We start from the raw sequence: 56,179 nt of genomic DNA on the forward strand, positions 1-56,179 counted from the left end.
GGAGCGGATGCGCGCCGACCTTCCCGCCACAGCCCCGCACCGGTCCTTGGCCGCCGAGGGCCTCGGCTATTCCGGCGGCAGTCTCGTGACCGTTGCTCTGCTCATGCTGAGCAGCCATTACTGGACTGCGCTGGGCACGGCCGGCCGGCTCCTCGCCGTCGGCTCCGCCGGGATCCTGCTCGTCACGGGCGGGCTTCTGACGCCGAGGCCGGCCGATGGGGTCACCGCGCGGCTGCGGGCCGTCCTGTGGCTGAGTGGCACCGCCGCGGCCTTCGCGTCGCTTCTGCTGGCCGGGTCGCTGGCCGCCCTGCCGCCCGGCCCGGAACTACTGCCCTGGGCCGGGATCGGAGCCGCCGGGCTCGCCTGGGGCCTCCTCGCGGCGGGCGGGGTGCTGAGGCCGGCGCCGCTCGGCCGCACATTGGGTGGCCACGCTGATCGCCGGCGCGGTGCTCGTCGTGGCGGCGGTTCTGCTCTCCCGCCGCCGGGCGCCCGTCGCGGGCCGCCTCCCACCGGTCCTGCCGGCCGGAACGGCGCTGTCCGCAGCGGCCGTGGTGCTCATGCTCTCCGCCGCCGGCATCCTGCTCGCGGCGACCTGACGATGGGAACGGAGGAGTTGTGAACGGATGGCTGATAGCTGGAATCGTCGTACTCGGCGTGCTGGTCCTGGTGTTTCTGAGCCTGCGGCTCGTGCAGCAGTACCAGCGCGGCGTGGTCTTCCGGTTCGGGCGGGTGTTGGACCGGGTCAGGGAGCCCGGGCTGCGCGTCATCATCCCGCTCGCCGACCGGATGGTTAAGGTCACCATGCAGACCGTGGTGATGCCCGTGCCGGCGCAGGGCGCCATCACCCACGACAGTGTCACCCTGACCGTGGACGCCGTCGTGTACTACCGCGTCGTCGACCCGGTGCGGGCGCTGGTCAATGTGCACGACTACCCGCATGCTGTGCTTCAGGTCGCCAGACCGCGCTGCGGTCGGTGATCGGCCGTGCGGACCTGGACATCCTGCTCAGCGACCGGGAGAGGATCAACACCGAGCTGAAGACCACGATCGACGCCCCGACCGAGAAGCCCTGGGGCGTGCTGATCGAGCGGGTCGAGGTCAAGGACGTCGCGCTGCCCGACACGATGAAACGGTCGATGTCGCGCCAGGCCGAGGCGGAGCGCGAACGCCGGGCCCGGGTCATCGCCGCCGACGGCGAGTTCCAGGCCTCCGAGCGCCCGGCCGAGGCCGCCCAGGCGATGGCCGCCACACCCGGCGCGCTCCAGCTGCGGCTGCTCCAGACCGTCGTCGACGTCGCGGCCGAGAAGAACAGCACCCTGGTGATGCCTTTCCCGGTCGAGCTGCTGCGGTACTTCGACAAAGTCACCAACACCGGATCGGAGCAACGGGCCGAGCTTCCCGGCCTGGAGCTGACCGGCGCCGGCCGGTGATCCGCCGTAACGCTGAGGGGACGGCACCGGCGGTGCCGTCCCCTCACGCTGCCGTCACTTGCGCCGCCGCCCCTGGTGCGAACGCCGTCGCCCGCGCAGCAGGACGCCCGCCACCACCAGAGCGGTGACGGCCACGACCTGGCCGCCGAGCACGATCCGATTCACATCGACAGCGGGATGCCAGCTGACCTTGCCGTCCTTGAGGACGAAGACGCCGAGCCCGCGCGCGGTCGTGCCGAAGCCGCCGCCGGATCCCTCGGGCTGTCCCTCGGCCGCGGGACCGGAGCCGCCGCCACCCCCGCCGCCGCCGGCCACCTTGGCGACCGGCAGCATGATCGTGCCGTGCTCGGCGACCGGCTCGCCGAACACCCTGCCGGCGGTGCTCGCTGTCACGGCCTCCCGCAGCGTGCGCAGGACGTCCGTTCCCTCACTCGTCGCGACCACTGTGATCACTCCCTTCGGGCCAGTGCCCTCCACCGTGCTCCGGAGGCCGGGACCGGCGGCAGGGTCCAAGGGCCCTTCCCCTCAGCGACGGTCGTGCGAGGCTGAAAGCTGGGCCGGCGGAGGGCCAGGTGACGACCTTGACGACAACGACGCGCAAGGACACGGACGATCAGCTCCTCGACCTGCACACTCGCGGCGTCGGGCAGCGGCCGCCGAGGCCATTGCTCGCGCCCCGGTCGATAGCGGTCGTGGGCGCCATGCAGGGTCACGGCCACGCCGGATACGAGATGGTGCGCGCCCTGCGCGAATACGGATTCCGCGGACGGATCCACCCGGTGCACGACTCGGGTCTGCCGGTCGGTGGTGTCGCCGCCCATCGCGCCATCGCCGATCTTCCCGGGCCCGTCGACCTGCTCGTGGTCGCCGGCCCCGCCGATCAGGCCGCCGGGGCGCTGCGAGCGGCCGGGCGCCGGGGCATCCCCCGCACCGTCGTGCTCGGCGCCGCCGGCGCCCGCTGCGCCCAGAATCTCGTCCGCATCGCCCGCGACAACGGCGTGGTCCTGCTCGGCCCCGGGGAGCCTCGGCCTGCTCAACACCGATCCGCAGGTCCGGCTCAACGCCACGCTCTCCCGCGCGCACCCCGCGCCGGGCGGCCTCGCGCTCGCGGCCCAGTCCAACGCGGCCGGCATGGCACTCCTGGAGCACGTCACACACGACGGCTGCGGCGTGGCGAGCTTCGTGCCCCTCGAGGACGGCCTCGACGGCGAACTGAACGACTTCTGGCGCGACGATCCGCACACCCGCGCCGTCGGTCTCTACCTCAATTCCGCCGCCGATCACGCGACGTTCACCGGCGCCGCTCACGGGCTCCTGCGGCGCAAGCCGGTCCTGACCATCGCCGGCGGGCATCCGCGCGCCGTGGCGCTCTGCTCCCCGCCCGGCGTCGTCCGCACCACCAGCCTGGACGAGCTCACCGACGCCGCCCGGATGCTCGTGGACCAGCCCCTTCCGGCCGGCAACCGGCTCGCCGTCGTCGGCAACGCCGGCGGCCTCGCCGTGATCGCCGCCGACGCTGCCCGGGCGTACGGCTTCGCCGAGCCCGGCGAGCACCGGATCAGCCTCGGACCCGACGCCACTCCGCCGGAGATCGCCGAGGCGGTCGAAGCCGTCGCGTGCGGCGGACGGGCCGACATCATCGTGGTGATGATCGTCGGAACACGGACCAACGTCCCCGCCGCGATGACGACCGCCGTCGCCGACATCCTGGACCAGCACCCGGAGCTCACCGCGGCCGCCGTGCTCACCGGCGGCGCCGACGACGTCCACCGGATCGGCGCGCGCGGCATACCCGTGTACCGCGAGCACGATCGGGCGATACGCGCGCTCGCCCACGCCCACCGTTACGCGACATGGCGCCGCGACCGGGACTGATCGCGCCGAACCAGGGCCGGTCGGTGGCCGCCTTCGCCCCGATCCGCGATCCCGCCGGCAACATCGTCGGACTGCTGCGGGCAGAGTGGCCGATCGCGGACTGAGGACAGCCGCCCGGCACGTGAGGTCGGGGCGTCCGGCCCTGGATGAGCCGTGGAGACCGGCCCATCATGAGAAGTGAGCCCGCCGGCTCGTAGGTGACGATCTGGGGTGGCGGAACGTCGTCTCCGCCATGGACCCGAGGAGGGCCCGGCCGGTGGGCTCCTCGGCGTCTCAGGAGGCCGGCGATGAACAACAGCGCGATCATCCGCAAGGACGCGGCCGATCGGGCCCGGGCCAACCTCGACAACTACGCGTGGACCCGCCACGACTTCAGCTGGTCGAGGGCGAGATCCTGGCTCGGGGAGCCGCCGCACACGTACGGATTCAACATCGCCCACCAAGCGGTCGACCGGCACGCGAGCTCGGACCGCCGCGACCGGGTGACGCTGAGATTCCCCGGATCGGGCCTGGCATCCGTCGACGGCCATTACTGGTTCGCCGGCCGGCGACCCGTCGTCCTCGCGCACGCCGAATCCGCCGTCATCTGATCCGGCTGAGGCTGGACGGCCCGGAGCCACGGACTTCCGGCTCTGCCGCGCCGGGGCGCTCGGCGATTCGCTGGAGGAAACGCCTTCCTGGGAGGTGACATGAACCGCTTTCCGCTGCGGGTCGAAGCACGCCGTGACCCTTCACTGAGCCGTGGGCTCTGGCTGGTGAAATGGCTGCTCCTGATCCCGCACTACGTCGTCCTGCTGGTGCTGTGGACCGGGCTGGTGGTGCTCACCCTGGTGGCCTACCTGGCGGTGCTGTTCACCGGCCGGTACCCGGCTTCGATCCGCGCCTACAACCTCGGCGTGCTGCGCTGGAGCTGGCGCGTGGGCTACTACGGCTACCAGGCGCTCGGCACCGACCGGTACCCGCCGTTCACGCTGGCTGAAGTGCCCGATTACCCGGCTCGCCTGCATCTGGAGACGGGTGCGGCTCCCCCACGATGGCTGCCTCTCGTCGCCTGGCTGTTCGCGATCCCGCACCTGGTGTTCCTGGGCGCGCTGACCGGTGCCGGCACCCGGCAGTACGGCGCCCCGATCAGCGCCATCGGCGCCGCGCTGCTCATCGCCGGCATCGCGCTGTTGTTCACCGGCACCTATCCTCGCGGCCTGCACGACCTGCTGGTCGGCATCGCCCGCTGGAACCTGCGGGTGGCCGCCTATCTGACACTGCTCACACCGAGATACCCGCCGTTCCGTCTGGACCAGGGCGAGACCGAGCCGGACCCGCCGCCGGAGGACCCGGTGAAGGCGCCCGCGCCTCGTGGCGGGTCCGTCGTGGGATCCGCCATCGCCCTGGTCGCCGGCGTCCTGCTGCTCGCACCGGCCGCCGGAACGGGCATCGGCGGAGCCGTCCTGCTCGGCCTGGACGCCTCGCGCGACAGCACCGGTTTCGTGACCAGCCGAACGCTGGAGCTGAGCACCGGCACCGCGGCCGTCACGGCCGAGAACCTGAGAATCACCGATGCCGGTGTGTGGACCCGCAACATCGCCGACGTGGGTGGGGTCCGCGTGACCGCCACCTCGCCGGCCGGCCGGTCGCTGTTCGTCGGGATCGCGCCGGAGAGCGCCGTGGACGCCTGGCTGGCCGGGACCGCCCACGACGAACTGATCGGGATCAGGTCGGGTGACGCCCGGTACCACCGGGCCGACGGCGTGACGCGGCCGGTGACCGACCCGGTCGCCCAGCCGTTCTGGATCTCCTCCGCGACCGGCACCGGCACCACCACCCTGAATTGGAACGTCACCGACGGCGACTTCGCCGTGGTCGTGGCCAACCTCGACGGCTCCCCCGGCGTGGCCGCCGACGTCCGCGGCGGAATCCAGGTGCCCGACCTGACCGGTCTGGGCGCCGGGCTTCTCACCACGGGCATCGTGCTCGGCGTCATCGCGATCGGGCTGATCGTCCTGGGCGGCGTCGGCCTCGGCCGTCGCCACACCGAACCGCCGCCGCCGGCAGCCGGGCCGGCCGGACCGGCACCGCAACAGGTTCCCCCGGCCACCGTCGGATCGTGAAAGGAGACGGCCATGAGCGACGACCTGCGCCAGGAGGCCCTCACCCGGTTGCGCAAGAGGCGGGAGCTGCAGGCTCACGTGCTCGCCTACGTCCTGGTGAACCTCTTCCTCAACGGGATCTGGCTGCTGACCACCCCGGGAGGCTTCTACTGGCCGATGTTCCCGATGCTCGGCTGGGGCATCGGCATCGTCTTCCACATTTGGGACGTCTTCGTCGGCTCGAACCCGTCGGAGGACGCCATCCGCACCGAGATGGACAAGCTCGCCCATCGATGACGCAACCCCGGCGCGAGCGCCCGGCCCGCCGAGAGTGGGCCGGGCGAGCGAACGAGCGGAGGTCACATGGTCCGCCATCCGGCGTACCCCGTCGAACCGTGGCAGGTGCGTGAGACTCATCTCGACCACGCCGTGCTGGCGCGATCGGAGTCGATCTTCACCCTCTCGAACGGTCATCTCGGGCTGCGCGGCAACCTCGACGAGGGCGACCCGCACGACCTGCCGGGAACCTATCTCAACTCGTTCTACGAGCTGCGGCCCCTGCCGTACGCCGAGGGTGGCTACGGATATCCCGAGTCCGGGCAGACCATCGTCAACGTCACCAACGGCAAGGTGATCCGGCTGCTGATCGACGACGAGCCTTTCGACGTACGCGAGGGAGAGCTGATCCGCCACGAACGGGTGCTCGACCTGCGCGCCGGCGTGCTGCGCCGCGAGGTGGAATGGCGGTCACCGGCCGGCCACGCCGTGCGCGTGCGGACCACGCGTCTGGTATCGCTGGCGCACCGGTCGATCGCCGCGATCGAGTACCAGGTGGAGCCGCTGGACGTACCCGTGCGGGTCATCGTCCAGTCGGAGCTGATCGCCAACGAGGCGCTGCCCGGCCCGCTCAAGGACCCGCGGGTGTCAGCCGTGCTCCGGGCGCCGCTCGCCGCCGAGCTGAGCCGCGCCGATGACACCGGCGCGCTGCTGATGCACACCACCAGGGAGAGCGGGCTGCGCCTGGCCACCGCGATGGACCATCTCGTCGAGGGTCCTCCGGGCCTGCGCTGTGCCACCGAGGCTGAGCCGGATCTCGCGCGCACCACGGTGATCTGCCGGCTCGCGCCCGGGCAGCGACTGCGCCTGGTCAAGTTCCTGGCGTACGCATGGTCGGACCGTCGTTCACCGCCGGCCCTGCGTGACCAGGTCGAGGCGGCGGTACGGGGCGCGCGGTTCGAGGGCTGGGAGGGGCTCCTGACCGCCCAGCGCTCCTGCCTGGACGCGTTCTGGGACGGCGCGGACGTCGAGGTCGAGGGCGACGCGGAGGTGCAGCAGGCGGTCCGCTTCGCTCTGTTTCACCTCCTCCAGGCCGGCGCCCGCATCCGGAACGAGCCGATAGCGGGCAAGGGGCTGACCGGTCCCGGGTACGACGGGCACGTCTTCTGGGACACCGAGCGCTTCGTCGTCCCGGCCCTGACCTACCTGCGGCCCGAGGCGGCGGCCGAGGTCCTGCGCTGGCGGCACGCCACGCTCGGACTCGCGAAGGAACGCGCGGCCGTGCTCGGCTGGGCCGGTGCCGCCTTCCCCTGGCGGACGATCCGCGGGCAGGAGTGCTCCGGGTACTGGCCGGCCGGCACCGCGGCGATGCACATCGCGGCCGACATCGCCGACGCTGTCGTACGGTACGTCGCGGCGACCGGCGATCGGGCGTTCGAACGGGACGTGGGGCTTCCCCTGCTGGTGGAGACCGCACGGCTGTGGGTGTCGTTCGGCCACCACGATCGCGATGGCGAGTTCCACCTCGACGGTGTCACCGGCCCGGACGAGTACACCGCGCTGGCCGACGACAACGTCTACACGAACCTGATGGCCCGGCGGAACCTGACGTCGGCCGCCGGCGCCGTGTCCCGCCATGCCGAAGGCCGCCGGGCCCTCGCCGTCGGCGACGAGGAGATCGCCGCCTGGCGCGCCGCCGCGGAGACCATGAGCATCCCGTACGACGACAAGCTCGGCGTTCACCCGCAGGCGCGCCGGTTCACGCTGCTGAGGGAGTGGGACTTCGCCGCCACCCGCCCCGGCGAGTACCCGTTGCTTCTGCACTTTCCCTATCTGGACCTCTACCGCAGCCAGGTCGTCAAGCAGGCCGACCTGGTGCTGGCGCTGCACTGGTGCGGCGACGCCTTCAGCGCCGAGGACAAGGCCCGCGACTTCGCCTATTACGAGCGGCGGACCGTACGGGACTCCTCGCTCTCCGCCTCCACTCAAGCGATCGTGGCGGCCGAGATCGGCCACCTCGAGCTGGCACACGACTACATCGGCGAGGCGGTCCTGATGGACCTGCACGACCTGCACCGCAACACGCGCGAAGGATTGCACGTCGCCTCGCTGGCCGGAGCATGGCTGTCACTGGTCGCCGGCCTGGGCGGGATGCGTGACCACGGCGGCGTGCTCTCCTTCGCGCCGCGGCTGCCCAGCCGGATCGGCCGGCTCGCCTTCTCCCTGTTCTGGCACGGGCTGCGCCTGCACGTGGAGGTCGGGCCGAACGAGGCGGTCTACTCCCTGCGTGGCGGCGACGCCCAGCTGGAGCTGTGGCACCACGGCGAGCCGGTTCTCCTCACGACTGCCGCCCCGGTGCGCCGCCCGATTCCCGCGACCGTGCCGTTGACCGCCGAGCCGGTCCAGCCGCCCGGCCGCAGACCCGCCCGCCGTACCCTCTCCCGGTCCTGCTGAGCGACGCACTCGCCGCAACGCGCCTCAGGGCAGGAACTGCTGCCGTACGAGAACGACCTTGCCCTTCTTGACCGTCAGCCAGAACAGGGTGTGCCCGAGACGTTCCTTCAGCCCGGCGACACCGACCTCGACGACGGCCGCCGAGCCACCGTCGAGGACCTTCACCGAGAGGCCGGAGATGATCGGGAGGGTCCTCTTCCTCGGGTTGTCGTTGACGATGAGGTAGTCGTTGGGCGGCGTCCGGTCCTCGGAGTCGGGATATCTCTTCTGCCATTCCCGGATCGCCCGGTCACCGGTCAGAAATTCGACGAGGTCCATGGTGAGGGTGCCGTCGCCGACGGCTGTGACGTATGCCGGCCAGCGGCCATCCGCGATCACTCGTCGCGAGCCCGGGACGCTGGGTGTGGGAGTGCGCGTCTCCTCCCCCGGCGCCGGCGACTCCTTGCCGGCCGACGGGGCCGGGGCAGGCTCCGCGGACACGGCCGGTGCCGGTGCGGCCGGCTCGGCCGTGCCATTCCCGCAAGCGGCCACGGACAGCGACATGGCGGTGAGCACGATCGCCGCGGGACCGACTTTGCGTTGCAGAGTCATACCTTGAGCGTCCACCGCGGCGCGTTCGCCGGACAGTGCTGAACGGCCCGTACTCGGGACGTCGTGCCCTTGCCGCCGCGCGGCGGCGGCCGACGCGTCTTGTCGCGGAAGCCGATCGGCACCGCCGGCTTCGGACTTTCGACGGCTATGACCGGTCCGCGGCGAGGCCCGCTAGCATAGCTATACCCCTGGGGGTATCACGCAGGGTGTCAGCGACAGGAGACGTGGAAGATGTGTCGTCAGGTCACGTGCCGCAAGTGCGGCAAAACCACCTGGGCCGGGTGCGGTCAGCACGTGGATCAAGTCATGCGGGGCGTGCCCACGGCTGAGCGCTGCGCCGGTCACGACAACAAGCCGGCGACCGGCTTCTTCGCCCGGCTGTTCGGTCGCTGACCCGCGACACCCTCATGGCCACCACCGGGCCCTGAACCGGCTTTCTCCACACGCTCTCCACGCCGGTTGCACATCGACGCCACCCCGGCCGGCCATGGTGAAGATGTCAACAGCAAGCGAGGGAGGAGTCATGCGGACCATCACCCGCCGCGCGGCCATCCTGGTGGCCGCCGGCACACTCGGCCTCGGTGGACTGGCGGTCGCCGCACCCGCACTGGCCGGCGACGGCCCCTTCGGGCCCGGCCCGTCCAGCACAGCCACCGCGGACCCTGGCGCTCGCGGCGGCGTGGGTTCCGGCTACGGCATGGGCTTCGGATACGGCATGGGTCCTGCCAACGGCGCCTGCCGCCGGCTGCCGGTCGGCGCGCGGCAGGGCACGTTGTCCACCGCACAGAAGGCCACGCTGGCGTCCATGGCCCAGGAGGAGAAGCTCGCGCACGACCTGTACGCGGCGTTCGCGGCCCGCTATGACGCGGTCGTCTTCGACCACATCGCCCACGCGGAAAGCCGGCACCAGGCCGCAGTCCGCACCCTGCTGCAGCGCTACGGCATCACCGACCCAACGGCGAACCAGCCGGCCGGCACGTTCGCCGACGAGACCATGCAGGCCACCTACGACAGGTTGCTGGCACAGGGCAGGCCAAGCCAGGCCGCCGCAATGGCCGTCGGGCAGCAGGTGGAACGCGACGACATCGCGGCCCTGAAAGCGGCCGCCGACGGGTTGACCGCGCCGGACGTCAAGCAGGTCTACACCGACCTGCTGGTGGCGTCGCAGCGGCACCTGACCGCGTTCACCCGCTGGGCGGCCCGATAGCTATTTCCGCCGGACGGCGAGTCGTTCAGGCCAAGGACAGAAAGAGCTTCTCCATCCGTTCCAGGTTGGCGCTCTGGTCCTCGCCGTCCTCGGCTGCGGTCACGCACTGCTGGAGCCCACTGGCGATGATTTTGAAGCCGGCCCGGTCGAGGGCCCGGGAGACGGCGGCCAACTGCGTCACGACGTCGGCGCAGTCGCGGCCCTCCTCCAGCATGCCGATGACGCCGCGGATCTGGCCCTCGGCACGGCGCAGCCGTTTGATCACATCGCCTGTCGCGGTCTGGTCGACCTGCATCCCGCACGCTCCTCGTTGTCAGCCCCTGCGATGGTACCCCGTGGGGTATTTGGTGCCGGCGCGTTAAGGTCGGGGAAGGATACCCCCGGGGGTATAGATCTCGAGACGATTCGAAGGAGTTCCCGACCGTGTTCCGCATCCTGCCCATCGACACACCCACGCTCGGCGATCGCAGCTACCTCGTTCATGACGGCACCAGCGCGTTCGTCGTCGACCCGCAACGCGACATCGACCGCGTCCTCGCCCTGGCCACCGCCGAGCAGGTGACGATCACGCACGTCTTCGAAACGCACATCCACAACGACTACGTCACCGGCGGCTACGCCCTCGCTCGCGCGACCGGCGACCCCTGGGCACACCTTCACCCATCTGTCCTACGCCCTGCAAGGTGACGGCGAAGAGGTCGCCGTGTTCTCCGGCGGCTCGCTGCTGTACGGCTCGGTCGGCCGCCCCGACCTGCTCGGCCCGGACCACACTCACGAACTCGTTGACCACCAGTACCGTTCGGCCCACCTCCTGGCCGGACTGCCGGACAGCGCCGGCGTCTATCCCACCCACGGCTTCGGCAGCTTCTGCTCGGCCCTCCAATCCGCCGCGACCGCTTCCACCATCGGCGACGAGAAGCGCGCCAATCCGGTGCTGACTCAGTCCCAGCACCAGTTCGTCGACCAACTGCTGTCCGGACTCGATGCATGGCCGGCCTACTACGCGCACATGGGCCCGGCCAACAGCACCGGTCGGGCCGCTCCCGATCTGGGCGCGCCCGAGCGGGCCGACGCCGAGCAGATCCGCAAGCGCCTCGCCGACGGCGAATGGGTCGTCGACCTGCGCCATCGGGTCGCGTTCGCCGCCGGCCACGTCGCCGGCACGCTCAACTTCGGCCTGGACGGCAGCTTCGCCACCTACCTCGGGTGGCTCATCCCGTGGGGTGCCCCGCTCACCCTGCTCGCCGAGACCCCGGACCAGGTCGCCGAAGCCCAACGCGAGCTCATCCGCATCGGCATCGGCATCGACCATCGGCCCACGCCATCGGGGAGCCCGCGGACTGGGCCGGCGACCATCGACTCGAGTCTTACCCGCGCGCCACGTTCGCCGATCTCACTCAGGTCCGCCACCACCGGCCGGTGACCGTGCTCGACACCCGCCGCAACCTCGAGGTGGCCGAGGCCCGCATCGACGGCGCCGTCCACATCCCGTTGCACGAGCTGCCCGGCCGCCTCGGCGAGGTGTCCGACGGGGAGGTATGGGTGCACTGCGCCGCCGGTTACCGCGCCTCGATCGCCGCTTCTCTGCTCGCCGCCGCCGGCCGCCACGTCGTCGCCGTCGACGACGATTTCACCAACGCCACGACGGCCGGACTCCCCGTTCTGCGGCCGTGAGCCCCGCTGCTGATCTACGTCGCCGGGTTACCCGCCCAGCAGGCCAGGCATTCGGCTGGTTCGTCGTCGCCATGGGCGTCTTCGTCCTCGCTCAGCAGCCGGCGAACCGGGTGTGGAGTCATCCGCTGCTCTGCGTGGCGCTCGGCGGCTGCGTCGCCGCCACGGCCGGCGCCGTCCTCGCCCGCCGGCGCAAACCACCGCACCTGGGCGGCGGGCGGGTCAACGGCAGTCACGCCCGCTGAGCAGATCGCGTTCGGCGACAGCACCGGCGAGAGGCAGCCGCACGGTCACGGTCAAGCCCCCTGCGTCGGGCGAATCGAGAACGACCGTGCCGCCGTGCGCGGTGACCAGTTCCCGCACCACGGCCAGTCCGATGCCCGAGCCGGTCGTCCCGGCCGTGTCACGGCCGCGCCACAGCCGGTCGAACGCGTGCGGAAGCTCATCCGCCGCCATGCCCGGACCGCTGTCCGCCACGAGCAGCACGGCATCGCCCTGCTCGGCCCGGACCGCGATGCGCAACCGATCTCCGGGGCGGCAGTAACGGGCGGCATTGGCCAACAGGTTGCCGATGACCTGATGCAAGCGATCCGGGTCACCCCGAACCGGCACCTGCCGGTCGAGTTCGGCGATGACCATCAGTCCGTCGGCGTCGAGGCGAGGACGCTGCGCCGCCAAGGTCGCGGCAGTGATCTCCGCCAGGTCGGCATCGACCAGGTGCAGCGACATGGCGGCCGACTCGGCGGCCGACAGGTCGGCGAGATCCTGCACGACCCGGCCCAGCCGCAACGACTGATCGTGCAGCGCGGCCAACCGTGGCGCGTCGGCCGGTCGCAGCCCATCACGCAACTCCTCCAGACCGGCCTGCAGCCCCGCCAGCGGCGTGCGCAACTCGTGCGCGATGTCGGACGCCTGCCGCCGGCGTACGGAATCGGCCCGCACCACCTCGTCGGCCATGGCGTCGAAGGCTTTCGCCACCTCCCCCAGCTCCCCCGGCGCCCGCAGCCGGGCACGGGCCGCGCGATCACCGGCGGCGAACCGGCGCGCCGCCGCGGCCAGAGCCACCAGCGGCCGAGCCAGCCGGCCCGAGACGAACGCGCTCACCACCAGCGCCGCCAGTAAAGCAGCACCCGCCGCCCCGCCGATCCACGACCAGGCCACGGCACGACCGGAGGACGCGCTCGCCGGAAACACCAGCCGGACACTGCCGACCCGCCGGTCACCGACGACGACCGGCTGCTCCACCACCGGTCCGGTGCCTTGCGCGTCGCGCATACCTTCCATGCCGGGACCCATGCCGCGCCCGGGCCACACCATGCTGCCGGCGGCATCCCGCACTGTCAGCCGGGTACCGGCGGCGGCAGCCAGGGCTGACGCCGGCGCCAGGTCCGCGCCGCTCCAGCCACCGGAGCGCAGGTACGCGTCAGCGGCAGCGCTCGCCACCTGAGCGGCGACCCGCTGCCGGTCCTGCCCGGCGGCGCTGGCCAGTCCACGGTCGGTGGCGATCAGAGCGGCAACCGTCAGCACCACCACCGACGACAACGCCACCAACACGAAAGCGGCCAGCAGACGCCGCCCCAGCGGACCGGCCCACACCGAACGGTCACCGGTCACGCGACCACCCCAACCGGTAACCGACGCCGAGCACGGTCTCGACGATCCGCGCCCCGTCAGGCCCGAGCTTGCGCCGGAGGTTCTTCACGTGCGAGTCGATGGTGCGCTCGTAGCCGGGGAACTCGTACCCGCGCACCTGGTTGATCAGCTCGTAGCGCGAGTAGACCCGTCCGGGCGTGGCGGCCAGCGCGGTGAGCAGCCCTCACTCGGTCGGCGTCAGCTCCACCTGGGTGTCGTCCAGGTGCGCCTCGTGACGGCTCTCGTCGAGCCGTAGCCGCTCGCCGCCGTAGGTGATCGCCCTGGTGTTCTTCCCGTCACCGCCCCGGGTGCGGTGCAGCACCGCCTCGACCCGCAATACCAACTCGGTCGGGGAGAACGGCTTGGTCACGTAGTCGTCGGCGCCGTGGCGGAGCCCTTCGATGCGATCGTCGACACTGCTGCGGGCGGTCAGGACGATCACCGGCACCTCACGACCGTGCTCGCGAGCGGCCGCCAAGACCTCACGGCCGTCGACATCGGGCAGGCCGAGGTCGAGCACGACCAGCTCGACACCGCCACCGGTCACCAGCTCGATCGCCTCGGCGCCATAACCGGTGGTGCGCACCGGGTGACCGGCCCGCTGGAGATACCGGCGGACCAGTTCCCGCAGCTCGCGGTCGTCCTCGACGACCAGCACGGCACCTGGCACACCGCAACTCTGCCCCTCGGCCACGGACCGCGGACAGGGCCGTCCGGCCCGCGGTCCGTGGCCGTTGCGCGGGCCTCAGGGCCCAGCCTCGGGGCCGAACGGTCCTGACGCGGCCCACGGGGCCGGACGGAGAGTGGAGGTGCGACCTGACGTCGCGCGCACCCGTGGAGGTGGCGATGACTCCGGCATTCGGCAACCGTTCCGCTCTGCTGGACGTGCTCGAGCGCGCCGGAGCCGGGCGCGCCCTGCGGCGAATCGGCCTTGTCGAGGCGGCGGCGCCACGGCCGGCGGACACGCCGGAGGTGGCGGCGCTGCTCTCCGACGACGAGTTCGCGGCGCACGCCGGCGACCTGGCCGCCTCGCTCGGGCGCGACCGGCACGAGGTGCTCGCCGAGGCCGCCGGCTACCTCCGGGAGATGGGCGCCACTCACACCCGGCGCGCGACCGGCGACTGGGCCCGATTCAGCCGCTGGCTCACCCGGGCCCACGACCTGGTCACCGACTCCGAGCAGGCACAGCGGCTGCGGTCTCTCGACCGAGGGCAGTCGCTGCTGTTCCCCTTCTCGCACCGTTCCTACCTGGACGGCGTCACCGTTCCCGCGGCCATCTCGCAGAATCGCGTGACGCCGCCGCTCGTGCTCGCCGGGGCCAACCTCGACGTGTTCCCGTTCAACCACCTGCTGCGCCGAGCGGGCTTCGTCTACATCCGACGCTCGACGACCGGAAACGACGTGTACCGCTTCGCGCTGCGCTGGTACGTCACTCAAATGATCAAGAATCGGCGCAACCTGTGCTGGTCGATCGAGGGCGGCCGGACCCGGACCGGAAAGCTTCGCCCGCCCGCGTACGGGCTGCTGCACTACGTGATCGACGCGCTGGAGGCGACGAACGGCCTGCGCGCGCTGATTGTGCCCGTCTCAGTCGTCTACGAGCAGTTGCACGAGGTGCCGCTGGTCACCACGGAGGCCCGGGGCGCCGGCAAGCGCCCCGAGGATCTGCGCTGGCTGTGGGCCTTCGGGCGGTCCCAGCGCGAGCGCTTCGGCCGGGCCTACGTCGAGTTCGGCGAGCCGTTCCCGCTGCGTGACCGGCTCGCCGAGTTGCGGGCCGGCGACGCGGTCGCCCCACGCGCCGTCGAGCGGATCGCCCTCGAGACTTGTCACCGCATCAACCGGGCCACCCCGGTGACGGCCACGGCCGTCGTGTGCCTGTCCCTGCTCGCCGCCGACCGGGCCCTGACGCTCGACGAGGTGCTGGCCACGGTGGCCCCGTTGGCCCGCTATCTCGTGCGGCGCGGCCGCCGGGTGGCCGGTGCGGCCGATCTCACCGACCGGGCCACCATCCGCCGGGCGCTCGACGACCTGGTGCGCTCGGGAGTGTTCGCCTGTTACGACGGCGGCGCCGAGACGGTCTGGACCGTCACTCCGGGTCAGCACCTGGTGGCGGCGTTCTACCGCAACACCGCCGTGCACATGCTGGTGGACCGGGCGATCGGGGAGCTGGGCCTGGTCGCGGCGGCGGAGGGCGGAGAGAACGGGCTGGACACCGCGAACCGGGAGACCTTGAGGCTGCGTGACCTGTTCAAGTTCGACTTCTTCTTCCCGTCGCGGTCCGAGTTCGCCGCCGAGATGGCCGCCGAACTGGCGCTCGTCGATCCGGGACAGGCCGGCGGGCTGCACCAGTTCTCCCCGGCCGACGCGCAGCGGTGGCTGCGGACCAGCGATCTGCTGGTCGCCCAGCTGGTGCTGCGGCCCTTCCTGGACGCGTATCTGGTGGTGGCCGAGCGACTCGCGGACTGGCCGGACGACGAGCCGTTCGACGCCGCCTTCTTCCTCGACGAGTGCCTTCGCGTGGGCCGGCAGTGGGTGCTTCAGCACCGCTTGGCCAGTGAGGAGTCGGTGTCGCTGGAGCTGTTCAAGCCCGCCCTGCGCCTCGCCGAGCACCGCGGCCTGCTGGCCGCCGGCCCGCAGGCGGCGAAGCGGCGCGAGGATTTTCGCGGGGAGCTGCGCGAGACCGTACGCCGAGTGCGGGTCATCGCCCGGATGCGGCAGGAGGACCTGTTGTGAGCCACACTCTCAGCGAGGTGACCGACGTGGTCCGCACGGGAGACGCCGGGCCACGGGTCGGCGCGTTCTTCGACCTCGACGGAACATTGGTGCACGGCTACACCGCCGACAGCATCTACCGCGACCGGATCCGCCGAGGCGACATCGGCGCCCGGGAGTTCGCCCGCATCATCGTCGCGGCGGTCGACGGCACTCTACTCGGCGGCGACCCGCCGGCCCTCGGGGCGATCGGCTTCGCCGCGCTGCGCGGCCGTACGGTCGGCGCCGTGACCGAGACGGGCGAGCGACTGTTCGCCGAGAGAATCGCCGGCACGATGCGGCCCGAGGCGCGCGACCTGGTGCGGGCCCATCTGCGCCGGGGCCACACTGTCGTCGTCGCCTCCTCCGCGACCCGGATGCAGATCGCCCCGGTGGCCCGTGACCTCGGCATCGCACACATCGTGTGCACGGAGCTCGAGGAGGAGGACGGCGTCCTGACCGGCCGCAGCACCGCCGGCATGCTGTGGGGCGAGCCCAAGGCCAAAGCGGTGCGCGCCTTCGCGCTCGCTCACGACATCGACCTCGAGCGGAGCTACGCCTACGCGAACGGGCCGGAGGACATCGCGTTCCTCTCGTCGGTGGGACATCCGTACGCGCTGAATCCGCACCCGGACCTTTGCCGGGCGGCCGGCGAGCTCGGCTGGCCCGTGCTCACCCTGCGGGAGCCGCGCACGCCGGACCTGCGCGCCTTCCTCGGCACTGTGGGCGGGCTCATCGGCGTGAACGCCGGTCTGGCCACAGGAGTCACGATCGGGTGGCTCACGGGCGACCGCCGGCTCGGCCTCAACGCCGGAGTCGGACTGGCCGCCGACCTGGCGCTGGCCCTCACCGGCGTGAGGCTCAACGTGGTGGGCGAGGAGAACCTGGACCGTGCGCGGCCCGCCGTGTTCATCGCCAACCACCAGAGCACGCTTGACGTGCCAGTGCTGGCGGCCCTGCTTCGCCACGACTTCACCGCGGTGGCCAAGCAGGAGGCGCGCCTCGACCCGCGGATGGCGGTGATCGGCGCGGTGCTCGATCCGGTGTGGATCGACCGGTCCGACCTCGCGAAGGCCAAACAGAGCCTGGACGGTGTGGCCGAACGGCTGCGCGCCGGCGTTTCGATCCTCATCCTGCCCGAGGGCACCCGCATGCCGACGCCGACGCTGGGCCGGTTCAAGAAGGGCGCGTTCCACATCGCCCGGCAGGCGGGGGTGCCGATCGTGCCCATCGTGCTGCGCAACACCGGCGAGCTGGCCTGGCGCCGTTCCCTGCTGGTCAATCCGGGCACGGTCGACGTCGCGGTGCTCGACCCGATTCCCACCGACGGCTGGACGGCCGACGATCTCGACGACCGGATCGCGGAGGTACGGCAACAGGTCGCGGCCACGCTCGAGGACTGGCCGGCTTGACGACGGCGCCGGCCGCGATCAGACGCTCAAGATAGTGCGGAACAGCGCGGCATAGCGCCGCAGATGCACGTCACCCAGGAAATTCCGCCGGACGTGCTCGTGTGCGGCGCCGCCCAGGCGGTGCCAAAGATCGGCGTCACCGAGAAGACAGCGCAGTTGGCCGCCGAAGGCGCTCAGATCGCGGGGATCGGGCACCAGCAGGCCGGCGCCGTCGACGATCTGGTCGGCGATGCCGCCGACGGCCGAGCCGATCACCGGCCGGCCCTTCCACATGGCCTCGGCCACGGTGAGCCCGAAGCCCTCGGCGAGACTCTTCTGCACCACGACCGTCGCGTGCCGCTGCACCGCGTTCACCATCCGGGCGTTCTCCTCGAGGTCGTCGAGCGGAAGGCTGGCGAGAAGGACACGTTCCCGCGCCGCACGGGGCAGGCGGCCCCACTCCCGTACACAGTCGGCGTAGACCTGCGCGCCCTCCGGGTCGTCGGCGACCTCGCCGGTCGCCGGGCCGACCAGGGCGAGGGTTCCGGCGGTCCGTGGCGCCACCTGGACGGCGAAGGCCTCCAGCACACCCGGCATGTCCTTGAGCCGGTCCCACCGGGAGACCTGTGCCACCAGGGGCTCGTCCTCGGTGGGAAGCCGCTCGGCGACCACGTGGGCTCGAGGTGGACGGGCATGCGGGCCGTCCAGAAGCCCGGCCGCGACCATCACCTCGCGCACCGCTGCCGGGTCCATCGGGGCGTTCTTGGGACTCAGCGGGTCGATCGACGGCGGGATGATCCACGTCCGGCCGGCCGGCACCCACGACGGGACGAACTCGTACCGCGTGAAGACGTAGCCGTCGAGGTCGCCGAGATATCGCCGCAGGAAGCCCCAGGCGGCCTCGGTCACCCGGTTTCCCCGGTCGGCGCCGATGTGGCAGCGCCACACGACCCGTACACCCGCCCGCCGTAACCAAGGCGCCAGGCCCGCGGTCTGCGGGTCGTGCAGGAGCACGACGTCGCCGGGCTTCACCCGCTCCAGCAGGTCAGCGGCGTTGGCGGCCAGGATGTCCTCGTAGTGCGACGCCTCAGCCGGGGTGGTCGTTTCCCCGCCGTGTCCGTGCAGGGCGTTGTGCAGCCGTTTGGTGATGGCGAAGAACGCCGGATCGCCGTGCAGCACCAGCCATCGGATGTCGACGCCAAGGTCCACGGCGTAGCCCACCAGCGCCTGGAGCAACTCGGCGACGCCGCCACCGGTCGCGGTGGAGTTGACGTTCCAGATCGTGGAGTGGCCGAACTGTTGCCGAAAGGCCGCACTGTCGCGAAGCAGCGCTTCATACCGCTCGGCCCCGATCAGAGGCGCGAGCGCCGCGACCGAGCGCGGACCGGCAACCACGTCGCGCAGCAGCGAATGCTGGGAGTCAAGCGTCGATGTCATCGTTTCACCTCTTCAACCCACTTTCAGCGTGGGCCGGAGCGACTTCGCGGGCCAGGGCCGTACGGCATTCGGGCTGGGACCTCCGGCCCGTCAGGGACTGATCCGGCCGAGCGCGGCGTCGAGGAACGCGGTCACGTACTGCCGCCACTCGGACGGCCGCGTCTGGCAGGCACGCGTGTGGCCGGTGCCCGGCACCCGCCACACCTGGACGTTGGCATTGCCCCGCTGGAGGTATCGGGCGGCCTGGACCTCGGTGGGCACATCACCAGCCGCGATGAGCAGGACCGGCCGCGGCGCGATCATCATGACCGCCTCACGAAGCGTGATCGGGCGGTCGGCCGCGGTAAGGAGGTCAGTCAGAGCGGTGGTGACCCCGTTGACCTGCCGTTGGATCCGGCCCCGGACCCCGTACTCGTCGGCGAGGAAGGACCAGTCGGCCGCGACCCGGTTGGTGGCGCCTTCCGCCACGACCGCCCGGAGGGCCGGCCACCTCGCGGCGGCGCCGATCGCCTCCTCACCACCCATGGACAGCCCGACCGCGCCGATGCGGTCCGGGTCGACGTCCGGGCGGCTTCGCAGATAGTCGATCGCACCGGCGACGTCCTCGTCGCCGTACCAGCCGAAGTCCATCGCCCGGCCACCGCTGCGCCCATGGCCACGGGCGTCGAACAGCAGGACGCCGTACCCGTGCCGGGACAGGACACCGGCCTGATCGAGCACGTCCGACCTGGTGGAACCGGCACCGTGCAGGAGGATCACGGCCGCCCGGCCGGCCGAGGGCAGGTACCAGCCGGACAGCGCCACTCCGTCCGGTGCCGGGAAGGTCGTGTCCTCGTAGCGCAGTCCGCGATCGGCCGGTGTACCAGGGCCCGGCTGCGCCCGCGGCACGTTGGTCGCCGCCACCGCCTGGACGCCCGAGAACAGGCCGACGGTGACTACGGCGAGCAGGGCCGCTCCCGTCGCGAGCCGCCACCAGCGCCGGGTGCTGCGCACGAGCCGCACCGAGCCGTAACCGGCAAGGGCAGCGCCGGCCACCAGCGCTAGGGCACCGGCCACGACCGCCGGCGACAGACCGGTCTTGCTCAGATGTGGAAGGCTGATCCCGGCGCCGGCGACGACCGCCGGCAGCCCGGCGAGCACCGCCACCGTGCCCCGCGTCACGGGCGCACCCCGCACGACGAGGTAGGCGGCGCCGACCGTCACCACCAGCACGACCGCCACCCGGGCGAACTGCCAGGCCGGCGAACCGTCCTGCCCGGTCAGCCAGCCGGTCGCGACGCCCGCCACGACCACCAGCGCGGGAAGCAGGGCATGCTCGGTGGAAGTCACCGCCTCCTCCTCCCATGAGAGCGTCTCAGCCTGACGTTAGGTGCGATGCGGTAGCCGCCGGCGGCGCGGCCGCCCCCGGACGCCTCCCGAGCTAGCATCGTCACGGTGCTGCGCGGCCGCGGGCTCACCAGGCAACAGACGGTGTGTGCCACCTGTCGCGATCAGATGAAGAGGAGCTGGGCTCCCTCGGTCTTCTCGATGAAGTCGGACGCGTTGATGATGTCCTCGACGCCCTCGAAAAGATCTTCCTTGTTCAGGTGCATCATGTCGGCGGACATCCGGCAGGCCCACAGGTGACCGCCGGAGGCGACGATCTGGTCGAGGAAGTCGGGCACGTCCGGCACTCCCACGCCGGCGATCTGCTTCTTCATCTGGCGGGTGGCCACCGCCGTCATCCCGGGCAGCCCACCCAGTCCCTGCGGCATGTGGGTCGCGGTGTTGCCCAGCATGGTGAACTTCAGCTGTGCCATCCGGGACTTCGTGATCATGTCGAAGCCCCAGAAGGTGAAGAACAGGTGTGTCTCGACGCCTTCGCCCAGCGCGGCGTTGGCCAGCACGAGGCCGGGGTACGCCATGTCGAGGGTGCCCTTGGAACAGATGATGGCGAGTTTGCGCCCCGCCTGGTCGCCGCCGAAATCGGGCATCATGGTTCTGGCTTCCCTTCAGACGCAGCCGTGCGGTTTGGGCAGGCCGGCGATGTAGGCCATCTTCTTGGCCGGCTTCTTGGGGAACAGCACGAACAGTTGCTTCGTCGGCACGCCACCGGCCGTCGACACACGGCGCAGCGTCGCCGTCTCGCCGTGCTCGGCGTAGTCCTGGCGCAGAAACGTGATGGCCTTCCAGTGCTCGTCGGTCAGCTGGATACCGATCCGCTCCGCGAGGTACGCGGCGAGATCGGAGTCCCATTCGTCGTACGTGGTCAGGAAGCCCTCGTCGTCGACGTGAATCCGGCGACCGGCGATCGTGGTCAGTGGCATGGCTTTCACTTCCCTGGTACGGGTGTGTGTTTGCCGGCCATCGACATGTGCGCCGGCAGCGGGATCGGACGGCCCGGCAGCAGCAGATGCCAGTACATCCAGCGGAAGGCGAGCTTTCCCCAGTGGTTGACGGCGGACTCGCCCAGCAACCGGAAGGGCCCGGCCCCCGGCAGCGGATAGCGGCCGGGCAGCGGTTCGGTGTCGTAGTTGAAGTCGATGAGCAGCGCCTTGCCGGCGCCCGACTCCACGAAGCAGTTCGCGTGCCCGTCGAACCGGCCCGTCATCGGCCGGCCCGCGGCGTGCGCGACGAAGTTGTCCACGAGGACGTCGACGGCGAAGTGCGCCACCGAGCCGGCTTTCGAGGTCGGGATGTCGTTGGCGTCGCCGAGCGCGAAGATGTTGTCGTATCCCTTGGCGAGCATGGTGAAGCGGTCCACCGGCACCAGGTTCAGCTCGTCACCCAGGCCGGAACGGGCCACGAAGTCCGCGCCCATGTTCAGCGGTACGGTGACGAGCAGATCGAACGGGATCTCCCGCTCGTCGTACGAGATCAACCTGGTGCCGTCGATCCGCTCGACCAGGAAGTCCGGTTCCACGGTGACCTTCCGCTCGTCGAGCATCGAGCCCAGCCGGCCGGCGGCGATCGGCTTGGTGAAGGCACCCGGCAGCGGTGTGGCGTAGACCAGTTCCACCCGGTCACGCCGGCCGAGGCGGCGCAGGTGGTCGTCCGCCAGGAAGGTGAACTCCAGCGGGGCCACCGGGCATTTGATCGGCATGTCGGTGATGTGCACGACCAACCGCCCGGCGTCGAAGCGCTCCAGGGCTTTCGCGAGGGCGGCGGCGCCCTCGTACGTGTAGAAGTCGAAGATCGTTTTACGCCACTGCCCGCCGTCGAGCATGCCCGGTGTCTGGTCGGGCCGTGGTGTCACGCCCGTGGCGATCACCAGATCGTCGTAGGGCAGCGACCGCCCGTCGAGGAGCAGCACCTGGTTCCGGGCGGCATCGACGCGATCCACCTCGGCGCGGATCACGTCGACGCCGGGGCCGATCAACGGCGCGGCCGGCCTGACCACCTGCTCCGGCTCGTACGCGCCGAAGGGCAGGAACAGATATCCCGGCTGGTAGAAGTGCCGGTCGCTCATGTCAACCACGGTGATGCGCCACTCGTCGCGGCTGAGCTTGCGCCGCAGCTTGTTGACCACCATGGTTCCGGCTGTCCCGGCGCCCAGAACGAGAAGCTGTCGCATGACACGTACCCCCTCGCTTGCTGTCTCCCACGGTAGGAGCGGGGCAAGCTGTTACCCAGGGACGCACGCCCCGTCGGCCAGGGCACATGGGCACGACTACGGGCGGGAGGTGGCGCTGGCGGTTCCCGTCCACGCGGCCTTGGAGCCGGAGTCGCCGATTCGGTAGGTGCCGTACACGCCGGCAACGGCGACAGCGACCGACAGCGCCGCGACCGCGTAGGTCACCGCGGGTGACGCCGGGGCCAGATAGGTACGACGGCTGCTCTCCTCCCGGCGCCTCCACCAGACGATCAGGGCCAGCGCGGCGACGGGAACGGCGTAGAAGAGCGCCGTGTCGCCCAGTTCGGCGTGCCGGTGCACCAGCTCGGTGGGTGGCACCCGCCGCTCCAGCCACTCGCCCGCGCTGGTGGTCAACGGCACGAGCGCGACCACGCCGGCCGACAGCACGGCGTTAGGCCCGGCCAGTCTGCTCCGGGCCGCCGGCCACCAGGCCGTCAGGACGAGCAGGAACGCGCTCAACGGCAAGAGCACGACCACGGCGTGTACGAGCAGGATGTGCGCCGGGAGCCCATTGATGGTGGACATGCGAAGTCCTCCCAAGGTCGATACGGGACGAATTGGATGATGAGCTGCCGACGGCCGTCGCAGATCATCAGCGTACGGAGGGAATTCTTGGAGTTTTCCGATCCGGGCGCGGCAGGCTTGGGGTGTGGACACGACCATCGAGCAGCCGGGCGACGGCACGGCCCGGCGGATCCTGCTCGTGGAGGACGACCGGGAACTCGGCCCGCTTCTCCTGCGGCTCTTCCGCGGCGCCGGATACGCCGCCGACCTCGCCGCCGACGGCCAGGCCGGGCTGCACCTCGGCCTGACCCGCCGCTACGGCGTGCTCGTGATAGACCGGGGTCTGCCGGCCATCGAGGGCCTCGACCTGCTGGCCCGGCTGCGGCGCCGCGGCGTCGGGACACCGGCTCTGCTGCTGACCGCGCTGGGCACCGTCGGTGACCGGGTGGCCGGGCTCGACGGCGGCGCCGAGGACTACATGGTCAAACCGTTCGAGGTGGACGAGCTGCTGGCCCGTGTCCGGGCCCTGATGCGCCGCCCGGCCGGAGCCCGCACGGCGCTGCCGCTCGGCGCGGCCGAGTTCGACCTTGTCTCCCGGGAGGTCCACGGCGACGACGGCGCCGTCACCCGGCTCTCGGGCCGGGAAGCCGATCTTCTCCGCATGCTGGCCGAGACGCCGGACCGCGTGTTCACCCGTGCCGAGATCGTCCGCCGGGTCTTCCCCGACGCGGCGGCCGAGGCGCTGGTCGACACCTATGTGCACTATCTGCGGCGCAAGCTCGGCGCCGGGGCGGTGCACACCGTCAGGGGCGCCGGCTATCGCCTGGGTGCGTTGTGAGGGGCACCGACCCGGACCGGTTGCTGCTGCGGCGGGCCCGCCGGGCGCTGGCGTTGCAGAACATGGCGGCCGTCGCGGTCATCGTGCTGATCGCCGGGCTGATCGTGGCGTACGGCGTCGCGTGGGGCCAGCGCAGCGATCTGGAGCGCTCGCTGCGGCAGACGGCCGCCACCGAGGAGGACGTGGTCGACCCGCCGCCCGGCAGCTGGATCTTCACCCTGGACCCGGCCGGCCGGTTGTCGTCGACCGGCGGCGCGCCCACCGGTTTTCCCGACCGCGCCGCGCTCGGCCGGGTGCGGGCCGGCGGGGCCGCCGAGACGACCGCCGTCGATGTCGCCGGTACCGACTACCTGGTGGTCACCCAGGCCCGCGGCGCCGAGACCGTGCAGGTGGTCGGCAGCCTGGCCGCACAGGAACGGGAGCGGCACCGGCTCCTCACGGCGCTGGGCGTCGCGGCCGCGGTCGGCCTCGCCGCCGCGGCGGCTTCCGGGATCCTGCTGGCGCGCCGCGCCACCGCCCCGCTGGGCCAAGCGCTGGCCCGGCAGCGCCGGTTCGTCGCCGACGCCAGCCACGAGCTGCGCACACCGGTCACCCAACTGCACACGCGCGCCCAGTTGCTGCATCAGGATCTGAGGGCCGGCTCCTCGCCGGCCGAGATGGCCGCGGACGTCGAACAGCTGCTGACGGGCACCCGTCAGCTGGGCGAGGTGATCGACGATCTGCTGCTCTCCACCCAACTCGAGAACAGCGCCGGCGCGGCGGAAGAGGTCGACCTCGGGGTCGTGGCGGCCGGCGCGGTGACGGCCTTCACGGCCCGGGCTCAGGAGCTGGGGGTGTCCCTCGTGCTGACCACCGACGCCGAGGCTCCTTCGCTGGTCACCGGCCGGGAGGCGGCGCTGCGCCGGGTGGTGACGGCCCTGCTGGACAATGCGCTGAGCCACACCGCGGCCGGAGGGCGGGTGAGCGTGGATCTTCGATCCCGGCTCGAAGACCACCTGGTGATCCTGACGGTCCGTGACGACGGCACCGGCTTCGAGCCGGGCGACGCGGACCGCATCTTCGACCGGTTCGCCCGTGGCCACGCCGATCAGCGCCGCTTCGGGCTCGGTCTGGCGCTGGCGCGGGAGGTGGTCGCCGGGCACGGCGGCACCATCGAGGCGGGCGCGGAGCCCGGCCACGGAGCGGTTTTCACCGTACGGCTTCCGGCGTTGCGACCGTGAGCGGCCGTCCCGCGTCCCTCACCACTGCTGGAGGGTCTCGCGGGGACTGGCGCCGTACCGGCTGCGATAGGCCGCCGCGAAGCGGCCGAGATGGGCGAAGCCCCACCGGTAGGCGATTTCGGTCACCGTGGTCCTCCGGGGATCCGCGGCGCGCAGTTCGTCGTGGACACGCGCGAGCCGGACGTGACGCAGGTACGCCATCGGGGTGCAGCCGAGATAGCGCTGGAAGCCGGCTTGCAGGGCACGCACGCCGACGCCGGCGGCGGCGGCCAGCTCGGCCAGCGTGAACGGGCTCTCCGGACTGGCCTGGATCGCGTCGACCGCCCGGCGTACCGGCTGTGGCCGGTACGCGGCCGTCCGCCGGGTCAGCGCTTCACGCCGAGGGTGGTCGATGGCCAGCAGCAGTCCCATGGTCAGGCTGTCCTGTAGCTGCCGCACGATGAGCGGCTCGCGCAACAGACCGGTGTCGTTCCCGAACTCGGCCGCCACCAGCCTGATCATCGCCGCCCAGCTGCGCCCCAGCCCGGCGGCGATGTCGAGGCCGGCGGCGAACAGGATCGGTGTCTCGACCGGCGCGTCCAGCAGAGAGGTCAACTGCTGCTCCAGCGCGACCCGGTTGATCTTGACACCGAGTTGGCGGCAGTCCGCACCCCAGCGGCCGATGACGACCTCCTCGCCGACGCGGAACAGCGGCGCCCGGCACCCCTCCCCCACGATCGGCCGCCCGCCCTGGCGGGCCTCGAGCCGTCCGGCGACCGGCACACCGACCTGGTACGCGTCGGGATGCTCGTAGCCGAGCGTGACTTCCGCGCCGTACCTGACATCGCCGATGGTCAGCGCGCCGAGTCGCAACAGGTTGAACCGGGCGTCCAAGCGCCCCGACCGCCGCCTCGGATGGAGGAATTTCCGGGGGTAGAAATGCTGGCCGCCGAAAGAACGGACCTCGTCCACATCGGTGGAGCGCAAAGAGGCGCGCTGGGCCCCCGCGCCCTTTGCGGCCGCGCTGTCCGTCCCATGAGGTACCAGGTCGCACCGCCTTTCACGCTGGCCGCCGCCACCCAGCCTAATCGGGGGCCTTCAGCCCTGATCGGGACACGGCGGTAACCTGGACTCCGCATCCCGGGCTCGGAGGTGCTGTGGCTCGACGTGGGAGGCAGACGCTGCGGGCGATGGTCGCCGCGACGGCGGTCATGGTCATGGTGGCCTGCGGCTCGGACGAGACTCCCTCGCCGCCGGCCGGTTCGCCGGCGGCGATGCCGGCGAGCGGCACCGGCACGGTCGAGGTCGGGGGCCGGCGGGTGACGGTGCACGTCCCGGCCTCGTACGATCCCGGCCGTCCGGCGCCCTTGGTGGTGGGGCTGCACGGTTACAGCTCCGACGCCGGGGAACTGGAGTCGTACCTGGGCCTGACCGCCCAGTCGGACAAGCGGACGTTCGTATACGCCTATCCGGACGGCTCGGCCGACGACCGGGGCGACCAGTTCTGGAACGCCACTGACGCGTGCTGCGCCTTCTACGGCAAGCCCGACGACTCCCGGTACCTCAGCGAGCTCATCGCCACGCTGCGGCGTTCCTACGGGATCGACGGCGCCCGCGTCTACCTGATCGGCCACTCGAACGGCGGGTTCATGGCGTTCCGGATGGCCTGCGACCACGCCGACCAGGTCACCGCGATCGTCTCCCTGAACGGCGCGAGCTGGAACGACGCCGGCCGATGCCGGCCGTCCCAACCGGTGAGTGTGCTGGCCATCCACAGCAGCACCGACGAGACCGTCGCGTTCGGCGGCGGGGACATCAACGGGATCGCCTATCCGTCCGCAGCCACCACGGTCACCCAGTGGCAGGGCTACGACCAGTGCGCCGGCGCTGGCCGCGACGCTCCCGCCCTCGACCTGGTCACCGATCTGCCGGGCGCCGAAACCGCCGTCCGTTCCTACACTCAAGGCTGCGCCGGCGGCGCGACGGTCGAGGCGTGGACGATCAACGGCGGCAGCCACGTACCTCAGTTGGGCCCTGCCTTCACGCCGGCCGTCACCGACTTCCTGCTCTCTCGAACCAAGGCCGCCCGATAGACGCGCGTACCTGGTCGGCGGTGTCCCAGTCCGTGACTTGTCGGCCAGCCGCAGTCTAGGCAAATGTCCGGTCAGGCCGCGGCGATCGCTTCGCGGCGACGGCCGACCGACAGCAGGTCCAGCAGCAGAGCGGCGAGGGCCACGACGGCCAGCAGGACCAGTCCGAGGGCGTACGAGTGGTAGCTGCCGTAGAGGGAGCCCATGATCAGCGGTGGGATGAAGCCGCCGAGTCCGCCGGCCGCGCCGACGACGCCGGTGACCGAGCCGACCTGGCTGGCCGGGGCCTTCTGGGCGACGAGGGCGAAGGTGGCGCCGCTGCCGGTGCCCAGCGCCGCCGCCATGCCAAGGAACGCGACGGTGCCGATGGGCGCCAGTCCCGGCGTGAAGGACTGCGCCAGCGCGCCGAGGACGACGGCGCCGAGGCTGACGGCGAGCACGCGGCTGGGCGAGATGCGGTCGGACAGCCAGCCGCCGACCGGGCGCATCAGCACGGCGAGCAGGACGAAGCCGGCCATCCGGTTCGCGGCGTCGGCCTGGGTCAGGCCGTACGCGTTCTTGAGGTACGCCGGCAGGTAGACGGAGAAGGCGACGTAGCCGCCGAACACGACCGCGTACAGCGCGGCGGCCTGCCATGTGATGCGCAGCTTGAGGGTCGCGTTGAGGCGCGCCGCGAACGGCGTGGTCGGCACTACGCGGCTGGGCGCGTCCCGCAGCACCAGCCAGGCGACGACGGCGTAGACGGCGAGGACCGTCGCGGTGATCAGGAACGGGGTTCGCAGGCTGTTGGCGTCGACCAGCTTGACGGTGGTCAGGGCGCTGATCGCAGTGCCGCCCATGCCCATGCCGAAGACGCCGACGGCGAAGCCGCGCCGCTCGGGTGGGAACCAGGCGTTCACGAAGGGCACGCCGACGGCGAAGGCGGTGCCGCCGATGCCGAGGAAGAACCCGCCGACGAGGATTGCGGCGAGCGAGTCGTGGCCGAACAGGCCGAGGTAGAGCACCGGGACGATGGTGGACAGGGACACCAGCGGGAACATGATCCGGCCACCGAACCGGTCGGTCAGGGCACCGATCGGGATCCGGCCGAGCGATCCCACCACGACGGGCACGGCCACCAGCAGCGACTGCTGGAAGGAGCTCAGGTGCAGAACGGCGGTGAACTTGGTGGCGAGCGGGCTGAGCAGCGCCCAGGCCCAGAAGTTGACGGCGAATCCGATCGTCGCGAGGGCGAGCATGACGCCGCGGCTACCGCCTCTGGTCGCTCGAAGCTGGGACGTGCTCATGGCTCCTCCACGGGTCGCTTGTTCCGGCCCGCTTGGGCCTTCCGCGACCAGCGTTCCGTGGTCCGCCGGCCGGCAGTAGGGACCTTGGTCCTTCGCTCACAGGACCAAGCTGCCGGGGCCGCCGTCACGTACTGCGGCGGGAGTCGGCTGCGGCGCCGGGGCGGGACTGCGGCGGGCGCGGTAGACGACGTACGGGCGCCAGAGGTAGGCGAGCGGAGCGGACCACACGTGGACGAGCCGGGTGAACGGCCAGAGGGCGAGGAAGAGGAAGCCGCCGAGGGCGTGCAGCTGGTAGACGAGCGGTGCGCTGGTCATGAGCTCGGTGTGCGGCTGGAACCAGAAGATGCCGCGGAACCAGACGGCGATGGTCTCCCGGTAGTCGTAGCCACCGCCGAGCATGTTCTTGCCAATTGTGGCGGTCATGCCGAGGACGACCATGGCGGTCAGAAAGGCGTACAGGACCTTGTCCATGGTTGTGGTGACGCGCCGGATCCGGCCGGCGGCGAACCGGCGGGCGATCAGCAACACCAGTCCGGCGACGAGCATGAGCCCGGTAGCCGTGCCGGCCGAGACCGAGACCAGGTGGTAGACGTGCTCGGGCACGCCGAGCCGGCCGGTCAGGGAGGCGGGGATCAGCAGGCCCATGGCGTGTCCGCCGATGACACCGAACGCTCCGAGGTGGAACAGCGGAGAACTGAGCCGCAGGAGCCGGTTCTCCAGAAGCTGGCTCGTGTGGGTGGTCCAGCCGAACTGGTCGTAACGCCACCGCCAGACGTGCCCGGCGACGAAGACTGTGAGGCAGGCGTACGGCAGGACGACCCAGAGCAACGTGTTCATCTTCCGGCCTCCACGGTGGAGCAGGTCGGGTACGGGGAAAGGTCCGGGCCGGCGCCGATGCTCTCGAGGCCGACCGCCTCGACGGGCGGCCCGTCGACGGCCAGCGCGCTGATGGCGGCCCGATCGTCGTCGGTGAGCTCGGGCAAGACCGCGCAGACCGCGTCCAGCAGGTGCCGGTACGGCGTACCGGAATCGGTCAGCGCGGCGCGGAGAAGCTCGAGACCCTGCCGGTGCTGGCGCAGCGGCGCTTCGCCGTCACCAGGGCCGGCCGCGGCCGCGAACTCCAGCACGATCGGGAGCAGGTCGGGCAGTTCGCCGTCGGCGAGCCGCAGGCCGTGGGCCCGGTAGCGCTGCTTGAGCACGAGCAGCGCCATCCCGCGCTTGCGGGTGTCACCGTGCAGGTAGTACGTGAGGTAGAGGCCCGAACGACGTCGCAGGTCGAAGGTCCGCACATACTCGCGCTGGGCCTCGATGGGCGAGACGCCAAGGAGCCAGTCGAGAAAGGCGACGACCTCTTCTCGTACGGAGTCGGGCTCGATCAGCGCGGCGGCGGCCCTCAGGTCGTCGCCGGCGTCCAGCAGCTCGGCGTCGGGGTAGGTGAGCAGCAGCGAGGCCAGCTCGAACACGCGCGCCCTCACGACCGGCTCCGCAGCGGGTTGAGGTGCAGACCTCGCCGGCCGTCGGCGCGGCGGAAGTCCTCGTCCGAGCCGCCCACCGGGCAGTCGCCGTGGGTGGCGGCCTGCGCCTCCAACGCGGCCGCGTCCTTGGCGTGCGCCGCCGGTACGACGTAGCGCTCGTCGTACTTGGCGATCGCCAGCAGCCGGTACATGGCCTCGACCTGGCCGGCGGTCATGCCGATACTGTCGAGCAGCTCCTGGGCGACGGTGCCGTCGAGGGTCCGGGCCCGCATGTACGAGCGCATCGCGGCCAGCTTCATCAGCACCCCGGTGACCACCGGGACGTCGCCGGCGGTGAACAGCTCGGCCAGGTACTCGACCGGGATCCGCAGGTCGCGGATGGTGTGAAAGATGTCGTCGGCGTCGGTGTCGTCGCGCCCGGCGGCGCCGGTGGCGTCGAGCACCGGCGACAGCGGCGGCACGTACCAGACCATCGGCATCGTGCGGTACTCCGGGTGCAGCGGCAACGCGATCCGGTACTCGCTGATCAGCTTCCACACCGGCGACGCCTGGGCCGCGGCGATCCACTCGGCGGGCAGTCCCGCTTCTCCGACGGCCGGGTCGTACGGGTCCACGAAGGCGGCCCGCTGCGCCTCCAGCAGATCCTTCTCGTCCTCGACCGAGGCCGCGGCGAGCACGGCGTCCTCGTCGTACAGCACGATTCCCAGGTAGCGCAGCCGGCCGACGCAGGTCTCGGAGCAGATGGTCGGCTGGCCGGCCTCGATCCGCGGGAAGCAGAACGTGCACTTCTCGGCCTTGCCGGTGGCGTGGTTGACGTAGACCTTCTTGTACGGGCAGGCCGACACGCACATCCGCCAGCCGCGGCAGCGGTCCTGGTCGACCAGGACGATGCCGTCCTCCTCGCGCTTGTACATGGCGCCCGACGGGCAGGCCGACACGCAGGCCGGGTTGAGGCAGTGCTCGCAGATGCGCGGCAGGTGGAACATGAAGGTCTTCTCGAACTCCAACTTGACCTTTGTCGCCATCCGGGCCAGGTTCGGATCGTCCTGACCGGACTGCCCGCCCAGCGAGTCCTCCCAGTTCGCTCCCCAGGTGACCGCCATCGGCTCGCCGGTCAGCGCCGAGTGTGGCCGCTTGACAGGGGTGTCCTTGAGGCCGCCGGGCGCGCTGACCAGGATGTCCTTGTCGAAGGTGGCCGGCTCGTAGTAATCGTCGATGCTGGGCAGGTCCGGATTGGCGAAGATGCGGCTGAGCCGCTTGCCCCGGCCGCCGGAGCGCAGCACGAGCCGGCCCTTGCGGTCGAGCTTCCAGCCGCCGTGCCAGCGGTCCTGGTCCTCGTAGTGCTTCGGATAGCCGATGCCCGGCTTGGTCTCGACGTTGTTGAACCAGACGTACTCGGTGCCCTCCCGGTTGGTCCAGGTCTGCTTGCATGTCACCGAGCACGTGTGGCAGCCGATGCACTTGTCGAGGTTCATCACCATGGCGACCTGCGCGCGGATCCGCATGATCTCTCCACCTCCTGGCTGCGGCGGTGGACCCCGCCGAGACCCGCGACCACGGGCACCACCTCAGCCTGATCTACGGCTTCCGCCTGAGCACGTGCGGCTGGTCCTGGCGCAGCAGGACCAAAGTCCTCAATCCGAGAGGGGTGGCGGAGCCGATGTCCGGTCGCGATGTGACCGGCGAGCATCGCTCCGGCCACCGGGGCGACCAGGTAAACGATGAGCAGGTGGACGTCTCCGGAGAAGAGCGCGGGTCCCAGTTGACGTGCGGGATTGGCCGAACCGCCGCTCAGTGTCCCGAGAATCGCGCCCTGCAGCCCGAACAGGGCTCCGACGATCCACGCCAGAGGCCACCGGGGCCGCCGGTTCTTCACCGCGCACATCACCGCAACAATGGCGGCGAGAGTTGCCGCCTCCGCCGCCGCTACCGCCCATCCGCTCCAGCCGTTTCCCGGTTGGACGACGGCCCACTTGACGGGTTCTTCGCCGACCGACGGCCCCCACAAGAGCCTCGCGAGCATCGCGGCAACGATCGATCCGGACACCTGCGCGGCCAGATAGGGAAGGACGCGCCGAGCCGGCACAGCGCCGGCTGCGAACAGGCCCAGAGTGATCGCCGGGTTCATGTGAGCGCCGCTGAACCGGCCGGGACGGGAAACGGCGAATCCCACGATGAGGACACCGACCGACGCCGAGACGGCGGCAACCCGAACACGCAGTTCCGCGGCCGAAGCGCCGGGGGCCATCGTTCCGATGCCCCATCGCACGAGGCTGAAGACGGATGCCATGAACGCCGCGGTCAACAGGAACTCGGCTACTGCGGCTCGAGCGTCCTGAGCCGTCGGCCGGATGATGTCCCGACGTACGAAGATCATGACTCAAAGCCTGGTCGAGAGATCACCTACCGGGCAGGGACCATGGTCCCGACCTGGGCGATATTCGCGCGGCAGGCGCGCCCGTAGGTCCCGCCTGCTCAGTACTCGACGTCCTGAGTGCGGCGGCGGATCACGGTGATCTCGTCACGCTGGCTGCCGATCGGGCCGTAGTAGTTGAAGGCGTACGTGAGCTGGGCGTGCCCGCCGGCCAGATGGGTCGGCTTGATGAGCAGGCGGGTCATCGAGTTGTGGTAGCCGCCCCGTCGCTTGGACTTCTCGGCCTTGGGGACGTTCACCGTGCGCTCGGGCGAGTGGTACTGGAAGACAGTGCCCTCGGGCATGCGGTGGCTGACCACGGCGCGGGCCACGACGACGCCGTTGCGGTTGTGGGCCTCGATCCAGTCGTTGTCGGCCACGCCGATCTTGGCCGCGTCCTGGGTGCTCATCCAGATCACCGGGCCGCCGCGGGAGAGCGCCAGCATCAGCTCGTTGTCGTGATACATCGAGTGGATGGACCATTTCGCGTGCGGGGTCAGGAAGCGTACGGTCACCTCGCCGTCGACCGCGTCCCCTGGCCGGCCGAAGTGCCGGGCCATGTTCAGCGGCGGCCGGAAAGCCGGCAACTGCTCTCCGAGCTCGGCCACCCAGTCGTGCTCGACGAAGAAGTGCTGCCGCCCGGTGATCGTGTGCCACGGCTTGAGCCGCTCCACGTTGAGGGTGAACGGCGAATACCGGCGGCCGCCCTTCTCCGACCCCGACCACTCCGGGCTGGTGAAGACCGGCTGCGGCGCGTCCTGGGTCTCGGCGTACGTGATCCGGTCGTTCTCGTGACCCTCGACCAGGTCCCGGAACTGCTGCCCGGTGCGCTTCTCCAACTCGGCGAAGCCGGCGGCGGCGACTCGTCCGTTCGTGGTGCCGGACAGGGTCAGAATGGCCTCGCACATCCGGTCGGCGGTCGCGAGCGACGGCCGGCCGTCGATGACGCCGTTCTGATGCTTGAGGTATTCGATCTCCGGGGTGACGTCAACGGTGATCGCCTTGGTGGTGGTGCCCACCTTGTCGAGAAGCGGGCCGACCGTACGCATCTTCTTGCCGATCATCGTGTAGTCCCGCTCGACCTGGATCAGCTTCGGCATGGTCCGGCCGGGCAGCGGCTCGCACTCGCCGGACGTCCAGTCCCGCACCCGGCCACCGGGCATGGCCAGCTCGTCCGGAGTGTCGTGCTGCAAGGGCACGGCCAGTACGTCCTGGCGGACGCCGAGGTGCGTCTCGGCGAGCTCACTGACCTTGTCGGCCAGGGCCAGGAACGCGTCGTAGTCGGTGTGCGCGTCGCCGGGAGGCTCGACCGCGGGGCTGAAGGCGTGCACGAACGGGTGCATGTCGGTGGTGGAGATGTCGTTCTTCTCGTACCAGGTGGCGGCGGGCAGGACGACGTCGGCGTGCAGACCGGTGTTGGTCATCCGGAAGTCGACAGCGGTGAGCAGGTCGAGCTTGCCGACCGGGGCGTCGTCGCGCCAGGTGAGGTCGCGCGGCCGCTGGCCGGGCTCGCACTCGGCGGCGCCGGCCGTGCCCTCGACCCCGAGCAGGTGGCGCATGAAGTACTCATTGCCCTTGCCGGACGAACCCAGCAGGTTGCACCGCCACAGGGTCAGGCAGCGTGGGAAGTTGGCCGGATCATCGGGGTCCTCGGCGACGGTCTTCAGTGTTCCGTCCTTGAGCGACGCGACGACGTAGTCCTGGACGCTCAGGCCGGCTTCGTCCGCGGCGGTGGTCAGGTCGAGCGGGTTGCGGTTGAAGAACGGGTGACCCGGGCTCCAGCCCATCCGCTGGGCGGCGGCCACGGTGTCGGCGAACGCCATGCCGGCGAACCGGCCGGTGCCCAGGGGTGAGGACAGCTCGTCGGCCGGGATCCGCTCGTAGCGCCACTGGTCGGTGTGCAGATACCAGAACGGCGTGCTCGCCTGGTGCCGCATCGGCCGCTGCCAGTCGAACGCGAACGACATGTGCTGCTGGCCGGTCACCGGCCGGGCCTTCTCCTGGCCGACGTAGTGGGCCCAGCCGCCGCCGTTGACGCCCTGGCACCCGGTCAGCGTGACCAGCGAGATGAACGCCCGGTAGGTCATGTCGGAGTGGAACCACTGATTGGCGCCGGCGCCCAGCACGATCATCGAGCGGCCCTTGCTGCGCTCGGCGTTACGGGCGAACTCGCGTCCGATCCGTGCGGCCAGAGTGGCCGGCACGCCGGTGATCTTCTCCTGCCAGGCCGGAGTGTTCGGCGACTCGGCGTCGTCGTAGCCGGTGGGCCATTCCCCCGGCAGGTCGCCCCGGCGCACGCCGTACTGGGCCATCATCAGGTCGAAGACAGTGGTGACGGCGTGCCCGCCGATCCAGCGGATCGGCACGCCGCGCCGTATCGTGGTACCGCCCTCGGTGGCGCCGGTGTCGAAGCGGGCGAGGTCGATCTCGACCGTCTCGCCGTCGGTGTCCAGGCCGAGCATCGGGACGACGTCGCCCAGATCGAGGTTCCACTGCCCCGGTTCGCCGTACCGGAAGCCGAGCGATCCGTTCGGCACGACCGGCTGACCGGTGCGCTCGTCGAGCAGGACGGTCTTGTGCTCGCCGTCGGCCCGCTCGTCACCGAGATCCGCCGCGGTGAGGAACCGGTCAGCGGCCCATGCGCTGCCCGTGTTGCGCAGGGTGATCAGGAAGGGCAGGTCGGTGTACCGGCGGACGTAATCCGTGAAGTACGGGACCTGGCGGTCGCGGAAGAACTCGGTGAGCACGACGTGGCCCATCGCCATGGCGAGGGCGCCGTCGGTGCCCGGGTGCGGCGCGAGCCAGTCGTCGGCGAACTTGACGTTGTCGGCGTAGTCGGGGCTGACCGCGACCACCTTGGTGCCCTTGTAGCGGGCCTCGGCCAGGAAGTGCGCGTCCGGGGTGCGGGTCACCGGGATGTTGGAGCCCCACATCATCAGGTAGGTGGCGTTCCACCAGTCGCCGGCCTCGGGCACATCGGTCTGGTCGCCCCAGATCTGCGGCGAGGCGATCGGCAGGTCCGCGTACCAGTCGTAGAACGACAGCAGCGTCCCGCCGAGCAGCGCGTGGTAGCGGGTTCCGGCCGCGAACGAGGCCATCGACATCGCCGGGATGGGCGAGAAGCCGACGACCCGGTCCGGACCGTACGTCTTGGTCGTGTGGACGTGCGCGGCGGCCATCATCTCGATCGCCTCGTCCCAGCTCGCCCGCACGAAGCCACCGCGGCCGCGCTGCGCCTTGTAGGCCTGCGCCTTCAGCGGCGTCTCGACGACCTCGGCCCACGCGAGGACCGGGTCGTTCAGCCGCTGCCGCGCCTCCCGGTACATCTCGGCGAGCACACCACGGACGTACGGGTGGCGCACGCGCGACGGCGAGTACTCGTACCAGGAGAACGAGGCTCCCCGAGGGCAGCCGCGCGGCTCGTAGTCCGGCGCGTCGGGTCCGGTCGTCGGGTAGTCGGTCGCCTGGTGCTCCCAGGTGATCAGCCCGTCCTTGACGAACACGTTCCAGGAGCAGGAGCCGGTGCAGTTGACGCCGTGGGTCGATCGCACCACCTTGTCGTAGCGCCACCGGTCGCGGTAGAAGGACTCCCAGGCGCTGTCGTCGAGCTGGTGCAGCGTGCGGCCGTGGTCACCCGTCGTCTCGCGCTTGAGGAAGCGACGGGCCGCGAGCAGCGGCGCGGTACCGGGTACGTGGTCCGTCGCCGGCTCCGGCGGTCGTCGTGCTGACACGGCAGTCTCCTGTGTCGCGAGGGCGACGACCGTGGTCGCCGGCGCCGGAGCTGCGTCCGGCACCTCACTACCCTCACCGATCGGTGACCGGCCGTTCAGGTGCCCCTGGACCCCATCCCGCGGGACCAAGGTCCCGAGTCGGACCTGTCGATCGTGAAGGGTTGACTGTGACGTGACGTCACAGCGGACACTGCGAGTGTGCGCGTCAAAGAGCTGGCGGATCTGACCGGCACGACGGTCCGTACGATCCGCTACTACCACCAGATCGGCCTGGTGCCGGTGCCTGAGCGGTGCGGCGGTCACCGCGACTACGACCTCGTGCACGTCGCCCGGCTCGTTCGGATCCGCTGGCTCGCGCAGGCCGGCATCCCGCTGGCCACCATCGCGGTGATGCTCGGCGATCAGGCGCCGGCCGCCGCGACGCCGGATCTTCGCCGGCAGTCGGTCCTGGCCGATCTGCGGGCCGGTGTCAGCGCGTTGGAGCAACAGCTGCTCGAGCTCCAGGCCCAGCGCGACCGTATGCGCCGGCTCATCGCCGGGGTCGAGCGGGACGGCCACCTGTCCCCCATGCCCCCAGCCGTCGCGTCGTTCTACGACCGTATGCAGACCCGGGCCGCCGACGAGAAGACGCGGCGGGTCATCCGCCAGGAGCGGGACTTCATGGAGCTGGCGTTCTACCGCGGCGACATGCCCGTCGAGTCGGCGGTGGTGTACGAGAAACTCACCGAGGCCGGGCTGGCCGACAGCATCGCCCTGTTCGGGCAGATCGCCGAACGCGAGGAGCATGCCGGTTCCCTCGGCGAGCGGGAGATGGACCGCATCGCGACCGCCGTCGTCGACCGCCTCACCCGGCACATGGGTGCCGACGTGCACGACGTCCTGAAGTCGATCGACCTTGGCCTGGCCCGGCGGGCGGCCGACCTCTACGTACGGCTGGCGGAGCCACACCAGCGGCGCCTGGCCCGCACCATCGGCGACGCCTTGCTGACCACCATCGAGAAGGGTCAAGCGGATGACGGGGACACGGCACACCCATGAACCGGTGATCGACGTCCGCCACCTGGTCAAACGGTTCGGCCGGTTCACCGCGGTCGACGGCCTCGATCTCCAGGTGCAGCCCGGAAGTGTGCACGGCTTCCTCGGACCGAACGGGGCCGGCAAGACGACCACCATCCGGGCCCTGCTGGGTCTGTACCGCGCTACCGCCGGCCGGATCAGGGTGCTCGGCCTCGACCCGGCCCGGCACGCCGACGCGGTCACGCGGCAACTCTCGTACGTGCCTGGGGAGGTGACCCTGTGGCCGAACCTGACCGGGCAGGAGGTGCTCGACGCGCTGGCCGGCTTGCGGGGCCGCCGCGACGAGGCGGCGGAACGCCGGCTGACCGAGGCCTTCGCGCTGGACCCCCACCGCAAGGTGCGCACCTACTCGAAAGGCAACCGGCAGAAGGTGGTGCTCGTGGCGGCGTTCGCCGCTCCCACCGATCTGCTCATCCTCGACGAACCCACCTCCGGGCTCGACCCGCTGATGGAGGTCATGTTCCAGCAGTGCGTCCGGGACGCCGCCGCGGCCGGCCGCACGATCCTGCTCTCCAGCCACCTCCTCGCCGAGGTGGAGGACGTCTGCGACACCGTGACCATCATCAAGGACGGCCGGCTCGTGGAATCCGGCCGGCTGGCCGACATGCGACATCTCGCCGCGTCGACCGTCACCGCCCGGCCGCCGGCCGAGCAGTTTGCCGCCGTGATGGAGCGACTGCACCGGCTGGGCGTCGCCGCCGACTCCGACGCCGGCGTGCTGCACATGAGCGTGCCCCGCACGACCGTACCGGCGGCGCTCGGTCTGCTCGCCGAGGTCGAGGCGGACGACATCACCTGCACACCGGCGAGGCTCGAAGATCTCTTCCTTCGTCACTACGCGGTGGCTGCCCGATGAGGCTCACCTGGCTCCTGCTGCGCCGGCACCGGCTGTTCCTGGGCTGCTGGTTGCTTCTGCTCATCGCCATGAGCGCCGGAACCGTCACGGCGTACCAGAACACCTACCCGACCGGCCAACAGCGCCGCATCGCCGTCGCCCTCGCCCAGGACAACGCGGCCACCACCCTGATCTACGGGCGACTGCCGGGCCCCGGGACACCAGCACAGATGTACGTATGGGAGATCGGCGCCTGCACCACCATCCTGACCGCCGTCTTCGCCATACTGCTCACTGTCTCGCTGACCCGTGCCGCCGAGGACGACGGCACGCTCGAACTGCTGCGAAGCTGCGGCCTCACCGTTGATCAGCCGCTGTACGCCGCCACGGGCGTGCTTACCGCGTGCGCCGGCACCCTCGCCGCCGGCTGTGCCGTGGTCGTCGGCGTTCACGGCGGCCATGCCGACGGCGTCACGTGGGCCGGATCGGCGGCGTACGGCTCGGTCGTCGGATTGACGTTCCTGCTGTTCGCCGCCCTCACCATGCTGCTGGCGCAGATCGCGCCGACCGCCGGCCAGGCACGCCTGCTGGCCTTCGCCACCATGGGTGCGTCATTCACGGTACGGGCCTTTGCCGACACTCGGCCGGCCGGCTGGCTCAACTGGTGCAGCCCGCTGGGATTACGCGCGACAGTCGAGCCCTTCACCACCGATCGATGGACGGCGCTGTCGGCTCCCGCGGCGGCCACCGCCCTGGCGATCGGCGCCGCGACGTTCGTGGCGCGACGACGCGAGTTCGGCGCCGGCCTGCTGCGCCGGCGCGACACCCGACTCCGCCGGCTGCGAATTCGATCGACTGCCGGGCTCGCGGCCCGGCTGACGCGGGCCTCCGTGCTGACCTGGACGACCGCTGTCGCCACGATCGGCACCCTGTTCGCGGCCATGGGATCGGGTGCCGTCGACCAGCAACGCGACGGCGACATCGGCGGATTTCTCGGCGCTCAGCTCGGCGACGGCGAGCCGGCCGCCGGGTACCTGTCCTACTGCGGCACCGTCGTCGGCATCATGGTCTGCGTCTACGCGGTGTTGTCGGTCACGGCGAGCCGGCACGCTGAACGCCTCGGCCTCACCGACATGATGCTCGCCACCGGGGCACGCCGATGGGCACCGCTCGCCTCGCAGGCCACGGTCACCGCCGCCGGTGCGGCGATCATCCTCGCCGTGACGGCGATGGTGACGGCCCTCATCGCGCCGGCGGTCGTCGAGGGAGACGACATCACCACCCGCGCCTTGCTCTACACCGCCGGCCAATGGCCGGCCGCCGCCGCGATCACCGGCTGCACCGTTCTGCTCGCCGGGACAGCACCAAGGTTGACGGCCCTGGCCTGGCTGCCCCTCGCGGTCAGCGCCGCCCTCGCGCTCCTGGGCGATCTGCTGGAGGTGCCTCCGAGGATCCAGGACCTCGGTCTGTTCGGACACGTCCCCGACGCCGCGGCGGCTGACTCCACGCCAGTGGCGCTCCTGGTGCTGGCCGGCGCCGGCGCTTTGATGTGCCTTACGGGGCTCATCGGCATGAATCGACGGGATCTGGTCACGGGCTGACCACCCCACCTGACCGGCGTCATTGGGGTCTTTCGGCCCTCACCCGCTCCGGCTGCCGCCTGCGACGGTGGAGGGACTCGGACGAGTCCGGAGGTTGCCATGACCAGGCCCGAGAAAGACGTGACCCGCGCCGAGGCGCGCACCGCTCTCGAGGTGGCGGCCCGAGAATCGCTGCGAGCACCATCGGTGTTCAACACCCAGCCGTGGAAATGGCGCCTCACCGGCGACACGCTGGAGTTGTCCTCCGATCCGGCCCGCCGGCTCGGAGTCACCGATGCCGAGGGCCGTCTGTTGCTGATCAGCTGCGGCGGCGCCCTGCATCACGCGCGGGTGTCCCTCGCCGCTGCCGGGTGGCGCGCCGAGGTGCAGCGCCTTCCCGACGACCAGCGCCCGGACCTGCTGGCCCGCGTCCGGGTCGTGGGTCGCACCGCCGCCGACACCCAGGCCGAGGAGCTCGTCGCCGTCATTCCTCGGCGGCGCACCGATCGCCGCGCGTTCGGCGACCGGCCGGTAACTCAGGAGACCCTGGACCGCCTGCGCCGGCTCGTCGAGGCTCAGGGCGCCTATCTGCACGTGGTGCCGGATGACCGGGTGCCGGAGCTCGCCATCGCGGTCGACGAGGCCGCCGACGCCAACTACTTCGACCCCGCGCATCACAGCGAGCTGACCAAGTGGACGCATCGCCCCGCCTGGGCCGACGACGGGGTGCCCGCCACCACAGCCGTGCAGCCCGGCCTGCGCCGGGTACCCGTCCGCAACTTCCTCCCGGACGGCTCCCCCGGCATGCTTCCCGGCGCCGACCACGACGAGGGCGCCGCGTACGTGATCATCTTTGGGACCACGGACAAGCCGGTCGATCTGCTGCGCGGCGGCGAGGCCATGTCGGCCCTGCTCCTGCGGGCCACCGCCGAAGGGCTGGCGACCGCGCCGATCAGCGAGGCGGTCGAGGTGGCGTGGCCACGCCGTCTGCTGAGCCGGCTGCTGTCCGGGGTGGGCGAGCCCTACCTGATCGTGCGGCTCGGCTATGTCGAGGCGCCGGGCACAGTGCCTCCCACGCCACGTCGCCCGCCCACCGACGTGATCCAGATCGAGGACTGACCGCCGCCGCTCGGCTCCGGATCGCTTCTGCCGGCCGGTCAGCCGTAGTACGCGTCGCGCATCAGCAGCTGCATGTCGTCCAGCATCGGCATCCTCGGGTTGGCCGGCGCGCACTGGTCCTCGTACGCGTTGAGAGCCTGCCTGGGCAGGGCGGCGAGGAACTCGCTCTCGTCGACGCCCAGCTTGGCGAAGGAGGGCTCGATGCCGACCGCGTCTCTCAGCGTCTCGACCGCCGCAGCAAGCGATGCCACTCCCTCTTGCGCCGTGGCAGCGGGCAGGCCGAGCATCCGGGCGATCTCGGCGAAGCGCTCGGGCGCCCGGTAGCTCTCGTACTTCGGCCACCCGGACAACTTCGACGGCATGGACCCGTTGTAGCGGATCACGTGCGGCAGAAGCACCGCGTTGGTGCGCCCGTGTGCGATGTGGAAGGTGGCGCCGAGCGTGTGCGACATGGCGTGCACGATGCCGAGGAACGCGCTGCCGAAGGCCATGCCGGCGATCGTTCCGGCGTTGTGCATGTGCTCGCGCGCCCGCGGATCGCCGGCCACGACGGACTGCTCGAGGTTGGCGAAGATCAGCCGGATGGCGTGCAGCGCCAGGCCGTCGGTGAAGTCGCTGGCATAGACCGACACGTACGCCTCGATCGCGTGGGTCAGCGCGTCGAAGCCGCTGTCCGCTGCGATCACCCGCGGAAGGCTCGCGGCGAGCTGCGGATCGACGATGGCGACCGTGGGCGTCAACGCGTAGTCGGCCAGCGGATACTTCTTACCGGTGACGTGGTCGGTGATGACCGCGAACGGCGTGACCTCCGCGCCGGTGCCCGAGGTCGTCGGGATGCACACCAGCTGCGCCAAAGAGCCGAGCGCGGGGAACGCGAACGCCCGCTTGCGGATGTCGAAGAACTTCTCCCGCATGTCATCGAAGTCGACCTCGGGGTGCTCGTACTTGAGCCACATCACCTTGGCCGCGTCCATGGCCGACCCACCGCCGAGCGCGATGATGGTGTCCGGCCGGAACGAGCGCATCAGCGCGGCGCCGCGGTCCACCGTGGTCATCCGCGGCTCCGGCTCGACGTCGTCGATGATCTGCAGGGTCACCCGGTTGAGCCGGCTCTGCAGCACGCGGTCGATCCGGTCGACGAAGCCGAGCCGGGTCATCGTCTCATCGGTGACCACCGTGACCCGCTCCACGTCCGGCATGTCGGTCAGGTAGCGGATCGCATGCGGCTCGAAGTAGATCTTCGAGGGCACCTTGAACCATTGCAGGTTATTGGTACGGCGGCCGATCCGCTTGACGTTGATCAGGTTCACCGCGGAGACGTTGTTCGACACCGAGTTGCCGCCGTAGCTACCGCAGCCGAGGGTCAGCGAGGGCAGGAACGCGTTGTACATGTCCCCGATGCCGCCCTGCGAGGCCGGTGAGTTCCAGATGATCCGTACGGCCTTCATCCGCCGTCCGAACTCCTTGACCAGCTCGTCGTCCTCGGTGTGGATGACCGCGCTGTGCCCGAGACCGTGGAACTCCACCATCGCAGCGGCGTAGCTCAGGCCCTCTTCGCGGGAGCGGGCGCGCAGGACAGCCAGGACCGGGGCGAGCTTCTCGCGGGTCAGCGGCTCGCGCGGGCCGACTTCGCCGACCTCGGCCAGGATGATCGAAGTCTCCGGCGGCACGCGGAAGCCCGCCTGCTCGGCGACCCATGCGGCGGTCCGGCCGACGACGTCGGGGTTGAGCCGGTCGCCGTCGCAGCCGACGCCGTCGGCCGCGACGCCGAAGATGAACTGCTCGAGCCGGGCCTTCTCGGTGGGTGTGGCAACGTACGCGTGCAGCCGGCCGAACTCGGCGAGCGCGTCGTCGTAGATGGCGTCGTCGAGGATGACGGCCTGCTCGGAAGCGCAGATCATGCCGTTGTCGAACGACTTGGACAGCACGATGTCGTGCACGGCGCGCCGCAGGTCGGCGCTCGATTCGACGTACGCCGGGACGTTGCCGGCGCCGACGCCCAGCGCGGGCTTGCCGGCTGAGTAGGCGGCGCGGACCATGCTGTTGCCGCCGGTGGCGAGGATCGTCGCGACGCCGGGGTGGTGCATCAGGGCGGTGGTCGTCTCGACCGACGGTTCCTGGATCCACTGGATGCAGTGCTCGGGCGCGCCGGCCGCGATCGCGGCATCACGCACCACGCGAGCCGCCTCGGCGCTGCACCGCTGCGCCGCCGGGTGAAAGGCGAAGACGATCGGGTTGCGGGTCTTGAGCGCCATCAGCGCCTTGAAGATCGTCGTGGAGGTCGGGTTGGTGACCGGGGTGATGCCCGCGATCACCCCGACCGGGTCGGCGATCTCGACGATACCGTTGATCTCGTCCTCGGCGATCACTCCGACGGTACGCAGCTTCGCCATGCTGTGCGTGACGTGCTCGCAGGCGAACAGGTTCTTGACCGCCTTGTCCTCGAACACCCCGCGGCCGGTCTCCTCGACCGCGAGCCTGGCCAGCGTGGCGTGCTGGTCGAGGGCCGCCACGGAGGCCTTCTTGACGATCCGGTCGATCTGCTCCTGGTCGAAGGCGGCGTACTCGTCGAGTGCCCGCAGCCCTTGAGCTACGAGAGCCTCCACAGTCATGACGTTTCCTCTCCCGGCGTTCGCGGGCACGCGTCACCGAAGAACAGGCCCGAGGCCAGCGCCTCAGGCCGCGGTCCGTGAGCCGGCCTTGGTCTTGTGTCTCCGACGCTAAGACCGCACTTCTGGGTGGGACAGAACCGACGGTCCCGCCGCGACAGGACCTTCGGCCCCGGGTCACCAAACAGATTGAGTGATCGAACGCGGCCGATGAGGCACGACGGTCACGGGGCAGGTGGCGCGGACGAGCACCGCCGCCGCCGTACCGCCCGTCGCGTCATGATCGCTGGTCTCTCCGACGACGAGCAGCGATGCGCCCGCGCTGACATCGGCCAGCGCGCCGGCCGGGTCGGCAGCATGCACGACGTCGCGTTCGACCGCCGGACCCGGCTCGCCGAGATGGTTGCCGACGAGCGTATCGACGAACCGAAGGGCCTCTCCGATGTCACGGAGGCAACGACGGTGGTGCATGCAGTGCGGCGGCCGGCAGTCCGACCAGATGTAGACCACGCGCAGCGGAACTCCGAGCCGCTCGGCCATTTCACTGCCGCGCCGCAACAGACGTCTGGCGTTGCCGTCGTCGTCCACGGCAACGACGACCGGGCCGGCGGCTCGGACCACAGCGGACGTTGCCGGCTCGCTTGGGACCCGTACGTGCGGCAATGTGGCGGCGGACATCGTTCCTCCCCTCGTCCATCTCCACCATCGCGCCTCTAAGCCGGCCGGCGCCCGAGTCGCCATACCCGGGGAAGGAGGACCTAAGGCCCTGCCCTCAAGCATCGATGAGTCCCGACGATGAAGAGAGACCGAGAGGGGTACGGCCATGAACACCAGGCCCGTCATCGTCGCCACCGACGGTACCGACTGCAGCGCCATCGCCGTCGACTGGGCGGCCCACGAAGCCCGCCGCCGTCACCTGCCGCTACGCATCGTGCACGCCTTCGACTGGGACTGGCAGGACGCACGCTACGACTTCAAGGGCGAGCTGGTGATCATCGCCCGTAAGATCGCCGAGGCGATCGTCGCCGCGGCGTGGGACCGCGCCCGCGAGATCGCTCCGGACATCACCATCGAGACCGACACCCTCACCGGGCACGCCGCCCCGCGATTGCTCGAGGTGTCTCGCGGCGCGGAGTTGCTCGTACTCGGCAGCCGGGGCCGGGGCGGCTTCACCGGGCTGCTGCTCGGCTCCGTCAGCCAGCGTGTCGCCACCCACGCCGCCGGCCCGGTCGTGGTTGTCCGTGGGCACGCCACCGCACCCAGCGGGCCGATCGCGGCCGGTGTCGACGATTCGCCCGCCGCCGATCTCGTCCTTGAGACCGCTTTCACGACGGCCGCCGGGCAGGGCTGCCCGCTGACCATCGTGCGCGCCTACCTTCCGGTGATCCCGCTCTGGCTGTCCGACGTGGCGCCGCCGACGGTCGACACGCCGCAGCAGGACGCCGCGGAGACCGAACGCCTCGAGGAGCAGCTCGCGCCCTGGCGGGCGAAGTACCCGGGCGTGCCGGTCAAGACAGTGGTGACCCACGAGAGCGCCGCCTTCGCTCTGGAACGCGAGTCCCGCCACGCCCGTCTGGTCGTCGTCGGTAACCGCGGCCACGGCCTGCTGGCCGGCGCGTTCCTCGGCTCGACAACGCTGCAGCTGCTGTACCACGCGGCCTGCCCGGTCCTCATCACCCGGCCGCAACCGGCCTGAGGAGGCCACCATGGCCTTGGACGCCCTCACCTCCGACGGCGCGATCGTCGCGATCCGGCCCGTACGGCCGGCCGACCGCGCCGCACTCTCCCGGCTCTACCACGAGGCGAGTCCGGAAAGCCTGCGGCTGCGATTCTTCGCCGCGCCCAGTGCGGCCAGTCTCGATGCCGAGGTCGACCGGCTGTGCGCGCCGGAATCGGACAGCCACGTGGCGATGGTGGCGTCCGAGGGCGAGACGCCGGTCGGGGTGGCGTCGTGCGGAAGCCCGGACCACACCGGCCGGCGCGCCGAGTTCGCCGTCTTCGTGGCCGACGCCCACCGCGGTCGCGGCATCGGCACCTTGTTGCTGGAGCACCTCGCCGCCCGGGCTCGCCGCCACGGCATCGAGGAGCTCATCGGCGAAGTGCTTCCGGGCAACGCCGCGATGCTTCGCGTCGCCCGCGATCTCAGCCCGGACGGGTGGTCCCGCTTCGACGCCGGGATCGTGGACGTAGGTGTCGCGATGCGCGACGACACGATCGGACCGGCCGTCGACGCACGCGACCGAGCCGCGGAACGCGCCTCCCTGCGCGCGGTGCTGTCACCTACGTCGGTCGCCGTCGTGGGGGCGGGTCACCGGCCCGGCGGCGTCGGCCACGAAACACTGCGAGCGATACGCGAGTACGGCTTCACCGGCCGTCTGCACGCCGTCAACCGCAGCGGCGCCACAGTGGCGGGAGTTCCCGCCTGCCGCTCGGTGCTGGACCTGCCCGGCCCGATCGACCTGCTGGTCGTCGCCGTGCCCGCCGACCAGGTTGCCGACGTGCTCGCCGACGGTGCACACGTGGGCGTCCGGGGCGCGATCGTGCTCAGTGCCGGGTTCTCCGAGGACGGCGATGAGGGACGCCGGCGCCAGCACGATCTGCTCCGGCTCGCCCGCCGCCACGGCATTCGGTTGATCGGGCCCAACTGCCTCGGCGTCGTCAACACCGATGCCTCCGTCAGCCTCGACGCCTGCTTCGCCCCGCACGAGCCGGCGACGGGTGGCCTTGCGATCGCCGCCCAGTCCGGCGCGGTCGGCATCGCCCTGCTCGAGCAGGACCTGGGCGTCTCCACCTTCGTATCGCTGGGTAACAAGGCCGACGTCAGCGGCAACGACCTCATCGCCTACTGGTACGACGACCCGGCCACCCGAGCCGTCGCGCTCTACCTCGAATCGTTCGGCAACCCCCGCAAGTTCGCCCGCACCGTGCGGGCCCTCGGCCGCCGCAAGCCCGTGCTCGCCCTCAAGAGCGGACGCTCGGATGCCGGGCGGAGGGCCGGCGCCTCGCACACCGCCGCAGCCGCCGCGCCCGCCGCCACCGTCGACACCCTGTTCGCGCAGGCCGGCGTCGTCCGTCCGGACTGCCTCGGTGACCTCATCGACGCCGCGCGGATGCTCACCGATCAGCCGCTGCCCGCCGGGCACCGGCTCGGCGTCGTCAGCAACGCCGGCGGCCTCAACGTCCTCGCAGCCGACACCGCGGAGGGCGCCGGCCTGACCGTGCCGCCCCTCACGACGTCCGGCAATCCGCTCGATCTCGGCGCCGGCGCATCGCCCTCCGCGTTCGCGGCCGCGACCGCGGCCGTCGCGGGCAGCGGCGAAACCGACATGCTCCTGGTCATCGTCATCGGTACGCGGGCCAACGATTCCGCCGCGACAGCCGCCGCCGTCGGACGGGTCGCGGACGACCACCCGAATCTGCCCCTGGCCGCGGTGCTGATCGGCGGCGACGTGAGGACGACGCGGCTCGGCGGGCGCGGCGCGCCCGTCTACGAGTCGCCGGAGCGGGCCGTCCGCGCCTTCGGGCACGCCGCCGCGTATGCCGAGTGGCGCCGCCAACCGCTCGGCCGCCGTCCGGTCCTCACCGGCATCGACGCCGGTCGCGCGCGCTCGGCGGTACGCCGGGCCCTGGCCGAAGGCGGCGGCTGGCAGACCTACGAACGCACCGTGGAGATCCTCGGCGCCTACGGCATAGCCGTGCTCCCCGCGATGACGGCGATCTCCGGCGTCGCCGCTCTGACGGCCGCCAACCGCCTCGGATATCCCGTCGTGCTGAAGTCCGCCGACCCGTCCCTCGTGCACAAGACCGACACCGGCGGCGTCCGGCTCGGCCTCACCGGCCCGGACCAGGTTCGCCGGGCGTACGACGCCGTGTCCGCTGCCGGGCGTCCCGGCAGCGGGGTGCTGGTGCAGCGCCAGATCACCGCGCCGGTGGAACTGGTCGCCGGCGTCGCCCACGATCCGCTGTTCGGCTCCGTCGTGCTGCTCGGCCTCGGCGGGGTGCACACCGACCTGCTCGGTGACCGCGCGCTTCGCCTGGTGCCGATGACCGACCTCGACGCCGGCCGGATGTGGCGCGGCCTGCGCGCCGCGCCGCTGCTCACCGGCTACCGCGGGTCGGCGCCGGTCAACACCATCGCGCTCGAGGACCTGCTGCTGCGCCTCGGCCGGCTGGCCGAGGACTTCCCCGAGGTCGCCGAGCTGGACCTCAACCCCGTACTCGCCGGACCCGACGATGTCGTCGCCGTCGACGCGAAGCTCCGGCTGGCGCCGGCCGGCGCCGAGCCGGACCCGATATTGCGCTCCCTGCGCCCGGCAGAACTCTCCCGCGAGGAGACGCCATCATGACCCTGCGTGTCGCCGGGTGGGGTCGAACCACCGGCCTCGGACTTATCAGGTCCGCGCTCTGACCTTCTGAGCTACGGCGACATGGAGGAGAGCGAGGGATTCGAACCCTCGGCAGAGACATTCATCCCTGCTGCGGATTAGCACTCCGCTGCCTTAAACCGGACTCGGCCAGCTCTCCATTTTCACTGCGTACCCGGAGCGCGATTCGAACGCGCACTGGCGCCGTCCTGGGCGGCGTGCCTCTGCCGTTGGGCTACCCGGGCCTGGGTTTGTCGGGGAAAGAAAAAGCCGCCCGTTGAGAAGCGGGCGGCGGCGTCAGTTGCGCCACCGTCTTCGGCCACTCAGCAGGGAAATCGACATCTCGGTTCTCCTTTCCCCGCATCTCGGTGGTGATGTCGATGCTAGAGAACCGCCGGTCGCGCCTTCAACGCAATTTCCGGAGGTCGGCCTTGCGGACCTTGTTGGAGCCGGTGCGGGGCAGGTCGTCGACAAAGGTGAACTGGGCCGGGATCTTGTATTTGGCCAGGCGCTCGACGAGGTGATCGCGCAACTGGCCGGCGGTGGGTGGCGAGCCGGCGGCGGAAACGATGAAGGCTCGCCCCACCTCGCCCCACTTCTCGTCGGGGATGCCGATGACGGCGGCCTCGGCCACGGCCGGATGGGTGAACAGGGCGGCCTCCACCTCGGCCGGGTAGACGTTCTCGCCGCCGGAGATGTACATGTCTTTCAAGCGGTCGAGAATGTGAAAGTGGCCCGCGGCGTCGACGGAAGCCATGTCGCCGGTGCGAAGCCAACCGTCGGTGAAGGCGTCGGCCGTGGCGGCGGGATCGTTCCAGTAGCCGGGTGTCACGTTCGGGCCGCGGACGAGGACCTCGCCGGGATTGCCGTCGACGCGTACCTCCGTGAAGAAGACCGGGACCCCGGCCGAGCCGACGTGGTCGAGGCTTTCGCGGGCCTCCAGGAAGGTGGCGCCGGGCGCCGTCTCGGTCATGCCGTAGCCCTGGCAGAACGTCAGGCCACGCTCCTGATAGGCGCGGATCAGGGCCGGCGGGACGGCGGCGCCGCCGCTCATCACGCAGCGCAGGGACGACAGGTCGGTGTGCGGCCAGCGCGGGGACTGCGTGAGGGCGGCGAACATGGCCGCAACGCCGAACATCCAGGTCACGCGGCGGGACTCGATCAGGTCGAGGGCCTGCTCGGGGTTCCAGGAGGGCATGATGACGCAGCGGCCACCCTTCAGGATGGTCGGCAGCAGGCATTGGTTCAGGGCGGCCACGTGGAACAGCGGCGCGCCGATCAGGGTCACCTCGTCGCCGGCCACGTCGACGCCGACGAGCAGGTTGTACGTGTTCCAGATGACGTTTCCGTGGGTGAGCACCGCGCCTTTCGGGCGGCCGGTCGTGCCCGAGGTGTAGAGGATGAACGCCGGGTCGTCCAATTCCACGTCGATGTCGAGGGGCGGCCCGTCGATCCCGGACAGGTCGGTGAGGGCGATGGTCGTGGGTGCCTGGACGACAGCGCACTCCGGCGCGCGGATGAGGACCCGCGCGCCGGAGTGGTCGAGCTGATAGCGGACCTCGGCGGCCGTCAGCCGGAAGTTCAGCGGGACGAAGACCGCGCCCAGCAGGTGGGTGGCGAACAACGTCTCGACGAGTGCCGGATGGTTCGGCCCGAGGTAGGCGACGCGGTCGCCCCGGCCGACCCCGATGCCGCGCAATCGGTGGGCCAGCCGGGTGATCCGGTCACGCAGTTCGGCGTACGACCAGGAATCGTCTCCGAAGACCAGCGCGACCCGATCGGGCGAGATGGCGGCGCGCCGCGCCGGCCACGAGCCGAGTCCCCTGTTCATGGCATCAGGGGTAGTAGCGGTAGATCGGCCGGGCGACGCACGCCGGCTTGTCGCCGCCGTCGATCTCCACGGTGAAGTCGAGTTTCAGCTGCGCTCCCCCGCCACCGACCGGGGTGACCTCGGCGACCGTGGCCGCCAGGCGGATCTTCGACCCCACCTTCACCGGCGACGGGAATCGCACCTTGTCGAGGCCGTAGTTGATGCCCATCGACACGCCGCTGACCTGGAGCAGCTCGGAGAAGAACGGGATGACGAGCGACAGGGTGAGATAGCCGTGCGCGATCGGCGCCCCGAAGGGCCCCTGCTTCGCCTTCTCCACGTCGACGTGGATCCACTGGTGGTCGCCGGTGGCCTCGGCGAACTGGTTCACCCTGTCCTGGGTGACCTCGAGCCACGCGCTGTGCCCGAGGTCCCTCCCGGCGAGGGTCTTGAGCTCGTCGATGCCGTTGACGCTGATCATGTTTGGCGCCCCTTTCGTCTCCACGAATTCTCGCCCGGCCCGGCTGCGACTGCCGTCTCACTCTCGCGGCGCTCGGGGCGGCGGAATGCCGTACGTCTCCCACTCGGCCCCCGCCAGCTCGTCGGCTATCGCCTCGGCCTTCCACCCGCCGTCGGCGAACGCGACAGTCTTCTCCTTCGGGTGTGCCCACACGGCGAGCCGGTCGCCGCCGATCCCGATCGCCTGCCCGGTGATGGCGCTCGACGCGTCCGAGGCGAGGAAGACGACGAGCCCCGCCACGTCCTCGACCGTGCCCATCCCCTCGTCCCGCCGCATCCAGGCCGGCAGCGGCCCGTCCTGGTCCAGCAGCGGCGCGAAGGCCGGGATCGTCCTCGTCATCTCGGTCACCGCCACCGGGACGACCGCGTTGACCGTGACGTTCGCCCGAGCCAGTTCCAGCGCCCACGTCCGCGCCATGGCCGCGATCCCCGCCTTGGCCGCCGCGTAGTTGGTCTGCCCGAAGTTGCCCCGCTGCCCGGCCGGCGACGACACGAGGATCAGCCGCCCACCCTCACCCTGCTCCCGCATCTGGACGGCCGCCGCCCGCGCACAGGTGAAAGTTCCCTTCAGATGGACGCCGATGACGGCGTCGAACTCGTCGTCGCTCATCTTCCACAGCACCCGGTCGCGCAGGATGCCGGCGTTGGTGACCAGCACGTCGAGCCGGCCGAACTCCCGCACGGCCGTGGCCACCAGCAGATCGGCGGTCGCGGCCGGGCCCACCGCCGCCGCCACTCCCGCGGCCCGGCCACCGGCCGCGGTGATCTCGCCGACCGCCGCGGCGACCGCCTTCTCCTCGACGTCGTTGACCACCACCGCCGCCCCCGCCTGGGCCAGCGCCTTGGCGTACGCCAGGCCCAGCCCTCGCCCGCTGCCGGTGACGATCGCGACCTTCCCGCTCAGGTTCATCGCGCACCCACCGTGAACGGCCGTGGGTAGGGCGCCGGCCAGTACCGCACGTAGGCGGTGGACCCGGCGACCGCGTTCAGAGCTTCCGGCGAGGTCCCCGACCAATGCCCGCTGCCCACCCGCCGTTCCAGCGCCCGCAGCGCCGCCAGCATCTCCCCGTCGGTGAACGTGCAGTGTCCCGCCCGGTGCACGAACGCCTGCCGCAACAGCTCCGGCGACCGCACGGCTTCCCGGTAGGCCCGCTGCACCTGCACCGGCACCAGCGCGTCCCCGGTGGTGTGAATGGTCATCAGCGGATCCCTGAGCCTCCCCGTGAAGGACAGGTTCCGCGCGATGTAGGCCACCGCCCGGGGATCCGCGGTGATCCGGGGCGCCCGGGCCAGCGCGCGAAGGTCGTCGTCGAGCGACACCCCGGCGGCACGATAGAGAGCGGTGACTTCCTCGCGCAGCGACGAGCGGGCCAGCATCCGCCGGTAGTCCACGCCCGTGTTCCACGACATGTTGCCGCCGGCGCGGCTCTCCGCCTCCTCCCGCCACGACAGCCCCACGTAGATCGTCGTTCCCAGCGCCTTGGCCTGGTTGCGTTGCGCCGTCTCGTAATCCCTCGGCGCCGGCTCCGGCAACGCCGGATCCGTCCAGGCCGGGATGTTGTGCAATGCCGCCGCCAAGGCGGTCCGCGCGCGCCCCACCGCAGTCGTCTGCGCTTGCGCCAGAGCCGAGTTCAAGACCCCGGCAGAAGCAAAAGCATTGGCTTGATTCCCCAGCCGTACGAGGGGCAGGTCGCTGCCCGGGAGCAACAGGGTCCGCAGCGCGAAGAGCGGGTCGAGCGTGTTGTTCCAGTTGGCCACGCCCCCTTGCTCGAGCCCGCACATGGCCAGCCCACCCACGAACCGCCCCGAGTACCGCTCCAGCAGCCCCGTGGTGATCATTCCGCCCATCGAGGTTCCCCAGGCGAGCGTCCGCCGCGCCTTGCCGAACCGGGCCCCGAACACGTTCAGCGTCGCGATCTGGTCCGGCAGCGCCTGCTCCAGCACCCACCCGGTGTCCGCATAGGACGATCCGATCAGCGCATAGCCTTGCCCGAGGAGCGTCTCCCGCGCCCCAGCGCTGGGCGCGTTCTGCGCCGGATTGGGCGCGCCTTTCGGTGTGTAGCCATGGCTGTAGAGAAGAAGCGTCCCGTTCCAAGTCTCCGGAACGTCGAACACATAGGCCGCTCCGGACCCCAGCACCCCTTCGACGTGAGTGACCGTCCCGGCCGCCGAGGCCCGAGCCGGCGCGGACAGCCCGGCCACGACCATCGTGAGCCCGGCGATCACAGCGGTGACGCGGCGGATTCTCATGCGCGTTCCTCCAGGAGTTCAGCGGACGGAGAGGCTGCGGCTCTCGAAGACCGCGAGGCCAGCCGCCGGGCCGTGGGGACGATTCCCTTGGGCATGTAGCGGACCGCGACGATCAGGAGCAGGGCGTAGACGGCGTACGAGAGGACGCTCGGCGCGTAGCTCGGCATGCCGGGCTGGGTGCCCAGCTCGTTCAGGAACTGGACCAGCAGGACGATCACCGCGGCGCCCACCACCGGGCCGGCGATGGTGCCCAGCCCGCCGACCACGGCCATGACCACGAACTCGATCGACAGCAGGACCGGGAACGAGCCGGGGGCCAGATAGCCCAGGTAGAAGGCGTAGACGCCGCCGGCCAGACCGGCGAAGGCGGCGGACAGGGCGAAGACCGCGAGGCGGTAGCCGCCGACCGGGACGCCGCTGGCCGCGGCCGCGGTCTCGCTCGTCGCGGCGGCTCTCAAGGCCCGGCCGGCTCGCGAGGCGACCACGTTGCGGGAGATGAGCAGGACTATGGCGAGAACGGCCCAGACGACGTACGCGTAACCGATGTCGTCTTTCAATCCGGACAGACGCGGGATGCCCTGCAGCCCGATGGCGCCGCCCGCCCACGTGCCCTGGCCCAGCAGGGACAGCAGGATCAGCTGGACGGCCAGCGTGGCGAAGGCCAGGTGATGCCCGCGCAGGCGCAGCAGCGGGGCGCCGAGCAGGACGGCGGCGACCGCCGCGATCACCGGGGCCAGCAGCAGGCCGATCAGGGAAGGGACGCCGTGCACGGACAGGAGGCCGGCCGCGTAGGCGCCGATCGCGTAGAACGCCGCCTGGCCCAGGGAGACCTGCCCGGCGTACCCCATGAGAAGCGAGACGCCGGCGGTGACCGTCGCGGCGAGCCCGAGCAGGATGTAGACCGCGAGTTGCTTCTCGGGCAGCAGCGGCGGCAACGCGAGCGTGACCACGACGACGGCCAGCAGGAGGTATTTCATCGGGCCGCCTCGCGGACCGGGCCGGTGCGGGCGGCTTGGACGATCATCACGGTGAGCATGAGGAGCAGGGCCACCTCCAGCTGGTAGGCGCCGCCGCCGTAACCGGCGATCAAGGTCTGGGTGACGCCGAGCAGGAGACCGCCGGCGAGCGCCACCGCGGGGCGGGTGAGGCCGCCCAGGACGGCGGCGGCGAAGCCGTTGACGATCAGGGTGACGTCGCTGTCGAAGGTGACCTGCTGCACGGGGGTGGTGAGCACACCGGCCAGGCCGCCCAGGGCGCCGCCGAGAGCGAAGGCCAGCAGGCCCATCCGGCGGACGTCGATGCCGACCACCCGGGCCGCGTATTTGTTGGAGGCGCAGGCCGACAGGGCCTTGCCGAGGTCGGTGCGGGTGAAGAACAAAGCCAGGGCGGCGAAGACGGGAACGGTCACGGCGATGATCAGCAGGTAGTGGGCCTGGATGCGGGCGCCGCCGATGGTGGCGACACCGGAGAGGCCGGGGAACGAGCGGGGCTGGTCACCCCAGAGGACGATCTCGACCGCGTACGCGAAGACGCCGAGGCCCAGGGTGACGATGAGTGACGTGCCGGGGTCGGTGCCGGGCTTGCCGATGGCGACCACGCCGACGAGGACGCCGACCACGGCGGCCACGACCACCGCCAGCGACTCCGACAGGACGTGCGGCAGGCCGGCCGTCAGCAGGGACGAGGTCAGCATGGCGGCGATGACGGCGAAGGCGCCCTGCGCGAAGTTGACCACGCCGGTGACCCGGTAGATGGCGACCAGGCCGCTGCCGACGAGTGCGAAGCCGGCGCCGATGCCGAGGCCGGTCAGCACGTAACCGAGGAAGTCACTCATAGTGGCCGCCCAGATAGGCCGCGGTCACCCGCTCGTCGGAGGCCAGAACGGCGGCGTCACCGACCAGGACGATCCGTCCGGCTTCCATGACGTACGCGCGGGAGCACAGCGACAGGGCCAGCCGCGCGTTCTGCTCGATCAGCAGCAGGGCCAGGCCCCGCTCGCGGTGCAGCGTCCGCAGGTGGTCCACGAGCGACTGGACGACCAGCGGGGCCAGGCCGAGGCTGAGCTCGTCGATCACCAGCACGTCGGGCCGGGCCATCAGCGCCCGCCCGATCGCCACCATCTGCTGCTGGCCGCCCGAGAGCGTGCCCGCGTCCCGGCGCCGCAGCGGCCCGAGCGCGGGCAGCAGGTCGTAGATGGCCGAGGTGTCGCGCCCGCGCCGCCCGTTGCGCCACCCACCCAGCCGCAGGTTGTCGTCGACGCTGAGGTCGGCGAAGACCTCCCGCCCTTCCGGCACCTGCGCGAGCCGCCCGTCGACGGTCACCCGCCCGGCGTCGGCTTTGACTAGCCCGGAGAGCGCTTTGACCAGCGTCGACTTCCCGGCCCCGTTGGCACCGATCAGAGCGACCATTTCCGACTTGTCCAGCGAGAGGGAAACGCCATCTAGGGCAGTCGCGCCCGAATAGCGCACCGTGAGGGAGGAGACGTCCACGAGGGTCATGCGCACACCTCCGAGCGGCCCGGGAAGGCGGAGGCGGGCCGGGTCATGCGCTTGCTCCCAGGTAGGCGGCGATGACCTCGGGGTTGGCGCGGACCTCGGCCGGTGGGCCGGCGGCGATGACGCGGCCCAGGTCGAGGACGGTGATCTGGTCGGCCAGGCGCATGACGAAGGCGACGTCGTGTTCGACCAGCAGCATCGTCAGACCCGAGCGGCGCAAGGAAGCCAGCAGCTCGGCCAGGTGCTCGCGCTCCCCCGCCCGCAGACCCGAGGCCGGCTCGTCGAGCAGCAGCAGGCGCGGCTCGCCGCACAGGGCACGGGCCAGCTGCAACGCCCGCTGCTGGCCCAGCGGCAGGTCCTCGGCCGGCCGACAGGCCCAGTCGGCCAGGCCGGTCAGGGCAAGGCACTCCAGGGCCCGGGCCTGGATCTCCCGCTCCGCGCGGTGGTGCGCCGGCAGCCGCAGCGCCCCGGCCACGAAGCCGGCCCGGGTGGCGCTGTGGGCGCCGACCATCACGTTCTCCAGGGCGGTCAGGCCGTGGAAGATCCGGGCCGCCTGGAACACCACCGCCACCCCGAGGCGGGAGCGGCGGTGCGCCGCGAGCCGGTCGATGCGGACGCCGTCGAGCTCCACGCTTCCCGCGTCGGGGGCGAGCTGCCCGCCGATCAGGGCGAACAGCGTCGACTTGCCGGCGCCGTTCGGCCCGATCACCGCGCGCAGCTCCCCCGGCGCCACGTGCAGGTCGACGTCGCGTACGGCATAGACGCCCCCGAAGGCCCGCGACGCACCGGTCACCGCGAGCGCGGCGCCCGCCATCAGCGCCCGCCCAGTTTCTGCGCCGAATAGTCGGTCGGCACGAACGCGCCCTTCGTCACCGTCGTGATGGCGATGTAGTCGGTGGTCAGGCCGCTGTGGTCGGTGGCCGAGTATTTGTACGTGCCGTTCGGCGTCGTCAGCGTCAGACCCTCGAGGGCGTCGCGGACCTTCTTCTTGTCGGTGCCGCCGGCCGCTTTCAGGGCCGCCGCGAGCAGCTTCACTCCGCTGTAGCCGTCCTGCGCGAACTGGGGCGGCGGATAGCCGTACTTGGCCTCGAACGGCTTGGAAAGCTCCTCGATGGCCGTCTTCTGCTCGCCGGCGGGCAGGGTGTCGCCGACCACGCCGATCGAACTGGCCACGACCGCGCCCTCGGCGGCCGCGCCGGCCGGCTCGAGGAAGAGCTTGCTGGCCTGGGCGCCGGTCAGCACCAGCGGGATCTTCAGGCCGCTCGCCGCATACTGCTTGGTCAGCGCGACCGCGGGCGCGCCCGTGGCCCACACCATCAGGGCCTGGGCGTCGGACGAGCGTACGTGGGTGAAGACCGCACCGAACTCGGTCGCCGTGGTCTGGAACTGCTCGACCGGGTTCAGCGTGACGCCGTACTGCCCGGCTTTGGCCTCGAGGCCTTTGAATCCGGCGACGGCGTAGCTGCTCTTGGTGTCGTAGGCGACCGCGACCTTCGTCAGCTTCTGCGCCTGGAAGTACTGAAGGGCGGCTTCGGCGTACGTCCCGGACAGGGCCGGGACCACGAAGACGTAC

54 protein-coding genes, 3 tRNA genes and 2 pseudogenes (2 of these 59 running past the window's edge) are annotated in these 56,179 nt (G+C 71.1%); 26 read left to right on the top strand and 33 right to left on the bottom strand.

Features of this window, described 5'->3' with window-relative positions:
* Both CRP55_RS34125 and CRP55_RS34130 read left to right on the top strand, forming a co-directional pair.
* On the top strand, positions 1-619 hold the 3' portion of the coding sequence (locus CRP55_RS34125) for a DUF2157 domain-containing protein (RefSeq protein WP_179855448.1). Its footprint begins 56 nt before the window's first position; 619 of the gene's 675 nt are visible here — the last part of the coding sequence; its start codon lies off the left edge, out of view; its stop codon occupies positions 617-619.
* Positions 616-1,430 (top strand): annotated as a pseudogene (locus CRP55_RS34130) (SPFH domain-containing protein). Before CRP55_RS34125 ends, CRP55_RS34130 begins: the two are co-directional and overlap by 4 nt.
* A gap of 54 nt (positions 1,431-1,484) precedes the next feature.
* On the opposite strand, the gene CRP55_RS34135 reads toward CRP55_RS34130, so the two are convergent.
* Positions 1,485-1,874, bottom strand: a complete 390-nt coding sequence (locus CRP55_RS34135) for a spore germination protein GerW family protein (RefSeq protein WP_245923556.1) — start codon at positions 1,872-1,874, stop codon at positions 1,485-1,487.
* Positions 1,875-2,161: 287 nt separating this feature from the next.
* On the opposite strand from CRP55_RS34135, the pseudogene CRP55_RS56320 reads away from it, so the two are divergent.
* From CRP55_RS56320 to CRP55_RS34165, 7 genes and pseudogenes are all read left to right on the top strand, one after another.
* Positions 2,162-2,386: pseudogene (locus CRP55_RS56320) on the top strand (CoA-binding protein); the annotation flags it as partial.
* A 73-nt stretch (positions 2,387-2,459) separates the two neighbouring features.
* Positions 2,460-3,305: a hypothetical protein gene (locus CRP55_RS34145; RefSeq protein ID WP_281260832.1), complete on the top strand. Its 846-nt coding sequence runs from the start codon at positions 2,460-2,462 to the stop codon at positions 3,303-3,305.
* A complete protein-coding gene (locus CRP55_RS55800; protein ID WP_281260828.1) occupies positions 3,284-3,409 on the top strand; it encodes a hypothetical protein in 126 nt (41 codons plus the stop codon). The genes CRP55_RS34145 and CRP55_RS55800 overlap by 22 nt, the downstream gene beginning before the upstream one ends.
* Before the next feature lie 183 nt (positions 3,410-3,592).
* Entirely contained in the window at positions 3,593-3,895 is a 303-nt protein-coding gene (locus CRP55_RS34150; RefSeq protein WP_097325677.1) for a hypothetical protein, read from the top strand.
* A 99-nt stretch (positions 3,896-3,994) separates the two neighbouring features.
* Positions 3,995-5,410 carry a DUF4389 domain-containing protein gene (locus CRP55_RS34155; RefSeq protein ID WP_097325678.1) on the top strand — a complete coding sequence of 472 codons (1,416 nt, stop codon included), beginning with the start codon at positions 3,995-3,997 and terminating at the stop codon, positions 5,408-5,410.
* Positions 5,411-5,422: 12 nt separating this feature from the next.
* Positions 5,423-5,686 (top strand): 2TM domain-containing protein, encoded by a 264-nt coding sequence (locus CRP55_RS34160; protein WP_097325680.1) that lies wholly within the window; start codon positions 5,423-5,425, stop codon positions 5,684-5,686.
* A gap of 66 nt (positions 5,687-5,752) precedes the next feature.
* Positions 5,753-8,119 carry a glycoside hydrolase family 65 protein gene (locus CRP55_RS34165; RefSeq protein WP_097325682.1) on the top strand — a complete coding sequence of 789 codons (2,367 nt, stop codon included), beginning with the start codon at positions 5,753-5,755 and terminating at the stop codon, positions 8,117-8,119.
* A gap of 24 nt (positions 8,120-8,143) precedes the next feature.
* On the opposite strand, the gene CRP55_RS34170 is transcribed toward CRP55_RS34165, so the two are convergent.
* A complete protein-coding gene (locus CRP55_RS34170; protein WP_097325683.1) occupies positions 8,144-8,710 on the bottom strand; it encodes a hypothetical protein in 567 nt (188 codons plus the stop codon).
* Positions 8,711-8,941: 231 nt separating this feature from the next.
* Between CRP55_RS34170 and CRP55_RS56645 the strand changes: the two genes are divergently transcribed.
* Both CRP55_RS56645 and CRP55_RS34180 read left to right on the top strand, forming a co-directional pair.
* Positions 8,942-9,103 (top strand): DUF8730 family Cys-rich protein, encoded by a 162-nt coding sequence (locus CRP55_RS56645; protein WP_097325685.1) that lies wholly within the window; start codon positions 8,942-8,944, stop codon positions 9,101-9,103.
* A 130-nt stretch (positions 9,104-9,233) separates the two neighbouring features.
* Complete coding sequence (locus tag CRP55_RS34180) at positions 9,234-9,917, top strand: ferritin-like domain-containing protein (protein ID WP_097325687.1); 684 nt, start codon at positions 9,234-9,236, stop codon at positions 9,915-9,917.
* 25 nt (positions 9,918-9,942) lie between these two features.
* Here CRP55_RS34180 and CRP55_RS34185 read toward each other — a convergent pair whose 3' ends face one another.
* Positions 9,943-10,212 (bottom strand): metal-sensitive transcriptional regulator, encoded by a 270-nt coding sequence (locus CRP55_RS34185; RefSeq protein WP_097325688.1) that lies wholly within the window; start codon positions 10,210-10,212, stop codon positions 9,943-9,945.
* Positions 10,213-10,340: 128 nt separating this feature from the next.
* On the opposite strand from CRP55_RS34185, the gene CRP55_RS55805 reads away from it, so the two are divergent.
* The 4 genes from CRP55_RS55805 (at position 10,341) to CRP55_RS53405 (ending at position 11,833) form a co-directional block, all read left to right on the top strand.
* Complete coding sequence (locus tag CRP55_RS55805; RefSeq protein ID WP_281260829.1) at positions 10,341-10,604, top strand: MBL fold metallo-hydrolase; 264 nt, start codon at positions 10,341-10,343, stop codon at positions 10,602-10,604.
* A 16-nt stretch (positions 10,605-10,620) separates the two neighbouring features.
* Positions 10,621-11,340 carry an MBL fold metallo-hydrolase gene (locus CRP55_RS55810; RefSeq protein ID WP_281260830.1) on the top strand — a complete coding sequence of 240 codons (720 nt, stop codon included), beginning with the start codon at positions 10,621-10,623 and terminating at the stop codon, positions 11,338-11,340.
* A complete protein-coding gene (locus CRP55_RS55815; protein WP_281260831.1) occupies positions 11,337-11,591 on the top strand; it encodes a rhodanese-like domain-containing protein in 255 nt (84 codons plus the stop codon). Before CRP55_RS55810 ends, CRP55_RS55815 begins: the two co-directional genes overlap by 4 nt.
* Positions 11,592-11,662: 71 nt before the next feature.
* The gene (locus CRP55_RS53405; RefSeq protein ID WP_179855449.1) at positions 11,663-11,833 is read left to right on the top strand and encodes a hypothetical protein; all 171 of its coding nucleotides are present in this window, start codon (positions 11,663-11,665) and stop codon (positions 11,831-11,833) included.
* On the opposite strand, the gene CRP55_RS34195 is transcribed toward CRP55_RS53405, so the two are convergent.
* The 3 genes from CRP55_RS34195 to CRP55_RS34200 are packed head-to-tail and all read right to left on the bottom strand — an operon-like array spanning position 11,811 to position 13,890.
* Entirely contained in the window at positions 11,811-13,202 is a 1,392-nt protein-coding gene (locus CRP55_RS34195) for a sensor histidine kinase (RefSeq protein WP_097325690.1), read from the bottom strand. The genes CRP55_RS53405 and CRP55_RS34195 overlap by 23 nt on opposite strands.
* The gene (locus tag CRP55_RS54060; RefSeq protein ID WP_218854769.1) at positions 13,192-13,401 is read right to left on the bottom strand and encodes a winged helix-turn-helix domain-containing protein; all 210 of its coding nucleotides are present in this window, start codon (positions 13,399-13,401) and stop codon (positions 13,192-13,194) included. Before CRP55_RS54060 ends, CRP55_RS34195 begins: the two co-directional genes overlap by 11 nt.
* Positions 13,402-13,404: 3 nt before the next feature.
* Positions 13,405-13,890, bottom strand: a complete 486-nt coding sequence (locus CRP55_RS34200) for a response regulator transcription factor (protein ID WP_218854763.1) — start codon at positions 13,888-13,890, stop codon at positions 13,405-13,407.
* Between the two features lie 176 nt (positions 13,891-14,066).
* Here CRP55_RS34200 and CRP55_RS34205 point away from each other — a divergent pair, with 176 nt between their 5' ends.
* Both CRP55_RS34205 and CRP55_RS34210 read left to right on the top strand, forming a co-directional pair.
* A complete protein-coding gene (locus CRP55_RS34205) occupies positions 14,067-15,953 on the top strand; it encodes a lysophospholipid acyltransferase (protein ID WP_097325793.1) in 1,887 nt (628 codons plus the stop codon).
* Positions 15,950-17,383, top strand: coding sequence for an HAD-IB family hydrolase (locus CRP55_RS34210; protein WP_097325692.1), 1,434 nt, complete (start codon positions 15,950-15,952; stop codon positions 17,381-17,383). The genes CRP55_RS34205 and CRP55_RS34210 overlap by 4 nt, the downstream gene beginning before the upstream one ends.
* Positions 17,384-17,401: 18 nt before the next feature.
* Here CRP55_RS34210 and CRP55_RS55125 read toward each other — a convergent pair whose 3' ends face one another.
* The 6 genes from CRP55_RS55125 to CRP55_RS34240 form a co-directional block, all read right to left on the bottom strand.
* Positions 17,402-18,799, bottom strand: a complete 1,398-nt coding sequence (locus CRP55_RS55125; RefSeq protein ID WP_097325693.1) for a glycosyltransferase — start codon at positions 18,797-18,799, stop codon at positions 17,402-17,404.
* A gap of 90 nt (positions 18,800-18,889) precedes the next feature.
* Entirely contained in the window at positions 18,890-20,128 is a 1,239-nt protein-coding gene (locus CRP55_RS34220; RefSeq protein ID WP_097325695.1) for an alpha/beta hydrolase, read from the bottom strand.
* A 161-nt stretch (positions 20,129-20,289) separates the two neighbouring features.
* On the bottom strand, positions 20,290-20,775 hold the full coding sequence (locus CRP55_RS34225) for a DsrE/DsrF/DrsH-like family protein (protein ID WP_097325698.1): 486 nt from the start codon (positions 20,773-20,775) through the stop codon (positions 20,290-20,292).
* A 15-nt stretch (positions 20,776-20,790) separates the two neighbouring features.
* Positions 20,791-21,105, bottom strand: a complete 315-nt coding sequence (locus tag CRP55_RS34230; RefSeq protein ID WP_097325794.1) for a TusE/DsrC/DsvC family sulfur relay protein — start codon at positions 21,103-21,105, stop codon at positions 20,791-20,793.
* Positions 21,106-21,110: 5 nt separating this feature from the next.
* Positions 21,111-22,352, bottom strand: a complete 1,242-nt coding sequence (gene sqr / locus CRP55_RS34235) for a type III sulfide quinone reductase, selenoprotein subtype (RefSeq protein WP_097325699.1) — start codon at positions 22,350-22,352, stop codon at positions 21,111-21,113.
* 96 nt (positions 22,353-22,448) lie between these two features.
* Positions 22,449-22,937, bottom strand: a complete 489-nt coding sequence (locus CRP55_RS34240) for a DUF2231 domain-containing protein (RefSeq protein WP_097325701.1) — start codon at positions 22,935-22,937, stop codon at positions 22,449-22,451.
* Positions 22,938-23,061: 124 nt separating this feature from the next.
* On the opposite strand from CRP55_RS34240, the gene CRP55_RS34245 reads away from it, so the two are divergent.
* A complete protein-coding gene (locus CRP55_RS34245; RefSeq protein WP_245923558.1) occupies positions 23,062-23,754 on the top strand; it encodes a response regulator transcription factor in 693 nt (230 codons plus the stop codon).
* On the top strand, positions 23,751-24,974 hold the full coding sequence (locus CRP55_RS34250) for a sensor histidine kinase (protein WP_245923559.1): 1,224 nt from the start codon (positions 23,751-23,753) through the stop codon (positions 24,972-24,974). Before CRP55_RS34245 ends, CRP55_RS34250 begins: the two co-directional genes overlap by 4 nt.
* 18 nt (positions 24,975-24,992) lie before the next feature.
* Here CRP55_RS34250 and CRP55_RS34255 read toward each other — a convergent pair whose 3' ends face one another.
* A complete protein-coding gene (locus tag CRP55_RS34255) occupies positions 24,993-25,925 on the bottom strand; it encodes an AraC family transcriptional regulator (RefSeq protein ID WP_281260834.1) in 933 nt (310 codons plus the stop codon).
* Between the two features lie 185 nt (positions 25,926-26,110).
* Here CRP55_RS34255 and CRP55_RS34260 point away from each other — a divergent pair, with 185 nt between their 5' ends.
* A complete protein-coding gene (locus CRP55_RS34260) occupies positions 26,111-27,046 on the top strand; it encodes a CE1 family esterase (RefSeq protein WP_143235104.1) in 936 nt (311 codons plus the stop codon).
* Between the two features lie 71 nt (positions 27,047-27,117).
* Here CRP55_RS34260 and CRP55_RS34265 read toward each other — a convergent pair whose 3' ends face one another.
* The 6 genes from CRP55_RS34265 to CRP55_RS34290 all read right to left on the bottom strand — a co-directional run bounded on the left by CRP55_RS34265 (position 27,118) and on the right by CRP55_RS34290 (position 35,948).
* Positions 27,118-28,329, bottom strand: a complete 1,212-nt coding sequence (locus CRP55_RS34265; protein WP_218854764.1) for an MFS transporter — start codon at positions 28,327-28,329, stop codon at positions 27,118-27,120.
* Positions 28,330-28,425: 96 nt separating this feature from the next.
* Positions 28,426-29,166 carry a respiratory nitrate reductase subunit gamma gene (gene narI, locus CRP55_RS34270; protein ID WP_097325706.1) on the bottom strand — a complete coding sequence of 247 codons (741 nt, stop codon included), beginning with the start codon at positions 29,164-29,166 and terminating at the stop codon, positions 28,426-28,428.
* On the bottom strand, positions 29,163-29,804 hold the full coding sequence (gene narJ / locus CRP55_RS34275; RefSeq protein WP_097325707.1) for a nitrate reductase molybdenum cofactor assembly chaperone: 642 nt from the start codon (positions 29,802-29,804) through the stop codon (positions 29,163-29,165). The genes narI and narJ overlap by 4 nt, the downstream gene beginning before the upstream one ends.
* Entirely contained in the window at positions 29,801-31,309 is a 1,509-nt protein-coding gene (gene narH / locus CRP55_RS34280) for a nitrate reductase subunit beta (protein ID WP_097325708.1), read from the bottom strand. The genes narJ and narH overlap by 4 nt, the downstream gene beginning before the upstream one ends.
* The gene (locus CRP55_RS34285) at positions 31,279-32,181 is read right to left on the bottom strand and encodes an MIP/aquaporin family protein (protein WP_097325710.1); all 903 of its coding nucleotides are present in this window, start codon (positions 32,179-32,181) and stop codon (positions 31,279-31,281) included. Before CRP55_RS34285 ends, narH begins: the two co-directional genes overlap by 31 nt.
* A gap of 98 nt (positions 32,182-32,279) precedes the next feature.
* Positions 32,280-35,948 carry a nitrate reductase subunit alpha gene (locus CRP55_RS34290; protein WP_097325800.1) on the bottom strand — a complete coding sequence of 1,223 codons (3,669 nt, stop codon included), beginning with the start codon at positions 35,946-35,948 and terminating at the stop codon, positions 32,280-32,282.
* Positions 35,949-36,146: 198 nt separating this feature from the next.
* Here CRP55_RS34290 and CRP55_RS34295 point away from each other — a divergent pair, with 198 nt between their 5' ends.
* The 4 genes from CRP55_RS34295 to CRP55_RS34310 all read left to right on the top strand — a co-directional run bounded on the left by CRP55_RS34295 (position 36,147) and on the right by CRP55_RS34310 (position 40,559).
* Entirely contained in the window at positions 36,147-36,986 is an 840-nt protein-coding gene (locus CRP55_RS34295; protein ID WP_097325711.1) for a MerR family transcriptional regulator, read from the top strand.
* Positions 36,961-37,881, top strand: a complete 921-nt coding sequence (locus CRP55_RS34300; protein ID WP_097325713.1) for an ABC transporter ATP-binding protein — start codon at positions 36,961-36,963, stop codon at positions 37,879-37,881. The genes CRP55_RS34295 and CRP55_RS34300 overlap by 26 nt, the downstream gene beginning before the upstream one ends.
* On the top strand, positions 37,878-39,461 hold the full coding sequence (locus CRP55_RS34305; protein WP_097325715.1) for an efflux permease Rv1217c-related protein: 1,584 nt from the start codon (positions 37,878-37,880) through the stop codon (positions 39,459-39,461). Before CRP55_RS34300 ends, CRP55_RS34305 begins: the two co-directional genes overlap by 4 nt.
* Before the next feature lie 99 nt (positions 39,462-39,560).
* Complete coding sequence (locus tag CRP55_RS34310; protein WP_097325717.1) at positions 39,561-40,559, top strand: Acg family FMN-binding oxidoreductase; 999 nt, start codon at positions 39,561-39,563, stop codon at positions 40,557-40,559.
* A 38-nt stretch (positions 40,560-40,597) separates the two neighbouring features.
* Here the strand turns inward: CRP55_RS34310 and adhE are convergent, their stop codons facing one another.
* Both adhE and CRP55_RS56100 read right to left on the bottom strand, forming a co-directional pair.
* Positions 40,598-43,201, bottom strand: coding sequence for a bifunctional acetaldehyde-CoA/alcohol dehydrogenase (gene adhE / locus CRP55_RS34315; protein ID WP_342751601.1), 2,604 nt, complete (start codon positions 43,199-43,201; stop codon positions 40,598-40,600).
* A gap of 144 nt (positions 43,202-43,345) precedes the next feature.
* Positions 43,346-44,044, bottom strand: coding sequence for a universal stress protein (locus CRP55_RS56100; RefSeq protein WP_097325801.1), 699 nt, complete (start codon positions 44,042-44,044; stop codon positions 43,346-43,348).
* Here CRP55_RS56100 and CRP55_RS34325 point away from each other — a divergent pair.
* The gene (locus CRP55_RS34325; RefSeq protein WP_097325720.1) at positions 43,992-44,864 is read left to right on the top strand and encodes a universal stress protein; all 873 of its coding nucleotides are present in this window, start codon (positions 43,992-43,994) and stop codon (positions 44,862-44,864) included. The genes CRP55_RS56100 and CRP55_RS34325 overlap by 53 nt on opposite strands.
* 10 nt (positions 44,865-44,874) lie before the next feature.
* A complete protein-coding gene (locus tag CRP55_RS34330) occupies positions 44,875-47,514 on the top strand; it encodes a bifunctional acetate--CoA ligase family protein/GNAT family N-acetyltransferase (protein ID WP_097325722.1) in 2,640 nt (879 codons plus the stop codon).
* A 7-nt stretch (positions 47,515-47,521) separates the two neighbouring features.
* On the opposite strand, the gene CRP55_RS34335 is transcribed toward CRP55_RS34330, so the two are convergent.
* From CRP55_RS34335 to CRP55_RS34390, 12 genes are all read right to left on the bottom strand, one after another.
* Positions 47,522-47,595 (bottom strand) — tRNA-Ile (locus CRP55_RS34335).
* Position 47,596: 1 nt separating this feature from the next.
* A tRNA-Ser gene (locus tag CRP55_RS34340) sits at positions 47,597-47,692 on the bottom strand.
* A 12-nt stretch (positions 47,693-47,704) separates the two neighbouring features.
* A tRNA-Leu gene (locus CRP55_RS34345) sits at positions 47,705-47,777 on the bottom strand.
* Between the two features lie 161 nt (positions 47,778-47,938).
* Positions 47,939-49,363 carry an acyl-CoA synthetase gene (locus CRP55_RS34350; RefSeq protein ID WP_097325724.1) on the bottom strand — a complete coding sequence of 475 codons (1,425 nt, stop codon included), beginning with the start codon at positions 49,361-49,363 and terminating at the stop codon, positions 47,939-47,941.
* Between the two features lie 4 nt (positions 49,364-49,367).
* Positions 49,368-49,823, bottom strand: a complete 456-nt coding sequence (locus tag CRP55_RS34355) for a MaoC family dehydratase (protein WP_097325726.1) — start codon at positions 49,821-49,823, stop codon at positions 49,368-49,370.
* A gap of 57 nt (positions 49,824-49,880) precedes the next feature.
* Positions 49,881-50,771, bottom strand: a complete 891-nt coding sequence (locus CRP55_RS34360; protein ID WP_097325728.1) for an SDR family oxidoreductase — start codon at positions 50,769-50,771, stop codon at positions 49,881-49,883.
* Positions 50,768-52,111 (bottom strand): hypothetical protein, encoded by a 1,344-nt coding sequence (locus CRP55_RS34365; RefSeq protein WP_097325729.1) that lies wholly within the window; start codon positions 52,109-52,111, stop codon positions 50,768-50,770. Before CRP55_RS34365 ends, CRP55_RS34360 begins: the two co-directional genes overlap by 4 nt.
* Positions 52,108-53,088, bottom strand: coding sequence for a branched-chain amino acid ABC transporter permease (locus tag CRP55_RS34370; RefSeq protein WP_097325731.1), 981 nt, complete (start codon positions 53,086-53,088; stop codon positions 52,108-52,110). The genes CRP55_RS34365 and CRP55_RS34370 overlap by 4 nt, the downstream gene beginning before the upstream one ends.
* Positions 53,085-53,945 carry a branched-chain amino acid ABC transporter permease gene (locus tag CRP55_RS34375; protein WP_097325733.1) on the bottom strand — a complete coding sequence of 287 codons (861 nt, stop codon included), beginning with the start codon at positions 53,943-53,945 and terminating at the stop codon, positions 53,085-53,087. The genes CRP55_RS34370 and CRP55_RS34375 overlap by 4 nt, the downstream gene beginning before the upstream one ends.
* Entirely contained in the window at positions 53,938-54,609 is a 672-nt protein-coding gene (locus tag CRP55_RS34380; RefSeq protein ID WP_097325734.1) for an ABC transporter ATP-binding protein, read from the bottom strand. Before CRP55_RS34380 ends, CRP55_RS34375 begins: the two co-directional genes overlap by 8 nt.
* A 43-nt stretch (positions 54,610-54,652) precedes the next feature.
* Entirely contained in the window at positions 54,653-55,420 is a 768-nt protein-coding gene (locus CRP55_RS34385; RefSeq protein ID WP_097325736.1) for an ABC transporter ATP-binding protein, read from the bottom strand.
* Positions 55,420-56,179: the 3' portion of an ABC transporter substrate-binding protein gene (locus tag CRP55_RS34390; protein WP_097325738.1), read on the bottom strand. The gene runs 410 nt beyond the window's last position; only the last 760 of its 1,170 coding nucleotides appear in the window; the start codon falls outside the window, past its right edge; it ends in the stop codon at positions 55,420-55,422. The genes CRP55_RS34385 and CRP55_RS34390 overlap by 1 nt, the downstream gene beginning before the upstream one ends.

The organism is Paractinoplanes atraurantiacus (genome assembly GCF_900215205.1).
Classification (GTDB): Bacteria; Actinomycetota; Actinomycetes; order Mycobacteriales; family Micromonosporaceae; genus Actinoplanes; species Actinoplanes atraurantiacus.

Excerpts from the sequence above, each read along its gene's own strand:
- CRP55_RS55800 (WP_281260828.1), top strand. The coding sequence starts at position 3,284 with ATGGCGCCGCGACCGGGACTGATCGCGCCGAACCAGGGCCGGTCGGTG.
- CRP55_RS34150 (WP_097325677.1), top strand. The coding sequence starts at position 3,593 with ATGAACAACAGCGCGATCATCCGCAAGGACGCGGCCGATCGGGCCCGG.
- CRP55_RS34155 (WP_097325678.1), top strand. The coding sequence starts at position 3,995 with ATGAACCGCTTTCCGCTGCGGGTCGAAGCACGCCGTGACCCTTCACTG.
- CRP55_RS34160 (WP_097325680.1), top strand. The coding sequence starts at position 5,423 with ATGAGCGACGACCTGCGCCAGGAGGCCCTCACCCGGTTGCGCAAGAGG.
- CRP55_RS34165 (WP_097325682.1), top strand. The coding sequence starts at position 5,753 with ATGGTCCGCCATCCGGCGTACCCCGTCGAACCGTGGCAGGTGCGTGAG.
- CRP55_RS34170 (WP_097325683.1), bottom strand. The coding sequence starts at position 8,710 with ATGACTCTGCAACGCAAAGTCGGTCCCGCGGCGATCGTGCTCACCGCC.
- CRP55_RS56645 (WP_097325685.1), top strand. The coding sequence starts at position 8,942 with ATGTGTCGTCAGGTCACGTGCCGCAAGTGCGGCAAAACCACCTGGGCC.
- CRP55_RS34180 (WP_097325687.1), top strand. The coding sequence starts at position 9,234 with ATGCGGACCATCACCCGCCGCGCGGCCATCCTGGTGGCCGCCGGCACA.
- CRP55_RS34185 (WP_097325688.1), bottom strand. The coding sequence starts at position 10,212 with ATGCAGGTCGACCAGACCGCGACAGGCGATGTGATCAAACGGCTGCGC.
- CRP55_RS53405 (WP_179855449.1), top strand. The coding sequence starts at position 11,663 with ATGGGCGTCTTCGTCCTCGCTCAGCAGCCGGCGAACCGGGTGTGGAGT.
- CRP55_RS34205 (WP_097325793.1), top strand. The coding sequence starts at position 14,067 with ATGACTCCGGCATTCGGCAACCGTTCCGCTCTGCTGGACGTGCTCGAG.
- CRP55_RS55125 (WP_097325693.1), bottom strand. The coding sequence starts at position 18,799 with ATGACATCGACGCTTGACTCCCAGCATTCGCTGCTGCGCGACGTGGTT.
- CRP55_RS34225 (WP_097325698.1), bottom strand. The coding sequence starts at position 20,775 with ATGATGCCCGATTTCGGCGGCGACCAGGCGGGGCGCAAACTCGCCATC.
- CRP55_RS34230 (WP_097325794.1), bottom strand. The coding sequence starts at position 21,105 with ATGCCACTGACCACGATCGCCGGTCGCCGGATTCACGTCGACGACGAG.
- sqr (WP_097325699.1), bottom strand. The coding sequence starts at position 22,352 with ATGCGACAGCTTCTCGTTCTGGGCGCCGGGACAGCCGGAACCATGGTG.
- CRP55_RS34240 (WP_097325701.1), bottom strand. The coding sequence starts at position 22,937 with ATGTCCACCATCAATGGGCTCCCGGCGCACATCCTGCTCGTACACGCC.
- CRP55_RS34265 (WP_218854764.1), bottom strand. The coding sequence starts at position 28,329 with ATGAGCACGTCCCAGCTTCGAGCGACCAGAGGCGGTAGCCGCGGCGTC.
- narI (WP_097325706.1), bottom strand. The coding sequence starts at position 29,166 with ATGAACACGTTGCTCTGGGTCGTCCTGCCGTACGCCTGCCTCACAGTC.
- narH (WP_097325708.1), bottom strand. The coding sequence starts at position 31,309 with ATGCGGATCCGCGCGCAGGTCGCCATGGTGATGAACCTCGACAAGTGC.
- CRP55_RS34285 (WP_097325710.1), bottom strand. The coding sequence starts at position 32,181 with ATGATCTTCGTACGTCGGGACATCATCCGGCCGACGGCTCAGGACGCT.
- CRP55_RS34300 (WP_097325713.1), top strand. The coding sequence starts at position 36,961 with ATGACGGGGACACGGCACACCCATGAACCGGTGATCGACGTCCGCCAC.
- CRP55_RS34305 (WP_097325715.1), top strand. The coding sequence starts at position 37,878 with ATGAGGCTCACCTGGCTCCTGCTGCGCCGGCACCGGCTGTTCCTGGGC.
- CRP55_RS34310 (WP_097325717.1), top strand. The coding sequence starts at position 39,561 with ATGACCAGGCCCGAGAAAGACGTGACCCGCGCCGAGGCGCGCACCGCT.
- CRP55_RS34325 (WP_097325720.1), top strand. The coding sequence starts at position 43,992 with ATGAACACCAGGCCCGTCATCGTCGCCACCGACGGTACCGACTGCAGC.
- CRP55_RS56100 (WP_097325801.1), bottom strand. The coding sequence starts at position 44,044 with ATGGCGCTGCAGTCGGTACCGTCGGTGGCGACGATGACGGGCCTGGTG.
- CRP55_RS34330 (WP_097325722.1), top strand. The coding sequence starts at position 44,875 with ATGGCCTTGGACGCCCTCACCTCCGACGGCGCGATCGTCGCGATCCGG.
- CRP55_RS34350 (WP_097325724.1), bottom strand. The coding sequence starts at position 49,363 with ATGAACAGGGGACTCGGCTCGTGGCCGGCGCGGCGCGCCGCCATCTCG.
- CRP55_RS34355 (WP_097325726.1), bottom strand. The coding sequence starts at position 49,823 with ATGATCAGCGTCAACGGCATCGACGAGCTCAAGACCCTCGCCGGGAGG.
- CRP55_RS34360 (WP_097325728.1), bottom strand. The coding sequence starts at position 50,771 with ATGAACCTGAGCGGGAAGGTCGCGATCGTCACCGGCAGCGGGCGAGGG.
- CRP55_RS34365 (WP_097325729.1), bottom strand. The coding sequence starts at position 52,111 with ATGAGAATCCGCCGCGTCACCGCTGTGATCGCCGGGCTCACGATGGTC.
- CRP55_RS34370 (WP_097325731.1), bottom strand. The coding sequence starts at position 53,088 with ATGAAATACCTCCTGCTGGCCGTCGTCGTGGTCACGCTCGCGTTGCCG.
- CRP55_RS34375 (WP_097325733.1), bottom strand. The coding sequence starts at position 53,945 with ATGAGTGACTTCCTCGGTTACGTGCTGACCGGCCTCGGCATCGGCGCC.
- CRP55_RS34380 (WP_097325734.1), bottom strand. The coding sequence starts at position 54,609 with ATGACCCTCGTGGACGTCTCCTCCCTCACGGTGCGCTATTCGGGCGCG.
- CRP55_RS34385 (WP_097325736.1), bottom strand. The coding sequence starts at position 55,420 with ATGGCGGGCGCCGCGCTCGCGGTGACCGGTGCGTCGCGGGCCTTCGGG.